This window comes from Bradyrhizobium sp. CCGE-LA001 (assembly GCF_000296215.2).
Lineage (GTDB): Bacteria > Pseudomonadota > Alphaproteobacteria > Rhizobiales > Xanthobacteraceae > Bradyrhizobium.
In genome coordinates this window covers 1,489,118-1,545,433 of sequence record NZ_CP013949.1, presented here as the reverse complement: position 1 = coordinate 1,545,433, position 56,316 = coordinate 1,489,118, and the positions used below count along the sequence as shown (strand labels likewise).

Below are 56,316 nucleotides of genomic sequence, written 5' to 3'. Positions count from 1 at the left end.
GGTGATCGAGAACGGCGGCCAGCCCAACCAGTTCGTCGGCGACGGCATGCTGGCGCTGTTCGGGCTCACGGCCGATCCGCAAACCGCCTGCCGGCAGGCGCTGAAGGCGGCCGCCGGCATTGCCACGCATATCGACCAGCTCAACGAGCTCCTGAGCCACGATCTGCGCCAGCCGATCCGCTTCGGCATCGGCATTCACGGCGGCGAGGTCATCATCGGCGACATCGGCTATCGCGATCACGTCGTCTTCACCGCGCTCGGCGATGCCGTCAACGTCGCCGCCCGTCTCCAGGACATGACCAAGACGCTGGCCTGCGAGGCCGTCGTCTCGGACGAAGTCCGGCGCAGCGCCGGCCTTGCCGACGACGCCCTGCCGCAGCAGGAGGTCGCGATCCGCGGCCGCGACGAGCCGCTTGCCGTGCGCGCGGTGGCGGATGCGAGGGAGCTGGCGGCATTGGTCGATCGAAGTGGCAGTGGTGCAGAGCCCGCGACGAGGTCGAATCTAAGGGACCAAATCACCACCGCGTAACACCGGCCTGCTGCAACGCAGCGGCATGGGCTCGCTGCGAAAGCACGAATTGACTTCATCCAGATCGTTGCGACAGATGAGCGCAGGATCGTGGTGATGACCGCCGGTCCAACGAAAAGCTCCGGGAGGAGAAAAGAATGTTCGATCGACGCGACCTGCTCAGAGGAGCGGGCCTTGCCGCCATGGCGGCCGCACTGAGCTCCACCAAAGCGCTGGCGCTCGACAACCTCACACTGCCCTTTGCCAATGGCGAGCGGCCGCTGGTGAAATATCCGCAGAAGCGGCCGATGATCGGCCTGACCAGCCGCCCGCCGCAGCTCGAAACGCCGTTTGCGGTGTTCAACGATGGCCCGATCACGCCGAACAATGCGTTCTTCGTGCGCTATCACCTCTCGGACCTGCCCTACAATCTCGATCCCGACACGTTCACGCTCGAGGTCAAGGGCAAGGTCGACAAGCCGCTGAAATTGTCGCTGAAGGACATCAGGAAGATGAAGGCGACCGAGATCGTCGCCGTCAATCAGTGCTCCGGCAACAGCCGCGGCTTCTTCGAGCCGCGCGTCGCTGGCGGGCAGCTCGCCAACGGCGCCATGGGCTGTGCGCGCTGGCGCGGCGTACCGCTGAAGGCGGTGCTGGAGATGGCCGGCGTGCAGGCCGGCGCCAAGCAGGTCACCTTCAACGGCATGGACGGCCCCGTCAGCGACAAGACACCCGACTTCGTCAAGGCGCTCGATCTCGATCATGCCGCCGACGGCGAGGTGATGCTGGCCTATGGCATGAACGGCGAGGATCTGCCGTTCCTCAACGGCTTCCCGTTGCGGCTGATCGTGCCTGGCTATTACGGCACCTACTGGGTCAAGCACCTCAACGAGATCACGGTCATCGACAACGTCTATGACGGCTTCTGGATGAAATCGGCCTACCGTATTCCCGACACGCCCAACAACGCGGTCGAGCCCGGCACCGCGCCGAAGGCGACGATTCCGATCAACCGCTTTACGATCCGCTCCTTCATCACCAATGTCCCCGGCGGCGCCAAGCTCAAGGCCGGCCGCACCACCCTGCGCGGCATCGCCTTCGACGGCGGCAAGGGCATCAAGGAGGTCGAGGTCTCCGCCGACGGCGGCAAGACCTGGGCCAGCGCCAAGCTCGGCAAGGATCTCGGCAAATATGCGTTCCGCGAATGGAAGCTGCCGGTGAAGCTCGCGGCCGGCAGCGTTGAGCTCAAGGTCCGCGCCACCGGCAATGGCGGCGAGACCCAGCCCGACACGCCGCGCTGGAACCCGGCGGGTTATCTACGCAATGTCGTCGAAGCGGTCCGCGTGACGGTGGCCTAAAGGAGAATGATCATGCAGCGCACCGTTCTCCTCACCGTGCCCCTCGCCCTTGCTGCCGCGGTAGAGGCGGCGCTTGCGGCGCCGATCAATTACAAGACCCCCGACGAGGTGGCCGCCTTCAAGCCCGGGCCCAATCTCGAGATCGTGCAGGGCAATTGCAGCGCCTGCCATTCGTCCGACTACATCGCCACACAGCCAGCGATGAAGGACAAGGAGGCCTTCTGGCAGGCCGAGGTGACCAAGATGATCAAGGTCTATGGCGCACCGATCGACGATGCTGATGTCGGCAAGATCGTCGACTACCTGGCCGCGACTTATTGACGGAGGGTACGACACCCGCAGTCAATTGACCGCGAAACGGGCAAAACCGGCAAAAACGCTGCGAAGTTGAGCGGAATTCGGCGAAAGGCCGATGTGGTTTGAGCTACCAAGCCTGCCACATTCCGCGTATCCTGTTAGGACCGAACCGGCCGGTTGGCGGGGACTGGCGGTTCGAGATCTCGGAGGAAGACCCGCGGAGAAGTCGTGATGGCTAAAGGTACGGTCAAGTGGTTCAACCCGACGAAGGGTTATGGATTTATCCAGCCTGCGTCGGGTGGCAAGGATGTGTTCGTGCATATCTCGGCAGTGCAGAAAGCCGGTTTGTCCACGCTGAACGAGGGACAGACGGTGGAATACGAAGAGATCGCAAACCGGGGCAAAACCTCCGCAGAGAACCTCAAAGTATAAGCCCGCCAGCCTTTAGCTGCCTCCCGGATCGATCCGGGAGCCGGGCCAAAAAATTTTAGAAGACGGCCAGTGCATTCGACGACAGGCGTTGCGTTTGCACAAGGATAGCTATTTTTTCCTCGAAGGACCGCTCTTCAACGCCACAGCAATGACAATCGCGACGGCACTTCGTCAACCCACCGGCAACGGTGCGTCGCGCTTGATCTCCTCCATCACCGCATAGGTTCGCGTCTCGCGCACGCCCGGCATCGACAGCAGGGTCTCGCCGAGGAATCGTCGATAGGCGGTCATGTCGGCCAGCCGCGCCTTCACAAGATAGTCGAAGCTGCCGGCAACCATGTGACACTCCAGCACCTCGGGCGCGAGTTTCACGGCGCGCGCAAAACGCTCGAAATTGTCGGGCGTGGTCTTGTCCAGCAGCACCTCGACGAACACCAAGAGGCCGAGGCCAAGTCGGTGCGGATTGAGCCGCGCACCGTAGCCTTCGACGAAGCCCTCGCGTTGCAGGCGTTTCAGCCGCTCGCCGATCGACGTCGGCGAGAGCCCGATGCGCTCGGCGAGCTCGACATTGGCGATGCGGCCATCCTCCTGCAAAATCGCGAGGATTTTCCGGTCGATTCGGTCCAGTTCCATATCTTGTAAGGCTGGATGGGTAACGATCTTCATTTCCTAAGGCAAATCGACTAAATTGTCTATCGAACTGCGGTACCGTGCGCTTTATCCTGGATTTCAGCCACAGGACACGCCATGCCGAACATTCCACCGCCCTTCTCCGCCCCCTACGCACCCGATGATAGCGAGATCGCCGCACGGCTGTTGCTGGCCGCGCCGCTCAGCCCGCCGCAGGAGGTGCGGATCGACCGCACCGCGACGCGGCTGATCGAGGCCATCCGTAAGCGCGACGACCGGCTCGGCGGCGTCGAGGACATGCTGCGGGAGTTCGCGCTCTCCACCAAGGAAGGGCTGGCCTTGATGGTGCTGGCGGAGGCGCTGCTGCGCGTGCCCGATGCGCGCACCGCCGACCAGTTCATCGAGGACAAGCTCGGCGAAGGCGACTTCATCCATCACGAGACCAAGTCCACGGCGTTCCTGGTCAACGCCTCGGCCTGGGCGCTCGGCCTCTCGGCGCGGGTGATCCAGCCGGGCGAGACGCCGGACGGCACCATCGGCCGTCTGGTGAAGCGGCTCGGGGCGCCTGCCGTGCGCACCGCCACGCGCCAGGCGATGCGACTGATGGGCAATCATTTCGTGCTCGGCGAGACCATCGAGCAGGCGCTGGAGCGGGGGAAGCCGCGGTCCGGCCAGAAGCCGCGCTATTCCTTCGACATGCTCGGCGAAGGCGCCCGCACGAGCGCCGACGCCAAGCGTTATTTCGACGCCTATGCCAGCGCGATCGAGACCATCGGCAAGGCGGCCGGCAGCCATCCCCTCCCGGACCGGCCGGGCATCTCCGTAAAACTCTCGGCGCTGCATCCGCGCTTCGAGGCGATCAGCCGCGACCGCGTGATGGCCGAGTTGGTGCCGCTGCTGCTGGACCTCGCGCAGCGCGCGAGGGCTCATGACCTCAACTTCACTGTCGATGCTGAGGAAGCGGACCGGCTGGAGCTGTCGCTCGACGTGATCGCGGCAACGCTGGCCGATCCTTCGCTTGCCGGCTGGAACGGATTCGGCCTGGCCATCCAGGCCTATCAGAAGCGCGCCAGCGCGGTGATCGACTATGTCGATGCGCTCGCCCGCGCGCACGACCGCAAACTGATGGTACGGCTGGTCAAGGGCGCCTATTGGGACACCGAGATCAAGCGCGCGCAGGAGCGCGGGCTCGACGGCTATCCCGTATTCACGCGCAAGGCGATGACCGATCTGAACTTCGTCGCCTGCGCGACGCAGCTGCTGGCGTTGCGGCCGCGCATCTTCCCACAATTCGCCACCCACAACGCGCTGACGGTCGCGACCGTGCTGGAGCTTGCAGGAGGGAGCGGCGGCTTCGAATTCCAGCGCCTGCACGGTATGGGCGAAGCGCTGTACGAGCAGCTTGCCAAGGACCACCCGGATATCGCCTATCGCACCTATGCGCCGGTCGGCAGCCATCGCGACCTGCTCGCCTATCTGGTGCGGCGGCTGCTGGAGAACGGCGCCAATTCATCCTTCGTGGCGCAGGCGGCCGACTACCGCGTGCCGGTGCCCGCGCTGTTGCAGCGTCCCGCCGATGCGATCGCGAAGCCGCAACAGGCCGCGCATTCCAAAATTCCGCTGCCCGGCGATCTCTTTGCGCCGGAGCGGCGCAATTCGCGCGGCGTGGAGTTCGGTGAGCGTGCCGCACTTGGCCAGTTGCTCGCTGACGTCAGGGCCGAGGCGGCTGATCTCGGCCCCATTACCGACGCAAGGCCGGACCAGGCCAACGCGGCGGTGATTGCCGCGCGCGCCGGATTTGCCGGCTGGAGCCGGACGCCGGCGGCCACGCGCGCGGCGGCACTGGAGCAGGCCGCGCATCTCCTGGAGAGCCGCAGCGCGCATTTCATCGCGCTCTTGCAAGCTGAGGGCGGTAAGACGCTCGACGATGCGCTGTCGGAATTGCGCGAGGCCGCCGATTTCTGCCGCTACTATGCCGCGCACGGCCGCAAGCTGTTCGGAAGCGATGCCACCATGCCTGGCCCAACCGGCGAAAGCAACGCGCTCGCCCTGCGCGGGCGCGGCGTGTTCGTCGCGATCTCGCCGTGGAATTTTCCGCTGGCGATCTTCCTCGGTCAGGTGACTGCAGCGCTGATGGCCGGCAACAGCGTGGTGGCAAAACCCGCCGAGCAGACGCCGCGCATCGCGCGCGAGGCCGTGGCCCTGCTGCATGAGGCGGGCATCCCCAGGAGCGCGCTGCATCTCGTCACCGGCGCCGGCCGCATCGGGGCCGTGCTGACCGCGCATGCGGATGTCGCGGGGGTCGTCTTCACGGGTTCGACCGAAGTGGCGCGCCAGATCAACCGAACGCTCGCTGCCAAGGACGGGCCGATTGTGCCGCTGATCGCGGAGACCGGCGGCATCAATGCCATGATCGCGGATGCCACGGCGCTGCCCGAGCAGGTCGCCGACGATGTCGTGACCTCGGCGTTTCGCTCCGCCGGCCAGCGCTGCTCGGCGCTGCGGCTCCTGTTCGTGCAGGAGGATGTCGCGGACCGCATGATCGAGATGATCGCAGGCGCGGCGCGCGAGCTCAGGATCGGCGATCCCGCAGACGTCGCGACCCATGTCGGGCCGGTGATCGACGCCGACGCCAAGCAGCGCCTCGACGCCCATATCGCGCGGATGAAGAGCGAGGCGCGACTGCACTTTGCAGGCCACGCGCCGCAAGGCTGCTTCGTCGCGCCGCACATTTTCGAGCTCAAGGACGCCGGCCAGCTCACCGAGGAAGTGTTCGGCCCGATCCTGCATGTCGTGCGCTACCGCGCCGAGACCCTCGAGCGCGTGTTGCAGGCGATCGAGCGCACCGGCTACGGCCTCACGCTTGGCGTTCATTCACGCATCGACGACACCATCGAGGCCATCATCGACCGCGTTCAGGTCGGCAACATCTACGTCAACCGCAACATGATCGGCGCCGTCGTCGGTGTGCAGCCCTTCGGCGGCAACGGCCTGTCCGGAACCGGCCCCAAGGCCGGCGGGCCGCACTACCTTGCGCGTTTTGCCACCGAGCAGACCGTGACCATCAACACGGCGGCTGCCGGCGGCAATGCGGCATTGCTTGCGGGGGAGGAGTGAGGCCCTGCGCCGGGCGCCGTTGCATCCCGCGGAAACATCGGTCTAATGCTCCCGCGATGGTCCCGCGCCAATTCCAGCGCGCGGGAAACGAAAAGAGCGAGGGAGCAACGCCGCGATGGAAAAAGGCATATTCTCGGGCCTGAAGGTTCTGGACTGCGCGAGCTTCATCGCGGCGCCCGCGGCCGCGACCGTGCTGTCGGATTTCGGCGCCGACGTCATCAAGATCGAGCCGCCCGGCGCCGGCGATCCCTACCGCAATCTGCCGAACCTGCCGGGCTATCCCACCGGCGAGCACAATTTCGCCTGGCTGCTCGAGGCCCGCAACAAGAAGAGCATCGCGCTCGACCTCTCCAAGCCGGAAGCTCAGGCCGTGCTCTACAAGCTCGTGGCGGAAGCCGACGTCTTCATCACCAACATGCCGCCGCCGGTGCGCGCCAAGCTCGGCATCACCTATGACCACCTCGCCCATCTCAACGACCGGCTGATCTACGCCTCCTTCACCGGCTATGGCGAGAAGGGCGAGGAAGCCAACAAGCCCGGCTTCGACAGCAACGCCTATTGGGCGCGCTCCGGCCTGATGGACCTCGTCCGCGCCGACATCGACACCACCCCGGCCCGCTCGGTCGCGGGGATGGGCGACCATCCCTGCGCCATGGCGTTCTACGGCGCCATCGTCACCGCGCTGTATCAGCGCGAGAAGACCGGCAAGGGCTCGCATGTCGCCTCCAATTTGATGGCGAACGGCGTGTGGGCCGCGAGCGTGCTGGCGCAGGCAAAGCTCTGCGGCGCCAAGTTCGGCGAGCGGCGCCCGCGCGAGCGCGCGCTGAACGCGGTCGCCAACCACTACCAGTGCAAGGACGGCCGCTGGCTGATCCTGTCGCTGCTCAACGAGGAGAAGCAGTTTCCGACGCTGGCGCGCTGCCTCGGCCGCGAGGACCTGATCGACGATCCTCGCTTCGCCACCAAGGCCGACAGGCATGCCCGCTCCGTCGAGCTGATCAAGATCCTGGACGAGACCTTCGCCACCAGGGATCTCGCCGATTGGCGCAAGATCCTGGACGGCAACGGCCTCGTGTTCGGCGTCGTCGGCATTCTCGACGACATCCCCAACGACAAGCAGATGCTCGACAACGAGGTGCTGGTGCCGTTCGAGAACGACACCATGCTGACCATCAACAGCCCGATCTGGATCGACGGCGCCAAGAAGGTTCAGCCGCGCAAGCCGCCCGGCGTGGGCGAGCACAGTGACGAGATCTTGCGCGGCGCGGGATATGACGAGGCGGCGATCAAGCAGCTGCGGGCGAAGGGGGCGGTGGGGTAAGGGCGCGGCGCGCCGCATACGCCGCTGAGGATATGGTTCACGCCTTGCTGTACCCAGTCACCCGCACTGCAGCAACGATCTCCTCTCCGTGAGCGAGAAGATCACCGCAGCGCCAGCCAGCCCAGCGTGAACAAAATTCCGCCGACGATGACCACCACCGCGACCGCCCAGGTACTGACACGAATGCTGCCGGTGATCTGCTTGGCTTCTTCATTCTGCGCGATCTCGCGATTGCGCTCCTTGTTAGCCTCGCCGGTATCCGTCATAGGTCATCCAAATCGCTTGTTGGCTAACGCGTCTTGATGAAGCACATGCCGATGCGGCTGGAGGTTGCCGCAGCCTGACAGGTGAGACCTTTAGCACAGCTCCATGACGTAAAACTCTTGTCCGCCGTTCCCGATCCCTGATACTGCAGGGAACAATGCGCGCCCCAGCCGTCCTGATATTCGGTGCCGGCGAGCTCGCGGCTGCCGCGCGTCTGCGGCCGGCTGGAAAATCCGCGTGAGAAATCAGGACGTTTGCCCGCGGCGAACGCGGTCAGAATGTCGCGGCGGCGCACCTGATCGCCGAAGAAATGCGGCGAGGCCGGCACGATGGAGGAATTCGGCGGACTGTCCGCAAGCCAATCGACGCCTGGAAAATGGAAGCCGCCGATGCCACGGGTCTGGTGACAGCCGGCGCAGGTGACGTCGTTGAGACGGCGCTGGAAGCCGGCGACCGAGCGGACGTTCTGCATGTCGATGCCGCGCGCCGCCGCCCGCTTCAGCGCGCCGACCACGTCGTTGTCGGTGAAGACGGGGTCGCCCCTGCCTTCCCCGTCTCCTTCGCCCTGCATCATGCCGAACTCCGGCTGCAGCGCCGACGCATCGACGCCGGCCGGCGTCGGCACCACTGCGGCCTTGGCCAGAAATTTTTCCGGTAGCAGCACCGTGCCGCGATCGAACTCGCGCAGATTATCGGGCGCGAGCAACCAGTCCCGGAAGTCGCGCCGCAGCGCGTCGTCGGCAAGGATCCGGTCGCGATCGATCTGGTTCTCCAGCGTCGATTCCTCGAAACGTTTGGTGGCAGGGTCGTATTTGAAGACCTTGAGCAGGTAGTCGGAGCGGAAATCGTGCAGCGCCGATTTCGGCGCGACCGAGACCTGGATGTTGGTCTCGATGCGATCGAGCATGGTGTCGTCGGGCGAAAGGCGACTGCCGATCAAGCCTTGCCAGTCGCCATTGTCGAGCCAGCGCCGCGCGATCTCGGCGCAACTGACCGGCTTGCCGTTCGCATCCGTCTGGCGCGCGTCGCGCGCCTTCATCACCAGGTTGAGCGTCATCGGCAGACGCGTTGCCGTCTTGCCGCCATCGGGCCTGCTGTCGAAACGTGCGAGACGGTAGATCAGCCGGATCTCGCCGCAGGTCTCATCCGACACATAGGCGCGGTCCATGCGGTTGACGATGCCGACCAGCACGAAGCGCGTGTCGCGCGATGTCAGATTGGCCCGATCGAACAATTGCGCGTCAAAGCCCTCGCCGACGCCGATGGTCTCGCCCGGATATGTCTCCCTATACCGGGAGACGTAGCGGTCGAGCTCCGCATCGATCGCCGGGAGAATTGGCGCAAGCTGCGGCAGCGACGCGAACATCAGGTCCGTCGTGAGCGGACCATCGGCATTCCGCTCCGGCGACAGCAAACGTGAGATGGTGAGCGCATCGCTCTGGTCGAGCCGGCGCAACAGATCGGGATCGGTGATCGCCGTGCCGCGCGAAAGCTGCGCGGTCTCCGCCGCCGAAAGCGAAACGATACCGCCCAGCAATGCGGCGACGGCAATGAGAATTCGCAGCGCGCGGCTCATGCCTGAGGTAACACCGTGCAGGCACGCCTATTCAAGTAAAAAGGCGCCTCACACGGTGGTGAAGCGCCTTTTCGAAAGTCGCATAGCTCAGCGCCCGACGATCAGGCCCTTGCTGGTGACGACGACCCAGCGGCCGTCCTGGCGGCGGATTGCATCGACGCGGCCAACGCCCGGAATGGGATCGCCGGGATAGACCTCGTAGAGGCCGTCGCGGCCCTCGATCAGCGCCGCGCCGTTGGAGGCGTTGCGCAGCCTCCAGCCGTCGATGGTCGGCAGGCGGCCGACTTCGGTCTTGGGCGCGGCGGGGGTTGGAGCCGGCGCAGCTGCGGCGGTCGCGACCTGGGCCGGTGCGATCGAGCCGGTGGTGGCGGGCGCGGCGGCTGCGGCCTGGGCAGGCGCGGCCGGCGGCGTGGCGCGGAGCTTGTCGACGGTCTCCGACAGCTTGGCGATCTTGGCCAGCGGCTCGGCCTGCGCCTTCTCGAGCTTATCGAGGCGGTCGTTGGTCCGGTTGACCTGGCTGACGCCGGTCTTCGAGCTGTGCTCGACATTGGCCTTCAGCGCGACGAGATCGGCATCGATCCGGGCGACCGAAGCATCGAGCGCGCTGGTGTCGGCGACCTGCACCGGCGCTTGCGCCGGGGCGGCGAAGCGCATCACGCCGGCAGTTGCAAGCGCGCCGCTGATGGCGCCGACGCAGGCTGCAATCACCACCATCGCGGCCATCGCCGACAGGCGGCGCTTGCCGCCGGTCTCGCGCGGCTCCTCCGCCTTCACATGGGGGGCAAAGTCCTCGCGGTCCCAAGAGCCGTCCCAAGCGCGGTCCGAGGGCGCCATCACGATCAGCTTGCCGGGCTTCGGCTCGGGTTTGGTTTCGGCCTTTGGTTCGTCCTTGGATTCGCCCTTGGCCTCGATCTTCGGCGGCTCGACCTTGACCGGGTCAGGCTTCGGCGGCGTCTCATGGTCGGGGGCAATCGAGGGGGCCTCGATCCCGGCGACAGCCTGCGGCGCGGTCGAGGCGGCGTCGACGGCGTCGTTATCCTGGGCAGCCTGCACGGGCATTGGTTCGCTCACGGCTCAAATACTCCAGTCTCGGTTGACTTTTTGGTAACTTTCATTGCTTGCGAAATCCTTACCTCCGGACCCGCTTACCGAAATTTTAGGAACTCGTCCGGGGCCGAATTGGGCCGGGAAAATGGAACCGGTGTGGCGCCGCGCAACAAATTGTCAGCGGGGAGCGGCAATGGGGCGCATTGCGCCGGGGGCGGTCTAATCACGTCGTCCCGGCGAAAATAGCGCTGTCACATCACGACCGGCGCGTCCGGCAGCTCGTTCGAATGCGGGCCTTGCGGTGGGAAATGCCGGGCCAGCTCGCGGGAGACGGCCTCGATGCCGGCGATCACGCCGCGCTCGAAATGGCCTGATCTGAACTCCGCCTCCATCGCGTGGCAGATGTTCTCCCAGCCCTGCGCACCGACCTTCAAGTCGATGCCGCGGTCGGCCACGATCTCCACGTCGCGGTCGGCCAGCAGGAGATAGATGAGGACGCCGTTGTTGTGCTCGGTGTCCCAGATGCGCAGATGCGAGAACACGTCGAGCGCGCGCTCACGTGCCGGCTGGTTGCGGAACAGCGGCGCGCCGTCGAGCGCGCCTTCGACCACGAAGCGGACCTGGCCGGAATGGGTGGCCTCGCCCCGCTTGATCGCCTGCTCGATGCGATCGAGCACGGCTTGCGGGAAAATCTGTTTCGCCCGCCAATGATGCTGCGCGAGATGTCGGGCAACGCGTTTGATGCTCATGCCTACCAGCTCCCTGAGGCGCCGCCGCCGCCGAAACTGCCGCCGCCGCCGCTGAAGCTGCCGCTGTCGCTCGATGAGCCGCTGCTCCAGCCGCCTCCCGAAGAGCCGCTCGACCAGCCGCCGCGCGACGACCCCGTGCTCGGTCCCATTGCCGCAAACAGATCGGCGATGAATCCGATGATGAAGCCGAGGAGACCGAGACCGACGGCAAACGCAAAAGAGCCGAGAATGAACCAGGCAAACACTGCGATGATGCCGCCGGTCGCCAATGATCCGAGCAGCCGCCCCAGCATGGCCCGGAAGAACCCGCCGACCCCGATCGATGCGAACAGCGTCACGATCAAGAGCGGCCCGAGATCGTCCAGGCTTCCGAAGTGGGCGGTCGGTGAAGGAATCGGCAGCGGCTCGCCATCGATCACGCGGATCATGCGATCGACACCGTCGGAGATACCGCCGCTGAAATCGCCGGTCCTGAATTTCGGCGTGATGATCTCGTCGATGATCCGCCGCGACGTGACGTCGGTGAGCGCACCTTCGAGGCCGTAGCCGACCTCGATGCGCAAATGCCGGTCGTTCTTGGCGACGATGAGGATCGCGCCGTCATCGACGTTCTTGCGCCCGATCTTCCAGGCCTCCGCGACTCGGATCGAGAACTGCTCGATGGTCTCCGGCTGTGTCGTCGGCACGATCAGGACGGCGATCTGGCTGCCCTTGCGGTTCTCGAAATCGCGCAGCTTCTGCGTGAGCGTCGCGATGTCGCTGCTGGACAGCGTGCCGGTTTGATCGACGATGCGGCCGGTGAGCTCGGGGACGGCGACGTCGGCGTGGGCGGGGAATGTGAAGGCGAGGAGAAGCGCGACGGCGACTAGCGCACGCCACAACTTCGCTGTCATCGCCCGGCTTGACCGGGCGATCCAGTATTCCAGAGACGCGAGCGGGCCACGGAGAGGCCGCGGCGTACTGGATTCCCCGCCTGCGCGGGGAATGACGGCGGTGGGTGGTGCGACGCGCATTCGCAAACGGCGTGCGCTTACTTCGACGGCGCTGGCGCCGGGTTGAAGTCCACCTTCGGCGCAGTCGAGATCGCCTTCTCGTTCTCGACCGAGAAGTTCGGCTTCTCCTTGTAGCCGAACATCATTGCGGTGAGGTTGCTCGGGAAGGAGCGGATGGTGACGTTGTAGTCCTGCACTGCCTTGATGTAGCGGTTGCGCGCCACGGTGATGCGGTTCTCGGTGCCTTCGAGCTGCGACATCAGATCCTTGAACAGGGCGTCCGATTTGAGCTGCGGATAATTCTCGGTAACGACCAGCAGTCGCGACAGCGCGCTGGAGAGTTCGCCCTGGGCGGCCTGGAATTTCTGGAACGCGGCGGGATCGTTCAGCACCTCGGGCGTTGCCTGGATGCTGCCGACCTTGGCCCGCGCATTGGTGACGCCGAGCAGCACGTCCTTCTCCTGCTGGGCGAAGCCCTTCACCGAATTGACGAGGTTGGGCACGAGATCGGCCCGGCGCTGATACTGGTTCACGACCTCGGACCAGTTCGCCTTGATCTGCTCGTCCTCGCTCTGGATCGCGTTGTAGCCGCAATTGGTCAGGCTCAGCGAGGCCAGGGCGGCCAGCACGGTCAGGATCTTGCGCATCAAATTTCTCCCGGTGGAATCCGGCGCAAACTATCAGATTGCGCGCGCGAGGAAAGCAGCCGGCTGACGCAAGCCTCTTGCCTATCGCAGGCCGACATAGTCAACTCCGGCAAAACAAAAGCGGAAACGCCAGGGGGAACGCGATGTCCTCGTTCGAGACCATCCTCGTGGAACGGCCGGAGCCGGCCATCGTCCGGGTCGTGATGAACCGGCCCGAGGCGCGCAACGCACAGAACCTGCAAATGACCTACGACCTCAACGCCGCCTTCGACGCGGCGGTGCAGGACGATACGGTCAAGGTCATCATCCTCGCCGGCACGGGCCCGCATTTTTCCTCCGGCCATGACCTGCGTCCGGGCGGCAAGAACGCCGCGGGAACGGATTTTCCGCCGATCGGAAATTGGGGTGGCTTTGCCGAGCCCAATGCCCACGGCCGCTTTGCGCGCGAGCAGGAAATCTATCTCCAGATCACGCGGCGCTGGCGCAACCTCGCCAAGCCGACCATTGCCGAGGTGCACGGCAAGTGCATCGCCGGCGGCCTGATGCTCGCCTGGGCCTGCGACCTCATCGTCGCCAGCGACGATGCACAGTTCTGCGACCCCGTCGTCACCATGGGCGTCTGCGGCGTCGAGTGGTTCGTGCATCCCTGGGAGCTCGGGCCGCGCAAGGCCAAGGAATTCCTGTTCACCGCCGACAGCTGGAGCGCGCAGGAGGCGCAGCAGCTCGGCATGGTCAACCAGGTGGTGCCGCGCGCCGAGCTGTCGTCGCGCGTGCTGGAGCTGGCACGCCGGATCGCGACGAAGCCGTCCTTTGCGCTGAAGCTGACCAAGGAGGCCGTCAACCGCTCGGTCGACGTCATGGGCCAGCCCGCCGCGATCGACCAGGCCTTTGCGCTGCATCAGCTCTGCCACGCGCATAATCTCCAGGAGTTCGGCATGATCGTCGATCCCTCGGGCCTGCATCCCTCCGTGCGCAAGCCGTCGACGGCCGCGGAGTAGCGATATGGACCTCAATCTCAGTGATGAGCAAAAGTTGCTGCGCGAGAGCGCGGAACGCTTCGTGGCCGGAAGCTACGACGCCGCTCACCGCCGCAAGATGGCGAACGATCCGCTCGGCTTCAGCCCCGCCGTCTGGAAGCAGTTCGCCGAACTCGGCTGGCTGGCGCTGCCGCTTCCCGAGGAATTCGGCGGGCTCGGCGGCGGCGCGGTCGATGTCGGCATTCTCATGGAAGCCTTCGGGCGCGGGCTGGTGTCGGAGCCCTATGTCGCAACCGTGGTGCTGGGCGCCGCGCTGATCGAGCGATGCGGCACGACCGAGCAAAAGCAGGCGAGCCTCCCCAAGGTGGCGGACGGATCGCTGAAGCTTGCGTTTGCGCATTCCGAGCGCGCGGCACGGTTCGATCTTGCCAAGGTCACAACCAGCGCCAACAAGACGGCGCAGGGCTGGCACCTCGCGGGGAGCAAGATCGCTGTGCTCGATGGGCATGCTGCCGATGAGATCATCGTCTCCGCATTGATGCATGACCATCACGGCCCTTCGGGGCGGATCGGCCTGTTCGTGGTGCCGGCCACGGAGTCCGGACTTGCGATCTCCGACTACGCCCGCCTCGGCGGCGGGCGCGCCTGCAACATCGAGCTGTGCGACGTGCATCTGCCCGCAGACGCCCTGCTCGGCGACGGCAGCGATACCCTGCCCGCGATCGACTGGGCCGTCGATCGTACCATGGCCGCGCTGGGCGCCGAGGCCGTCGGCATCATGCAGACGCTACTCGACACGACGCTGGAGTACACCAAGATCCGCAAGCAGTTCGGTCGGCCGCTCTCCGCCAACCAGGTGATCCGCCATCGCCTCGCCGACATGGCGATGCAGGTCGACGAATCCCGCTCGATGGCGCTGCGCGCCGCGCTCAAGGCCGACAGCCCGCCCGTCGAGCGCGCGCGGGCCGCCTCGGGCGCGAAGGCGAAGATCGGCAGATGCGCGCGCTTCGTCGGCGAGCAGTCGATCCAGCTCCATGGCGGCATGGGCGTCACTGAGGAGCTCGAGGTCGGCGCCTATTTCAAGCGGCTGGTCGCTTTCGACACGTTGTTCGGTGGCAGCGCGCATCATTACGCCCGCCATGCCGAGCTTGGCCGTCCCAACGTGCCCGCCTGACACAAGGAACGCATCATGGACCTCTCGTTCAACGCCGAGGAACGCGCCTTCCAGGACGAGGTGCGCAGCTTCATTGCCAAGAACCTGACCGAGGAGATGAAGCGCGCGACCGCGCTGACGCCGTCCGTGTTCTCCGACCCTGATATCGGCATGGCCTGGCAGCGCGCGCTGCACAAGCAGGGATGGGGTGCGCCGGGCTGGCCGGTGGAGCATGGCGGACCGGACTGGACTCCGGCGCAGCGCTGGATCTTCGAGACCGAAAGCGCCAGGGCCGGCGTGCCCAATGTGAATGTCATGGGCGTAAAGATGGTCGGGCCCGTCATCATCGGCTTCGGCTCGCCGGAGCAGAAGAACTTCTACCTGCCGCGGATTCTCTCCGGCGAGGATTATTGGTGCCAGGGCTATTCCGAGCCGGGCTCCGGCTCCGACCTGTCGTCACTGAAGACGCGCGCGGTGCGCGACGGCGACGATTACATCATCAACGGCACCAAGATCTGGACCACGCATGCGCACCACGCCAACCGCATGTTCGCGCTGGTGCGCACCAGCGACGGGCCGCGGCAGCAGGACGGCATCAGCTTCATCCTGATCGACATGAAGACCCCCGGCATCACCACGCGTCCCATTCTCACCATCGGCGGCGACCACGAGGTCAACCAGGTTTTCTTCGACGACGTGCGCGTGCCCGTCGCCAACCGCGTCGGAGAGGAAGGCAAGGGCTGGACCTACGGCAAATATCTGCTCGAATTCGAGCGCGGCTCCGGCATCGCCTCGGCCAAGCTGCGCGAGGGCTTGAAGGCGATCGCTGACCTCGCCGAATCCGACCTCACGGGCCGCGCCATCGACAGCCCCCACATCGCGACGCGCATCTCCGAGGTCGAGGTCGACATCGACGCGCTGGAGATGACGGAGCTGCGCGTGCTCTCGGCCCTGCAGACCGGGCAAAATCCCGGTGCGGTGTCGTCGATCCTGAAGCTGCGCAACAGTGAGATCCGCCAGGCTGTGACGCGGCTCGGCGCCGACGTGATCGGTCACGACGCCCTCGCCGTCGAGCCGATGCGGCCGCTCTACAGGCTCAACCACGAGCCTCCGACGCCTGAGGAGATGCTGACGGTGATGCCGGAATATCTCAATGGCCGCGCCTACACGATCTTCGGCGGCACCTCGGAGATTCAGCGCGATATCATCGCGAAGATGATGCTGGGGATTTAACGCGAGCCGCCGGCCACAAATTCGGTGTCGTCCCGGCGAAGGCCGGGACCCATAACCACCGAATTCAGTTTTGCGAAGATTAGTAGTTACTAGCTCGCACCACATTCCGGCGTGGGAGTATGGGTCCCGGCCTACGCCGGGACGACACCGAGTTCGAGGCTTCAGCTGAGTCCCTAACCTGCCTTCGCCTCCTTGATCGCCTGCCAGATCTTCTGCGGCGTCAGGGGCGTGTTCAGCTGGGTGATGCCGAGCTCGGCCAGCGCATCCATCACACCGTTGGTGACGCAGGGCGGGCCGCCAATGGCGCCGGATTCGCCGCAGCCCTTGGCACCGAGCGGGTTGGTGCGGCAGGGCGCGGAATCATCCAGCGTCACAACGATCGGCGGCACGTCGTCGGCGCGCGGGATGCAGTAATCCTGGTAGCTCGCGGTGAGGAGCTGGCCGTCTGCATCGTAGGAGACCCCTTCGTACAGCGCCTGGCCGATGCCCTGCGCGACGCCGCCATGGATCTGCCCGGTGACCAGCATCGGGTTCACCGCGACACCGACGTCGTCGACGGTGGTGTAGCGCACGACCTTGGATACGCCTGTCTCCGGGTCGATCTCGACCTCGCAGATATGCGTGCCGTTCGGCCAGCTCGGACCATCGACCTCGCCTTCGGAATCAACGCTGAGCTTGGCGCCGTTCTCCTTCTCGGCGAGATCGAACAGGCTGATGCGGCGGTCGGTGCCGACCACGGTGAGCATGCCGCTCTGATATTCGATGTCCTCGACCGAGGTCTCCAGCACGTTCGCCGCCTTCTCGCGCGCTTTCTGGATGAGGTCATTGGAGGAGACCGCAACCGCCGTGCCGCCGACGAACAGCGAACGCGAGCCGACGCTGCCGAAGCCCATGGCCAGATCCGTGTCGCCCTGCACCACGTCGATCTTGTCCATGGGAATGCCGAGCGTGTCGGAGATCATCTGGGTGTAGGTGGTCTGCAGGCCCTGCCCCATCGCCATGGTGCCGGAATGCAGCATGACGCGCCCTTGCGAGGTCGCATGCAGGCTGACCTTCTCGGTATGCGCGCGGCCGCCGGTCCACTCGATATAGGAAGTGAGGCCGCGGCCGTAGAGCAGGCCCTTCTTCTTCGCCGCCTTCTTGCGCGCGGCAAAGCCGTCCCAGTCGGCAAGCTTCACGGCGCGGTCGAGCATGTGCGCGAAGGCACCGGAATCGTAAACCTGCCCGGCTGCGTTGGTGTAGGGCAGCTGCGCCGGCTTGATGTAGTTGGCTTTGCGGATCGCGCGCGGATCCATGCCGATCTTGCGCGCAGCGGCGTCAAAGAGTCGCTCGACGATAAACACCGCTTCGGGGCGGCCCGCGCCGCGATAGGCGCCGACCGGTGCGGTGTGGGTCATCACCGACTTCACCTCGAAATGCACCAGCGGCAGATCGTAGACGCCGGTCTGCACGAACGGCCCGAGCACCAGCGGAATGATGTTGGCCGCGCCCGAAGAGTACGCACCGGTGCAGCCGATCGACTTGACGCGATAGGCCAGCACCTTGCCCTTCTCGTCGAGCGCAAAGGATGCCGTCGAGGTGAGATCGCGGCCATGGGTGCCACCGACGAACTCGTCGGTGCGGTCGCCGCGCCAGCGGATCTTCTTGTTCAGCTTGGTCGCGGCATAGGCGACGATGCCGTCCTCGGGATAGAGGTTGGTCTTCTGGCCGAAGCCGCCGCCGATGTCGCCGACCAGCACGCGGACGCTGTCCTTCGGACGCTTCAGCACGGCTTCCGCCAGCACGTCGCGGGTCGAGGCCGGGGTCTGCGATTGCACGTGCAGGAGGAGCCGTCCAGACTTCTTGTCGATCTCGGCAATGGTCGAGCGCGGCTCCATCGCCGAGGGCACCAGACGCTGGCTGACGATGTCGAGCTCGACGGTGTGCGCCGCGCTGGCAAAGGCTTCGTCGACCTTGGCGGCATCGCCATAGCTCATGGCGCCGACGATGTTGTCGGGCGCCTCCGGCCACACCACGGGCGCGCCTGATTTCACCGCCTCGACGGGATCGACCACCGCGGGCTGCACGTCATATTCGACGACGATCGCCTCGGCCGCGCTCTGCGCCTCGGTGCGCGAAGAGGCCACCACGGCGGCAACGGCCTCGCCGGCATAGCGCACGACTTCATGGGCCAGCAGCCGGCGCGGCGGCACCGTCATCGGCTTGCCGTCAGGGCGCTTGAAGATGTTCAGCGTCGGAATGGTGCCGATGTCGTCCTTGACGAGGTCGGCGCCGGTGTAGATCGCGGTGACGCCGGGCATCGACGCCGCGGCGCTGGTGTCGATCGAGACGATCTTCGCGTGGGCGTGCGGCGAGCGCAGCACGTGCAACCATAGCGCGCCCTCCTCCGGCTTGTCGTCGATGAATTGTCCCTTACCGGTGAGCAGCCTCTGGTCTTCCAAACGCTTGACGGGCTGCCCCGCTCCGAAACGCAAATTGCCGGGAAGAATGTTCATTCCGCTATGTCCCTGAAATCCGGAAAACGACCGGCGCGGTTTTAGCGGATTTTGCGGTCGATACAACCGAGCCGCGGCACATCTGCATTGCATGCCACGCCCGATTTGGCGGCCGAGATTGCCAGGTCAAATGCTTGGTCAGGAACGCTCGATGTCGATGATGCCGACATTCACGTCGCGGCTGTCCGAACCCCGCTTGACGGTGAGGCGGACGGACTTGCCGGCGCCCACCTGCTCCAGCGCGTCGGTCAGATCGGCGAGGCGCCGCACCGGCTTGCCCTCGACGGAGGTGATGATGTCTCCGACCGCGCCCGTCGAGAAGTTGACACCGCGAATGCCCGCCCGCTCGGCCGGGCTACCGGGCGCGGTGCGCACCACGATCACCCCTTCGACACCAAGCCGAGTCGAAACGTCCTCGCCGGCGGCCACGATGCCGATGCCGGGCGTCGGCACACGGCCGTTGCGGATGAGCTCGGGGACGATCCGGTTCACGACATCGACCGGCACGGCGAAGCCGATGCCGGCATTCGATCCCGACGGCGAGATGATCGCCGTGGTGACGCCGATCAGCCGGCCGGCAGAATCCAGCAACGGCCCGCCCGAATTGCCCGGGTTGATCGCCGCATCGGTCTGGATGACATTGGCGATCTCCCGGCCGGCATGGGTCGGGAGCCTGCGCTTGAGCGCGCTGATGATGCCGCTGGTCATCGATTGATCCAGCCCGAAGGGATTGCCGATCGCGAAAGCGGATTGTCCGACTTTCAAATCGTTCGAGCTGCCGAGGGCGATCGGCGCTGGAAACTGGCGCACGCTGCGGATCCGCAGCACCGCGAGATCGTAATTCGGAGCCCGGCCGACGAGGTCGACCTCAGCCACCTCGCCCGAGGCGAAGCGCACCGCGATCTCGTTGCCATTGGCGACGACGTGGTTGTTCGTCACGAGGTGCCCGTCGCGGTCCCAGACGAACCCCGTTCCGGAAGCCCCGCCACCGCCCTGCCCTTCCTCGCCCATGAGAGGATTGGCGTCCGACTTGACGGCAACCTGCACGACCGAAGGTGATACGCGCTCGAAGATGTCGATGGTCGCCTTTTCGCCATCGGACAGCGGGCCGCGCTGCTCGACGGCGCGGGCGGATGGCGCCGCCCATGGGACATACGAGATCGGGACATGCAGGATCTTCGCGGTGGTAACGGCGAGCAGCAGGGCGGCGAAGGCTGCCGCGGCAATCGCATAGCGACGATTCATCGGGGATCACCGTCTCTTGTGCCGGATACGCTATTGGGACGCACATGCATGGGGTGACAGACCTCGCTCACGCAGCAACGTCGCAAACGAACGGAAGTTTCTCCGGGAGGTAATGACCTTTTTGCGTCCGGCACGGGTGCCGGGGCAAATTGCCGCGTGGCGAGCGCAGCTAGGCCAGCTCGCGCAACGCCGCCTCCACGATCTTGCGTGCGTCGGCCGTCAGCGGCGCCTGCGGCGGGACGGGATCACCGACGTCGTAGCCCTGGATCGAAAGGCCGGCCTTGATGCAGGCGGCGAGATTGAAGCGGGCGAAGGCTTCGTTGATGCGCCACAACCGGCGCTGCAGCGCCATGGCCTCATCCCAGTGGCCCGCCTTGCAGAGATCGTAGAGCGCGACGCTCTGGCGCGGGATGATGCAGGCGGGCCCCGCCATCCAGCCGAGGCCGCCGATCAGCATCACCGCGGCGGGGATATGGGCGGAGGCCGAGAACACGCGCAAGGAATTACCGCAGCGGTTCATGATCGAGAGCAGCCGGCCGGTATTGGTGGAAGCGTCCTTGATGTAGCCGATGCGGGGATGCTCGGCGAGGCGCGCGATGACGTCGAGCGTCAGGTCGGAGCGCTGGAATTGCGGATTGGTGTAGATGACGACAGGGATGTCCACGGCGTCCGCAATGGCGCGGAAGTAGGATTCCACCTGCGCGTCGGCGAGCGGAAAATACGCCTCCAAAATCGCAAGAATGCCGTTGGCACCGAGCTTCTGATACGCCTTCGCCTGCGCCACCGCGTCCGCGGTCGAGGTGGAGGCGACGCCGGCCACGACCGGCACACGGTCCTTGGCGGCTTCGATCGTGGTCTGCACGATCGCCAAGCGTTGCGCGGCATCGAGATAGGCGAACTCGCCGGTCGAGCCCAGTGGCGTCAAGCCATGCACGCCGGCGCCGATCAGGTCGTCGCAGAGCTTTGCGAGAACTTCGGTTCGGACTCCGCCATCGACATCGACGGGCGAGACGAGATAGGGGAAGACGCCGTGGAGTTCGGACATATCGGATGTGGCTCCCGGTCAATTGGTTCGCGCACGACCGGTCTTACCAATGCCCGCGCCTGCGATCAAACCCTGAGCAGCCGCACACGCGTGCCCCAGGGATCGATCGCCTCGACACCATCCGCAATCGTCGTGATCTTGACGCCACTTTTGCGCAGGCGCTTTTCCTGCGCCGCGAGCAATTCCGGCTTGGCCATCACCAGCGAGAACCAGGCAAGGCCCGTGCTCTGATCGTCACGTTGGCCGGCGCCCTGGCTCTGCCAGACGTTCATGCCGAGGTGATGGTGATAGCGGCCCGACGACAGGAACGCGGCGCCGCTACGGCGGCGGGTCGGATCGAGACCGATGGTGCCGTGATAGAAGCTCTCGGCCTGCGCGAGATCGCCGACGCGCAGATGCATGTGGCCGATGCGCATTCCGTCCGGCGCCTTGGCATAATCAGGAACGCGCGGGTTGGTCAGCGACAGCAGATCGGGGATGTTGAGCTCGTCGGTGGCCATCGTCACGCTGCCCTCGCTCCATTGCCATTGCGAGGGATCGCGATCGGCATAGACCTCGATGCCGTTGCCTTCGGGATCGTCGAGATACACGGACTCAGAGACGAGATGATCAGAAAAGCCCGACAGCGGCACGCGATGCGAGGCGGCATGGACCAGCCAGCGCGCGAGATCCTTCCGCGTCGGCATCAGGAACGCGGTGTGGTAGAGGCCGGCAGCGGTGCGCGGCTCGATCGCCGCATCGGGGCGGGCTTCCAGCACCAATAGCGTGACGCCGGCCGTACCGAGCTTCGCAGCGGCGCCCAAGCGTTCCATTACGGTGAGCCCGATCACGTCTCGGTAGTAATCCGCAACCTTGTCGAGATTCTTGACCCGGAGCGTCACCATGCCGACACGCATCGGCGTGCGGCTGGCATAGGTCGGCCCGCCGCCCTGCGCATGGCCCTCGGCACGTGCCGCGGCTGCGGCCGCCATCGCCAGCGAAGTGGCGCCAGCGAGCTGAAGCAGGGTGCGGCGGGTGAGATCGATGGTCATCAGTCGGAGCTCGATGTTGAGGCCGTCGGGCGCAATATCCAACCGATTGCTACACGTTCCCGTGAGCGGCTCCCAATCACATGTTCGTCGGCTTTGCCCCGCAGAGGCCCTTTGGTCCTGGCCACCCGGCCAGTTTCGCAAACGCCTACGACGTCCCAGATTGAGGACAGCTACAGGAGCCTGCCATGACCGACCTGACTGCCCTGTCCTCCCTGTCGTCCGCGCTCGCGGACGTGGTGGCGCGCACCGCGCCGTCCGTCGTCTCCGTGCATTCGCATCGCGCCCGCGCCGCCGGCTTTGTCTGGAAGAGCGGCTTGATCATCACCGCCGACGAGGCGCTGGCCGACGAGGGCGCGGTCGAGATCGGGCTGCCCGACGGCGGCCGGGCCGCCGCCACGATCGCCGGCCGCGACCATACGACCGACATCGCACTGCTGCGCACCGAAGCCGCCATCGCGCCGGTCAAGCTTGCCACGACGGTGCCTCCCCTCGGTATGTTGTCGGTCGTCGTCGCCACCAACCGCGACGCGCCGAGTGCGGCGCTCGGGATGGTATCGGCATCCGGCAAGAGCTGGCGCTCCTTGCGCGGCGGCGAGATCGATGCGCGAATCGAGCTCGATGTCCGCCTGCGCGATAGCCAGCAGGGCGGGCTCGCGCTCGATGCGTCGGGCGACGCCTTCGGCATGGCGGTGCTGGGCCCGCGGCGGGTGCTGGTGATCCCGACGGCGACGATAGAGCGCGTCGCGCCCCAGCTCGAGGCGCGCGGCCGCATCGCGCGCGGATATCTCGGCCTCGGGCTTCAGCCGGTGCGGCTCGACGACGGTATCGGCGCCATGGTGATGAATGTCGACAAGGCAGGACCTTCGGCCGCGGCCGGCATCCGCCAGGGCGATGTGATCGTGGCAGTCAATGACCAGAGATTGTCCGGCGTACGCGCGCTGTCGCAGACGCTTGGGCCTTCGAGCGTCGGCGCGGTGATCGATGTCGCGGCACGCCGCGGCGGCGAGCCGGTCAGCTTCAAGGTCACCGTCGGCGAAAGGCCTGAGGCGTGAGCGCGGACAACGCGGCCGAGATCGTGCTGTCGCTGGAGGTCGACGATCCCGTTCTCGCCGGTCGCCTGGCGAAGCTGCTCGGCAGCGTCGCCGGGATTCGCCTGGCTGCGCCCGGCGAGCAAGCTGCGGCGACGGTCGTCGCCCGTGATCCGCGCGTCATGCCGGATGACATCGCACTGACGCAGCGCGAGCTCGACGTGCTGGCGCTGATGGCCGAGGGCGGCTCCAACAAGATGATCGCACGACAGCTCGGCATCTCCGTGCACACCGTGAAATTTCATGTCGGCTCACTGCTCGACAAGCTTGATGCCACCGGCCGCACCGACGCCGTCGCGCATGCGGCGCGACGCGGGGTGATCGAACTGTAGGCGAACGAATTTCTCCGCGGATAGAGCTCTCCTCTGGAGAGAGGGCGAGAGAGGCTTAGCTCACACCCGCTTGCCGTTGTTCTTCTCCGCAGCGCGGCGCAGGGCCTCGGCGAGCGCGCCGCCGCCGCCGGACGATTCCTGCTTGCGCGGCGCCGAGGACGTCATGCGGGACGTGTTGCGACTGTTGTCGCGCTGCATGCCGGGAGCGTCCTTCTTGGCACCGACCTCGTCATCGAGGCGCAGCGTCAGCGAGATGCGCTTGCGGGCGACCTCGAAGTCCAGCACCTTCACCTTGACGATGTCGCCGGGCTTCACCACCTCGCGCGGATCCTTGATGTAGGTCTTGGACATCGCCGAGATGTGCACGAGGCCGTCCTGGTGCACGCCGATATCGACGAAGGCACCGAAGGCCGCGACGTTGGTCACGGTGCCCTCTAGGATCATGCCCTTCTTGAGATCCTTGATCTCCTCGACGCCTTCCTTGAACACCGCGGCCTTGAACGCCGGACGCGGGTCGCGGCCGGGCTTTTCCAACTCCTTCAAGATGTCGGTGACGGTCGGCAGACCGAAGGTCTCGTCGACGAAATCCTTCGGCTTGAGCGTACGCACGATCTCGCTCGAGCCGATCAGCGCCTTGATGTCGCTCTTGGTCGCCGCCAGGATCCGGCGCACCACGGGATAGGCTTCCGGATGCACGCCGGAGGCATCGAGCGGATCCTCGCCGCCGAGAATGCGCAGGAAGCCCGCGCACTGCTCGAACGCCTTGGGTCCGAGCCGCGGCACGTCCTTCAGCGCCTTGCGCGACTTGAAAGGGCCGTTGGCGTCACGATGCGCCACGATGCTCTGCGCAAGGCCGGAGCCCACGCCCGACACGCGCGCCAGCAGCGGCGCCGAGGCGGTGTTGACGTCGACGCCGACGGCGTTCACGCAATCTTCGACCACGGCATCGAGCGACTTGGCGAGCTTGGCCTGGCCGAGATCGTGCTGATACTGGCCGACGCCGATCGCCTTGGGCTCGATCTTGACGAGCTCGGCCAGCGGATCCTGCAGCCGCCGCGCAATCGAGACCGCACCGCGCAGGGTGACGTCGAGGCCCGGCAATTCCTCCGAGGCGAAAGCCGAGGCCGAATAGACCGACGCTCCGGCTTCCGATACCACGATCTTGTTCATCTTCAGCTCGGCCAGACCCTTGACGAGATCGGCTGCGAGCTTGTCGGTCTCGCGCGAGGCGGTGCCGTTGCCGATCGCAATCAGCTCGACCCGATGCTTCATTGCGAGCCTGCCGAGGATCGCAAGCGACTCGTTCCACTGCCGCTGCGGCTCGTGCGGATAGATCACGGCGGTATCGACCACCTTGCCGGTGGCATCGATGACGGCGACCTTGACGCCGGTGCGATAGCCGGGATCGAGTCCCATGGTGACGCGGGTGCCGGCGGGCGCCGCCAGCAGCAAGTCGCGCAAGTTCGAGGCGAACACGCGCACCGCTTCGGTCTCGGCCGCGTTCCACAGCCGCATGCGCAAGTCGATGTTGAGATGGACCTGGATCTTGGTGCGCCAAGCCCAGCGTACGGTGTCGACCAGCCAGCGGTCGCCGGCGCGCTTGAGGTCGGCGATGCCGAACCGCTTCATGATCTTCAATTCATAGGCGCTCGGCACGCCCGGCGGCGGCGCCTCGGCTTCGGCCTGGATCTGCAGGTCGAGGATCTCTTCCTTCTCGCCGCGGAACATCGCGAGGATGCGGTGCGAGGGCAACTTGGTCAGTGGCTCGGAGAAATCGAAATAATCGGCGAATTTCTCGCCTTCGGTCTTCTTGCCGTCGCGCACCTTGGAGGCCATGCGCGCATTGGTCCACATCTCCTCGCGCAACGCGCCGATCAGGTCGGCGTCCTCGTCGAAGCGTTCGACCAGGATGGCGCGGGCGCCGTCGAGCGCGGCGGCAACATCGGGAACGCCCTTCTCGGCGTTGACGAAGGCTTCAGCCACCACCTTCGGATCGTTGCCGGGCTCCGCCATCAGTTGATTGGCGAGCGGCTCGAGGCCGGCTTCCTTGGCGACTTCCGCCTTGGTGCGGCGCTTCGGCTTGAACGGCAGATAGATGTCTTCGAGGCGCGCCTTGCTGTCGGCGGCGAGAATGGAGGCTTCCAGTGCGGCATCGAGCTTGCCTTGCTCGCGGACCGATTCGAGGATGGCCTTGCGGCGGTCCTCGAGCTCGCGCAGATACACCAAGCGCTCCTCCAGGGTGCGCAATTGCGCGTCGTCGAGCGCACCGGTCGCTTCCTTGCGGTAGCGGGCGATGAAGGGAACCGTGGCGCCGCCGTCGAGCAGCGTCACCGCCGCCTCGACCTGCTCGGCCCGAACCCCAAGCTCCTGCGCAATCTTCTGGTTGATATTTGCCACGCGAGAATCCCTCTATCCAACCACGCGACGCGGCGGCAAACCGCCGGCCACGGGACGCCGCTTATGGACCAAGCCGGGTTGATTCATCAAGGTACAGCGGAGGATCGTCGACAAGGGATTTTTTGTTGAACCGATGCGATCTCGCCACATTCGTGGGGATGGCGCGGGCGCTCTTGGTACGAGGACTCAATCCTCTTGTCGTCCTGGCTTTCGCCAGGACGACAAGAGGATTGACAGCAGCCTCCATTCCACGGCTGGTGCACTCGCCGGACCACCGAACTCCACGTGAGGACCATTCATGCGCACCACTTCGGCCGGCGCCATCAGGATCGCCACCAAGGGCCCCGGCGACGTCTCCGGCCTCATGAGCATGATCGAATCCGGCGCGATCGACCCCGCTTCCATCCTGGCCATCCTCGGCAAGACCGAGGGAAATGGCGGGGTCAACGATTTCACGCGGGAATATGCCGTTGCGGCATTGTGCACGGCGCTGGCGCCGCGGCTCGGCCTTTCTCCTGCGCAGGTCGAGCAGCGCATCGCCTTCGTGATGTCCGGCGGCACCGAGGGCGTGCTCAGTCCGCACATCACGGTGTTCACGCGGCAAGAGGTCGAACGCCCGGCAGGCATCTCGGGCAAGCGCCTCAGCATCGGCGTGGCGCACACCCGTGACTTCTTGCCCGAAGAGCTCGGCCGCTCCGCGCAAATCATGGAAACGGCCAAGGCCGTGAAGGCTGCGATGGAGCACGTCGGAATCAGCGATCCCGCCGACGTTCATTTCGTGCAGATCAAATGTCCGCTGCTCACCAGCGATCGCGTCGAGGCTGCGAGCGCGCGCGGCAACAAGACGGTGACGACCAGCGCCTACAGTTCGATGGCCTATTCCCGCGGCGCCTCTGCGCTCGGCGTCGCGGTCGCGCTCGGCGAGATCGCTCCCGATGTCCGCGACGAGGACGTGTTGCGGCGCTACGATCTGTTCTCGAAGGTCGCCTCCACCTCGGCCGGCATCGAGCTGATGCACAACGTCGTCATCGTGCTCGGCAATTCGACGTTGTCGGTGAGCGCGTTCGAGATCGGGCACGCCGTGATGAGCGATGCCATCGACGCCGCGGCGGTGAGCGCAGCGCTGCAAAGTGTTGGGCTGGGCATCGCACCTCAAGCGGGCGCAGGCCGCGAGCTCGTCAACATCTTCGCCAAGGCCGAGGCCTCGCCTGACGGCACCGTGCGTGGCTTCCGCCACACCATGCTGGAAGATACCGACATCAGCTCGACGCGCCACGCACGCGCCGCGGTCGGCGGGCTGATCGCGGGCTTTGCCGGCACCAGCGCAATCTACGTCTCCGGCGGCGCGGAGCATCAGGGACCGCCGGGCGGCGGACCGGTTGCAGTGATCGCTCGACTGCCGGATTGAGACGGCCTGCAGCTCCACGTCCCGCCGCCTCTCCGCCCCATGCAACCCTGCCCCTCGCGGCGGCTCGGTTGATTCAGGGCGGTCTTTGCGAAAGGAAGGAGCGCCGCCACCGAAGGGGATTTGACTACATGACTTTGCCGATGAGCTGGAATGAATGGGCGCAGCATGACGGCGTGGCGCTGGCCGCCCGCGTCCGCAAGGGCGAGCTGACGGCAAAGGAGCTGGCGCGCCAGGCCGCGGCCGGCGTCGCCAAGGTCAATCCGGCGCTGTCGGGCGTGGTCGAGCTGTTCGAGGACGTGATCGCCGATCCTGCCAAGGACGGCGCCAACCTCTCCGGCCCGTTCGCCGGCCTGCCCTTCCTGATGAAGGATCTGGGACCGACCATGAAGGGCCGGCTCCAGGAAATGGGCTCGCTGCTGATGCGCGGCAATCGCGCCGCGGCCGATACCTTCCTCACCGGCAAATTGCGTCAGGCGGGGCTCAACCTGATCGGACGCACCACGACGCCGGAATTCGGCGTGTGCAGTTCGGCCGACAATCCCGCCGTCTACGTCACGCGCAATCCCTGGAATACCGATTACACGACCTGCGGCTCGTCGGCGGGCAGCGCCGCGATGGTCGCGGCCGGCGTGGTGCCGATCGCACACGCGACCGACGGCGGCGGCTCGATCCGCATTCCCGCCGGCGTCAACGGCAATATCGGGCTGAAGGTCTCGCGCGGCGTGTTCTCGCTTGCCCCGCACATGTCCGATCTCACCGGTCTCGTCTCGATCCAGGGCTGCCAGTCGCGTTCGGTGCGCGACACCGCCGCCTTCGTCGACCATGCACGGGGACCTGCGCCCGGCGAATTCATGCCGTTCTGGACCACGGCGCAGCCTTATTCCGAAATGATCAAGCGCGATCCCGGCAAGCTCCGCATCGCGCTCTCGCACAGCTGGGGCGATTACACCGCGACGCCAGAGCTCGCGGCCGAGCTGGAGAAGACCGGCCGCTTCCTCGAAGGCCTCGGCCATCACGTCGACTACGCCCTGCCCGAGCTCGACTTCCGCGCCGCATTCGCCGCGCAGACCACCTGCTACATCTCGAATTTCGCAGTGGTGATCTCCAACATGCTCGCCGCGCGCGGGCTGGAGACGCCGCCGGAAGATCTGATCGAGCCCATGAACATCCGCATCTGGGAAGCCGGCCGGCACACCAGCTTTGCCGAGCGCGCGAAGATGCAGGCCGTGTTCAACACCACGTCACGCGGCTTCGGCAGCTTCTTCGAGCAGTGGGACGTGATCCTGACGCCGATCACGGCGCTGCCGACGCCGAAAGTCGGGACGAAGGAGTATCTCACCATCTCCGACAATCCCGATGTGCGCGACTGGTTCGGCAATCTCTGGCGCTTCTTCGCCTTCACGCCGCTCGCCAATCTCTGCGGCATCCCCGCGATCTCGATGCCGATGGCAACCCAGGATCACGGCCTGCCGCTCGGCATCCAGGCCATCGCCAAGCAGGCCAATGACGGCCTGCTGCTGCAGCTCGCCGCCCAGATCGAGCGCGCGCTCGACGGCAAGTGGAATTGTGGCCAGAAGCCGAAGGTGCATGTGAGCTGAGAGAGCGATCGCGCGAACGGCGATCGCACCTGCAACTTCAGTTCTTCACCGCCGGGATCTCCTCGTTCGGCTGCTGCTGACCCTGCTTGTACATCGCCAGCGCCTTGTCGAGGGCTTCGCGCAGGGCCAGCGCTGCCGCCACGCTGCAACGCAGATGCGCGGTCTGGACCACGTCGACCCTGACCGCGGCGCCGACCGGCATCAGGAGGTTCGCAGCGAGCTCGATCTGGATCGCGCCATTGTGATGGCCGAAGCAGGAGGCGCCATCGAAATAGATGATCGGCGCCCGCTCGGCGCTGGAGCTCGAAATGATGACGGGCCCCTGGACGGTCGAGGGCGTTTCGGGGTCGGCCATGGGCGCTCCTTGCGGCTAATCGAACGAACGAAGCTCCACCATCGTCGCTTCGGCCCGCCCTGTCGAGGCCAAACCGCCAGGGGCCGATTCACGATATCCATACGGGCTTTTGCGCGGCGCCCGCCGCTGGTCTAGAACGTCATTATGTCCACGTTATCTGCTACGCTCCCCTTCGAGGAACTCGCCGAGGCGATCCAGGGCCGCCGCTCCGATTACGGCCATATCAGCGGGCTCCAGCTCGACCGCTTCGCGCCCGGCGAGGCCTGGTCCAGCCTGCCCTACCGGCCCGTTTTCGTCGGCGACACCGAGACTGGCGTTCTGCATGGCGGTGTCGTTACCGCGATGCTGGACGAGAGCTGCGGCATGGCGGTGCAGCTTGCGCTCGACGGCACGCGCGCCATCGCGACGCTCGACCTGCGCATCGACTACCAGAAGCCCGCGACGCCCGGCTTCGACATCAAGGCGCATTCGGTCTGCTACCGCACCACGCGCTCGATCGCCTTCGTGCGCTCCACCGCCTATCAGGACTCCGAGGACGATCCGGTCGCGACCGCGACCGCCTGCTTCATGATCGGCGCCAACCGCACCAACATGCTCTCCGACCGCCGGATGGATGCACGCGACATCCCGACGCTGGAGGCACCGGAGGATCCGGATGGCCCGTTCGCGAACAGCCCGTTCGCGCGCTGTCTCGGCATCCGCGTCAACGACGACGGCACGCTGACGATGCCGTTCTCGCCGAAGATCATCGGCAACCCGATCCTGCCCGCGATCCATGGCGGCATGACCGGTGCCTTCCTCGAGACCACCGCGATCATCGGCGTGGCACGCGAGCTGGGCGCAGCCGCACCGCCCAAGCCGATCGGCCTCACCGTCAATTACTTGCGCTCCGGACGCGCGCTCGACACCTTCGCCAACGTCTCGATCGTGAAGCAAGGCCGGCGCATCGTCGCCTTCGAGGCGCGGGCCTGGCAGGACGATGCGGCGAAGCCGATCGCCACAGCCTTCGGTCATTTCATGCTGCGGCCAACGCCTGGAAGTGACGAGGAATAAGCGTATTTTACTTGACGGCCAAGGTTCCGGCCACAACGATAGCGCGTCCCCGTAAGAGGTACTCTGTTGCGGCATCCACTCGACATCATCGCCATGTTCGCCGCACTCTGGCTGCTGGCCTCCATGGTGCTCGACGCGCTGACGCCGACGGAGCTGACGGCCGTCATGATCGGCATTGCGATCGGGCCCGCCGTGATCATCACCGCCGTGTTCTACCATCTTCGTTGCCCGCGCCTGGATTTCGCGGTGATATTCGCGGCGCTCTGGTTGATCTCAGACATCGCGATTGCATTCGTCTCGTCGGCGAAGCTGCCGCATTTCCTGATCGTGCTCGGCTTCATCCCGGCGCTGCTGATCGGCGGCGTGCTGCACTGGCAGCGCTTTCAGAACCGCCCGGAGCGCCTGCCCGCGCCGTCGGTGAAGCGCGGCTGAGACCGCGCCATCGGCGATCACTTCTCCCCGTTGAGGAGAAGTGACCCGACCGCTTGGCGAAATCATCGCGGCAAGAGATTCGTCTTCGCGAGGTCCAGCACCTCGTCGCCGCGGCCGTTCATCACCGCCCTCAGCACCCAGAGGCTGAAGCCCTTGACCTGCTCGGCCGTGATCGTCGGGGGCATCGACAGCTCCTGCTTGGCGGTAACGACGTCGAGCAGTGCCGGCCCATCATGCGCCAGCATCTCCTTGACCGCACCGGGCAGCTCGCCAGGGTCCTCGACGCGTTTGGCGAAGATGCCCATGGCGCGCGCCATCGCGGCGAAATCAGGATTCTCCAGATCGACATTGGTGTCGACGAAGCCGGCCGCCTTCATCTCCAGCGCGACGAAGCCGAGCACGCCGTTGTTGAACACGACCACCTTCACCGGCAGCTTCTCTTGCGTCAGTGTGATCAGATCGCCCATCAACATGGTGAAGCCGCCGTCGCCCGACAGTGAGATCACCTGCCGGCCGGGCTGCGCGGCCTGCGCGCCGATCGCCTGCGGCATCGCGTTGGCCATCGACCCGTGCACGAAGGAGCCGATCAGCCGACGGCCGCCGTTCATGTCCAGATAGCGCGCGGCCCATACCGTCGGCGTGCCGACATCGGCGGTGAACACGGCATCATCGCTGGCATGGTCGCTGATGACTTTCGCGAGATATTGTGGGTGGATCGGCTTGCTGCCCGGCGTACCCTTGGCGAGCGAATCGAGCCCTTCGCGTGCCTTCTTGTAGTGCGCGACCGCGTCGTCGAGATGCTTGCGCTGCGTCTTGGATTTGAGCAATGGCAGCAGCGCCTCGATGGTGAGCTTGACGTCGCCGACGAGGCCGAGATCGATCTTGCAGCGCCGTCCCAGATTCTCCGGACGGATGTCGATCTGCGCGACCTTCGCATCGGTCGGGAAGAACTGCTTGTAGGGAAAATCGGTCCCGAGCATCACCAGCGTATCGCAGGCGTGCATGGCCGCATAGCCCGAGGAGAAGCCGATGAAGCCGGTCATGCCGACGTCATAGGGATTGTCGTATTCGACGTGCTCCTTGCCGCCGAGCGCATGGACGATCGGACTTTTCAAGGCTTCGGCCAGCTGCATCAAGGGCGCATGCGCGCCGGCGCAGCCGCGGCCACAGAACAAGGTGATGCGCTCAGTGCCGTTGAGGAGATCCGCGAGCGCCTTCAGCTCATCGGCCTGCGGCACGATTTTAGGCGGCGCCAGCGCAAGGCCGCGCGTGGTCGACAGCGCACGCTTGGGCGGGCTGCGGAAAGCGACGTCGCCTGGCATGGCGACGACGGCAACGCCGCGCAGGCCGACTGCCGCGCGGATCGCGTTCTCCAGCACGAAAGGAAGCTGGCTCGGGTCGGAGATCAGCTCGCAATAATGGCTGCATTCCCGGAACAGGTTTTGCGGATGAGTTTCCTGGAAATAGCCGCCGCCGATCTCGGCCGAGGGGATCTGCGCTGCGATGGCCAGCACCGGAGCCCGGCTGCGATGCGCATCGAACAGGCCGTTGATCAGATGCAGGTTGCCGGGACCGCAGGAGCCTGCGCAGACGGCGAGGCTTCCCGTCATCTCGGCTTCGCCGGCGGCGGCGAACGCTGCGACCTCCTCGTGGCGGACATGGATCCAGTCGATGGTGCCGCGGCGGCGCAGCGCCTCGGTAAGGCCGTTCAGGCTGTCGCCGACGATGCCATAGATGCGCTTGACGCCGGCCTGTTCGAGCGTTGCCACAAACAGATCGGCCACGTTGTTGATCGCCATGTCGGTCTCCTGATCTCGCTGGTGCAGCAAGATAGGATAATGCGCGACCGTGACGGCATCACGGCTTGTTTATTGCCGGTTCAGTCTTTCACGATCGCCCGATCGTAGGCCGTGATCGTCACCTTGGCGCGCGCCGCGACATCGGCGGCCGACATGCCGGGCTTGTAGAGGCTGGAGCCGAGCCCGAATGCGGTCACGCCGCCCTTGATGTATTCCGCAAAGTTCTGGTCGGAGACGCCGCCGACGGCGGCAATCATCACCCCGCCCGGCAGCACCGCACGGATCGCGGCGATGCCGGACGCACCTAACACGCTCGCCGGAAAGAACTTCAGGCTCGAGGCGCCGGAGCGCGCCGCCAGCAGCGCCTCGGTCGGCGAGAACACGCCGGGCATCGTGACCATGCCGTGCTGATGCGCGCGCGAGAGCACTTCGGTATCGACATTGGGCGAGACCATGAGCTTGCCGCCGACATCGTTGAGACGATCGACATCTGCTGCCGTCAGCACCGTGCCGGCGCCGATCAGCACGCCTGATGGCGCGAGCTTCGCGGCTGTTGCGATCGAGCGGAACGGATCGGGCGAATTCAGGGGAATCTCGATCGCCGTCATGCCGGCTTCGATCAGCACGCCGACGATCGCCTCGGTTTCCTCGGGCTTGACGCCGCGCAGGATCGCGACCAGCGGACGCTTCATTGGCGGAAACGGAACGCTCATCTCGGTGATCCTCTCATTTCGACCAGATCGCCGCTGCCGCCATCGACAGGCCGCGGCGGACGGCTTCATCGGCATCGATCGGCTGCACGGCAATCGATAGCGCCCCGAAGGCGATCTGGTACAGCACCGCGAGCCGCCCAGAGGCAATCAGCGTGACGCCAGCTTTCGGAACAGGACCGGAAAGACCGGCCGCGAGCTCGGCACCGATCAGGGTCCCCGACAGCGTTTCGCGCGCCGCAGCCGGCGTGCCGCCGAACAGCAACTGACGCGACCGCGCGGTGAACAGTAGATTGGCGGCGAAGGCCGGAGCTTCGTATGCGGCGACCACCGCCGCCTTGAAGCTCGTGACATCCTCGGCGTCATCGGCGCCTGCGACCGCAAGCGACAAGATCGTCTCGCGCGAGACGGCACTGAACAGCTCGCCCGTCATGAAGGTGGAGAAGTGCGCGACCGTGCCGTCCTTCACCCAAACCCATTTGGAATGCGTGCCGGGCATGCAGACCAGCGCCTCTCCGGCGACATCGAGGCCGAGCGCGCCGAGCAATTGCGTCTCCTCGCCGCGCATCACGTCAGGCGCTTTTGCATCGCGCTGCGCGATGCCCGGCAGAATGCGGATGTCGCGCCCCTCGCCCGGCACGCGCGCGGCCTGCTTCAGGACGGCCGCAAGCGGCGCGGGCGTATCGACATAACCGGCCTCGACCCAGCCGGTCTTGGCGCCCGCCATACCGCAGACGAGAACCGGCAGATGATCCGGTGCCTCAATCGCGGCAAGATGCGATTGCAGCACGGCGGGGAAGCCGGACTTGACCGCAGCCAGCATGCCCTCGCCGCTGCGGCGTTCAGCCAGCACCTCGCCGGCACGATCGACCAGCCACAGGCGAAAACTGCTGGTGCCCCAGTCCACCGCAACATAGGCGGGTTCGCTCATCTCGACACGCATCCTCGTCTCACCGGCAAGACGCCGTCTCGCGACAATGAGACGAGCTCTTGCAAATCTGTCCCGGGATATCGGCTATTGCCGCCGCAAACCAGCCCTTTCTCGAATGATCGGACCGGTATCGTGCTGGCACACCCCTTGCTGAAGCGTTCCCACTCACATCCGTGAACCGCGCAACAAGACGCGTCAATTGTGGAGAGGAAACCCATGGAGATCGGCTATTTCACGATGCCTTCGCATCCGCCGGAGTGCGGCCTGAAGGAAGGGAACGACTGGGACCTGCAGGTCATGCGCTGGCTCGACGAGCTCGGCTACCAGGAGGCCTGGGTCGGCGAGCACCACACGGCGCCCTGGGAACCCAACCCCACGCCGGACCTGCTGATCGCGCAGGCCTTGATGCAGACCAAGAAGCTTCGCATCGGGCCGGGCGGCTTCCTCCTGCCCTATCACCACCCGGCCGAACTCGCCAACCGCGTTGCCATGCTCGACCATCTCTCCGAGGGCCGGCTCAATTTCGGCGTCGCGGCGAGCGGCCTGCCCAGCGACTGGGCGATGTTCAACGTCGACGGCATGAGCGGCCAGAACCGCGACATGACCCGCGAGGCGCTGGAGATCATCCTGAAGCTCTGGACCGAGCCGGCGCCGTTCACCCACAAGGGCAAGTTCTGGACGGTGACCAAGCCGGACACGATGTTCGACTTCCTCAAGCCGCACATCAAGCCGCTGCAGGCGCCGCATCCGCCGATCGGCGTCGCCGGGCTGTCGAAGAACTCGGACACGCTGAAGCTCGCCGGGGAGCGCGGCTTCATTCCGATGAGCCTCAACCTCAACCCGGCCTATGTCTCCAGTCATTGGGATTCGGTGGAGATCGGCGCCGCCAAGACCGGACGCAAGCCGAACCGTGCGGATTGGCGGCTGGTGCGTGAGGTGTTCGTCGCCGATACCGACGAGGAAGCCTGGAAGCTCTCGACCGGCGACATGATGGGCCGGATGATGAGCGAATACTTCCTGCCGCTGCTCGGCCATTTCGGCTTCAAGGACTATCTGAAGCACGCACCCGACGTGCCCGACAGCGACGTCACCGTCGAATATTGCGCGAAGCGGAACTGGATCGTCGGCTCGCCCGCGACCGTCGCCGAGAAGATCGAGAAGATCTACGACGAGGTCGGCGGCTTCGGCGTGCTCTTGGTCTTCGGCTTCGACTACAAGCACAAGGCGGAAGCCTGGCACCACTCGCTGTCGCTGCTGAAGAACGAGGTGATGCCGCGCCTGACGCATCTCGGCTCCGCGAAGAAGGCAGCTTGACCTGATGCGGGTGCGGCGGGATCGTTGCCGCACCCGCATTCGTTTCGGAGATTTCCGCGTGACGGTGGACGCCAAAGACTTCAAGCAGGCCATGCGCCAATGCGCCGGCGCGGTTGCGCTGGTCACGGTCGGCGCCGAGCACGGCAAGCGCACCGGGCTGACCGTGACCTCGGCCTGCTCGCTCTCCGACAATCCGCCGTCGCTCATCGTCTGCGTCAACCGCAACGCCAGCGCGCATGCGCGCATCCGCGAGGAAGGCGCCTTCGCGATCAACTTCCTGCACGAGGATCATGCCCTGCTGGCGCTGACCTTCAGCGGCCAGAAGGGCGTCAATGGCGACGATCGCTTCGCCTTCGGCCAGTGGACGCGGGGCGAGACCGGCGCGCCGGTGCTGACGGACGCGGTCGCTGCATTCGACTGCGTGCTGGCGCAGGAATTCGAGACGACGACGCATTCGATCTTCGTCGGCGAGGTCCGCAGCGCGTCGCATTCCGCCGCGGCCACGCCGCTGGTGTATCTGCGCAGCAACTTCCACACGCCGCGGGAGATCCGCGAGAGCGTGACGATTGGCGACATCGACGCACGGCATCTGATCTGGACGGATTTTTCGTAGGGTCACGCCGACATCGTAGGGTGGGCAAAGGCGCGCTTGCGCCGTGCCCACCATCGACCAACATAGCAGCGAAAGGTGGGCACGCTTCGCTTTGCCCACCCTACGATATCTGCAGTCGCCCGTAAAAAACTCCACTTCCGCAGCATGAACGCTTGCCGCACGCGGTTAAGCGCTATCGCGGCGTCTCGATCTTCATCGCCTTGATCTTCCGATACAGCGTCGCACGGCTCAGCTTCAGCGTACGCGCCGCGTCGGTGACGCGGCCGCCGTGCTTACGCAGCGCCTCGACGATCGTGGCGCGCTCGGCCGCTTCGAGGTCAGGCTCCGCCCTTCCGAACGCCGGCAAATCGAGATCGGCACCGGTGATGACACCGCCCTCCGCCGTGCAGCCGGCGAGCCGCAACACGTGGCGGAGCTGGCGCATGTTGCCGGGGAACGGATAGGCCGCAAGCTGCGACCAGGCGTCATCCGAGAGGCGGCAGGCCGGCGCCTCTTCGCGCGCGATCTGGCGGATGACGTCGTCGCGGTCGGCGCGCTCGCGCAAGGCGGGCAACCGCACCTCCATGCCGCGCAGGCGGAAATAGAGATCGGCGCGGAAGGCGCCCTGCTCGGCCATGCGGCCGAGATCGCGATGGGTGGCGCTGATCAGCCGGATGTCGACGGGGACGGGCTTGAGCGCGCCGAGCGGCCAGACCTCGCGGTTCTCCAAGACGCGCAACAGGCGCGTCTGCAGCGCGACCGGCATGTCGCCGATCTCGTCGAGGAACAGCGTGCCGCCATCCGCCTGCACGATCAGCCCCTTCGAGCCGTCGCGCCGCGCACCGGTGAAGGCACCCGCTTCGTAGCCGAACAGCTCGGCGTCGATCAAACTCTCGGGCATCGCCGCGCAATTCAGCGCGACATAGTTGTTGCGCACACGATTGCTCGCCGCGTGAATGGCGCGCGCGAACACGTCCTTGCCGACGCCGGTCTCACCATGCAGCAGCACCGGCAAATTGTGGTCGCCGATGCGCCTCAGCCGCATCACGCTTCTGACCAATCCAGGATCGCCGCCGGCGAGCCGGTGCAACGCATCGAAGCGGTCGACGGGCGCATCTCGGCGCGGCGCCAGCGGCCGCGTGCTCGATCTTGCGCGCAGCGGCGGCCCAACACGGCCCCGGCCCAAGGCACGGCCGTCGGCGCGGCGCAGCTCGACGACGCCATCCGAGCCACGCACGCCCTCATGGTCGAATTCGACGTAGCGCGACAGATCGATGCCGGATGCGATGGTGCCGTCAGTGAGACCCAGCAGGGCGCGTGCCGAACGGCAGGCGCCGACGACGCGCCGATCCTCGTCATAGGCCAACAGGCCGTCGCCGCCGTCACCACCCGGCACACGCGCGATCGCAGCGTTACGGAAATGGTCGCGGAAGATCGCGCCTTCGATGCGACGCGTCGCCTCCATCGTGACCGCCAGCGCAAGCTGATGCGCGGTGCGGCTGAGATCGCCACGACAGGAGGTGATGTTCACCGCGCCCGCGATGCGGCCGGCTGGATCGAACAGCGGCGCCACCGCACAGGAGAAGATGCCCCATTGCTCGCGGAAATGCTCGTCGCGATGCACCAGGATCGGTTTCTCCTCCGCGAGTGCGGTGCCGAGCCCGTTGGTCCCTTCGCAGCTTTCCGAAAAATTCGAGCCGGTATAGACGCCCCAATGCAGGAAGATGTCGGCATCGGCGGCGCCGGGCAGCCAGCTGAGCAGCGCGGTTGCGCCGGGGTCCGCGAGATTGACGCAATAGCCGGCCTCGCGCAGGACCTTCGCGAGGCTTTCGAGCTCCGGCGTCGCGAGCCGGATCAGCTGCTCCATCGGTTCGGCGGCATGCCGGATTTCGGCTTCGGTCAGCGTCTGCGGGGGGCCCTGGCGGGCGGGATCGAGCTTGTGATTGACGAGGCAGCGCCGCCAGGAGTTGGCAATCCGCGAAGAGGCATCGACGTCGGCCACTTGGTCGGCGACGGACAAGACACGGGCGACATGGTTCGAGGCCGAGAGGCTGGCCATCGCGGACGTCTCCACCCTGTATTATTGTGCAAAGTCTGGCACCAAAGGCGGGGATGTCAATCGGGAAACCGGGACGCAGCTATTGCTGCACTGCCCTCACCACGTGTCGATGCAAGGCCGCTTCTTCCCCGTCCTCGCGGGCGGCTTCGGCACTGACCGCAAGCCCGCCATGATCCAGCGCCGCGTCTCCGCGGGATCGATGACGTTGTCGATCTCGAACACCGAGGCGATCGAGACCGCCTTGCCATTGGCATAGAGCTCGGCGACCTTGTTGCGGTAATAGGTCTCGCGCTCCTCGGGATCGGCGATCGCCTCCATCTCCTTGCGGAAGCCGAGGCGGACATAGCCCTCCAGGCCCATGCCGCCGAACTCACCGGTCGGCCAAGCCGCCGTGAAGAACGAGGCATGGAAGCCGCCGCCGATCATGGACTGCGCACCGAGACCATAGCCCTTGCGCAGCACGATGCCGAACAGCGGCACGGTGAGGCTCGCGCCGGTCACGAACATGCGCGAGACGTGGCGGACGATCGCCGTCTTCTCCGCTTCCGGACCGACCATGAAGCCGGGCGTGTCGCAGAGCGAGACGATCGGCAGATCGAAGGCGTCGCAGAGCTGGAGGAAGCGTGCGGCCTTGTCGCCGGCATCGGCATCGATGGCGCCGCCGAGATGGCGCGGATTGTTGGCGATCAGGCCGAACGGCTTGCCTTCGATGCGGATCAGCGCGGTGATCATGCCAGCGCCGTAGTCGCGGCGCAGCTCCACCACGGAGTCCTTATCGGCGACGAGATCGATGACGCTGCGGATGTCGTAGACGCGAAGCCGGTTCTCGGGAATGGCGCGGCGGAGCAGGCGCTGGTCCGCGGCCTCCCAATTCGTCACCGTACCCTGGAAATAGGACAGGTATTTCTGCGCAACCCTTGTCGCCTCCTCCTCGTCCTCGACCAGGATGTCGATGACGCCGTTCGGGGATTGGAACGAGACAGGGCCGACCTCGGCCGGATGATAGACGCCGAGACCGCCGCCTTCGATCATGGCGGGGCCGCCCATGCCGATCGAGGCGTTCTTGGTGGCGATGATGACATCGCAGCAGCCGAGCATCGCGGCATTGCCCGCGAAGCAATAGCCGGAAACGATGCCGACAACTGGCACGAGACCGGAGAGCCTTGCGAACTGCACGAACGAGGGACCGTCGAGGCCGGTCATGCCGAGCCGGTCGGTGTCGCCGGGCCGGCCGCCGCCGCCTTCCGCATAGAACACCAATGGAACGCGCCAGTCTTCCGCAAGCGTCAGCATGCGGTCGATCTTCTTGTGGTTCATGTGGCCCTGCGTGCCCGCGAGCACGGTGTAGTCATAGGCCACGACGATACAGCGGCCACCTTCGGGCCCGAACTTTTCAGCGTTGACGGTGGCAACGCCCATGACGAGGCCGTCGGCAGGCGTGTTCTTGATGAGATCGTCGAGCTTGCGCCGTCGGCGCTGCGCCGCGATCGCCAGGCTGCCATACTCCATGAACGAGCCGTCGTCGACGAGCTGCGCGACATTCTCGCGCGCCGTGCGCTGGTTGGTGTTGCGGCGCCGCTCGACCGAAGCCGGCCGGTTCGCATCGAGCGTGTTGGCCTGGCGCGCGATCAGCTCGGCAAGATCGGGACGGATGTGATCGAGATCGATGTCGGCTTCCGCCGCCGCGCTATCGGCCGCGACGTCCAGCGGTTCGAGATAGAGGATCGGCTCGCCGTGCAGCAGCGTGACGCCGTCGCCGGCAACGAGCTTCATGACCCGGCCGCCCTGCTCCGCCATGACCAGATGTTCCATCTTCATGGATTCGATCACCGCGAGTTGCTGGCCGGGCCGGACTATCTCGCCTTCCTTCACCTGGATGGTGACGATCGTCCCCTGCAGGGGCGCGGCGACCATCAGCGCACCTTCCGGCACCGCTTGCGCGACCTGCGGCTCAGTGTCGTGCCCGCTTCGCTCGGCCGCCGCGAAATACAGCGGCTTAGCGGCGCCATCGGCCGCCTCCACGAGCTTTGCGATGTTGCGATCGATGAAATCGGTCGCAATACGGTTGGTCCTGAAATCGGGATGCGCGAGCACCGCCTGAAGGAAGGAGATATTGGTGACGACGCCGTCGATCCGGAACTCACGCAGAGCGCGCGTGGCTTTCGCGACCACATCGTGCCAGGCCTCGCCCGACGTGTGCACGATCACCTTGGCCAGCAGCGAGTCGAAGGCGGCGCTGGTCTTGTAGCCGGCATAGCCAAAGCTATCGACGCGGACGCCCGGCCCCGACGGCGGCTCGAACACGGCGAGCACGCCACCGGTCGGATGCGTCGCGCCTGTTTCGTCCAGCGTCTCCATGTTGACGCGAAGCTGCATGGCATAGCCGCGCGGCTTCGGGATCGACCCTCGCGCGAGACCGAGCGAGGCGAGCGTCGCGCCTGACGCGACCGCGAGCTGGGCCCGGACGAGGTCGAGACCGAGCACCTCTTCCGTCACGGTATGCTCGACCTGGAGCCGCGGATTGGCCTCGATGAAGGCAAAGTTGTCGTCGGCAGTGCCATCGACCAGGAACTCGAAGGTGCCGAGATTGTCGTAAGAGGCAGCCAAGGCGAGCTGCTTCGCCGCCTCGATGATGCGGCTGCGCAAGGAATCACTCAGCGACGGGCTCGGCGCCACCTCGATCAGCTTCTGGTGCCGGCGCTGGATCGTGCATTCGCGTTCCCAGAGATGGGAGATCGCACCGTGATGGTCGCCGATGATCTGCACCTCGATATGACGCGCCTGCCGGATCAGCCGCTCGGCATAGACGCCTTCGAAGCCGAACGCTGCCTTGGCCTCGGACTGGCAGCGCGCATAGGCTTCCGCCAGATCGGCTGAGCTCTCGACCACGCGCATACCGCGACCGCCGCCGCCGGCCATCGCCTTGATCACGATCGCCGCGTTGCTGCCGAGGGATGTAAAGAACGCCGTGATCTCCTCCAGCGTGGACGGCCCGCTGGTGCCGGCGATGATCGGCACGCCGCAGCGCTTTGCCAGCTGCCGTGCGGCAACCTTGTCGCCGAACAGCTCCAGCGCGGCCGGCTTCGGCCCGACGAAGACGACGCCCGCTTCAGTGCAAGCCTTCGCGAAGGCGGCGTTCTCGCTGAGGAAGCCGTAGCCGGGATGCACGGCATCGCAGCCGGTTGCCTTCGCCGCCTTCACCACCGCATCGATGTCGAGATAGGCCCGCGCACCGCGGCCGGGGATCTCGATGGCTTCGTCGGCAACGCGCACATGCAGCGACAGCGCATCGTCGGCAGGATGGATCGCGACCGTCGTGATGCCGCCATCGGCTGCGGCACGCGCGATGCGGATGGCGATCTCGCCGCGATTGGCGATCAGCAGTTTCTTGAACGACATGCGGCGGTCTCCACGCCCGCGATGGCAGACGCGGGTCGGCAGGTTCGATGGTCCTGCTTCGCCACTTTAACCGCAGCCGTCAAGGACGGGAAAGCCGGTCGCGATGACCGCTCCCGCCGGCCGGAATTTCGAGCCAGCCGCACGCGTCGTGACGCGGCGAATTATCCACGTCACGGCAGACGCGACCGGCGACGATCAGGCCGCCCGCACGCCCGCAACGAAGGTGCTGACCTCGTTCTCGAGCGATTGCAGCTTCTGCGTCAGCCGGCCGCTCGATTGCAGCACGAGGCCGGCAGCCTGGCCGGTTTCCGCCGTGGCGTCGGTGACGCCTGAGATGTTCTGCGAGACCTGGTCGGTACCGGAGGCGGCCTCCTGCACGCTGTGGGCGATCGCCTGGGTGGCGGCGCCCTGCTCCTCGACCGCGGCCGCGATCGATGAGGAGATCTCGTTGACCTCCATGATGGTGGCGCGGATGCTCTCGATGTTGCCGACAACCTCGTTGGTCTCGGCCTGGATCGCCGTGATCTGCGCGCCGATCTCATCGGTCGCCTTGGCGGTCTGGCTCGCCAGCGATTTCACTTCGCTCGCGACCACCGCAAAGCCCTTGCCGGCTTCGCCGGCGCGCGCCGCCTCGATGGTGGCGTTGAGCGCGAGCAGATTGGTCTGCGAGGCGATCTGGTTGATGAGGTCGATGACCTCGCCGATCTTGTGTGCGGCGGCAGCCAGGCCCTGCACGGTGTCGTTGGTGCGCTGCCCGTCGGCGGCGGCCTTGTCGGCCACGCTGGCGGCCTGCGCGACGCGCTGGCTGATCTCGGTGATCGAGGACGACAATTCGCCGGCGGCGGAGGCCACCGTCTGCACGTTGCTGGAAGCCTGTTGGCAGGCGGCGGCAACGAAGCTCGCGCGGTCGGTCGCCTTGTTCGCGGTCTCCGACATGCCCTGCGCGGCCTGCTGCATCGCGCGCGCCTCGTGGAAGACGTCGCGGACGACGGCCTGGACGCTCGCCTCGAACTTGCCGGCGAGGTCGGCCATCGCTTTGCGCTTCTCGTCGTCGGCCTTCTGCTTCAGCTTCTGCTGCTCGGCATGCATCCGGCTGACGGCCGATGCATTGTCCTTGAACACGGCGAGCGCCTTGGCGAGCCCGCCGACCTCGTCGCGGCGATCGGTATAGGGCACGTCGAACGCGGCATCGCCGGCGGCGAGGCGTTCGGTCAGGGACGTGATCCGGGCCAGCGGCCGGGTGACGCTGCGGCCGATCAGGAAGGACACGCCGAGAACCACGACCAGCACCGCCAGGCATATGTAGGCGAACGTCATCGCGTTCTGACGGAAGACGGCATCGACGTCGTCGAGATAGATGCCGGTGCCGATGATCCAGCCCCAGGGCGCAAAGCCCTTCACATAGGAGATCTTCCCGACCGGCTGGTCGAAGCCGGGCTTCGGCCAGAGATAGCCGTAGAATCCCGCGCCCTGCTTCTTGACGACGTCAACGAAACCCATGAACAGCGCGTTGCCGGCCGGGTCCTTCATCCCGGAGAGATCCTTGCCGTCGAGCTCGGGCTTGATCGGGTGCATGACCATCTTCGGGGCCATGTCGTTGATCCAGAAATACTCGACCTTGTCGTAGCGCAGGCCCTTGATCTCAGCCATTGCACCGGCCTGGGCCTGATCGCGCGAGAGCTTTCCGTCGCTCTCGAGCTTCTGATAGTGCGCCAGGATACCGTAGCCGATATCCACCATGTGCTGCGTCTTGGCCTGGCGGTCGGCGACCATCTGCGTGCGCAGGGTCGAAAGCGCGATCGGCGCCAGCACGATCATGCCGAGGAGGCTGATGCCGACAATCAGGACCAGCTTGAAACTGATGCGGGAGAAAAACATCGGAGCTCACAAGAATTCGGAGGGCTGATATGTCAGTTTATCGTGCTCCCCTTAGCAAAGTTTTAAGCAAGGAGTTCGCCCGCAACGCCCGCCAGATGTGCATCACGGCGGCACCATTCGGACTCCCTGCCTTGGAATCGTTCAAGACAAGGGCTGGTTGTTTCCGGGCTCCAGGCTTCTTTAGATCTAGAAGACCTCGATATCGCCGCTCCGAGCGTTGACTTGCGGAAGGCTCTGGCAGAACGATCGACGCAGATCACCAACGCCAGAAGTGGCGCGAGCGCAGCCGAAGGCCAGAGCCTCCATGCACCAATCGACACACATCAGATCCCTCGACCTTCCTGCGCTGAGCGCGGCGGAGCGGCTGTTCATCTGGGGATTCAGGGCAAAGGCGCGCAGCGGAGGTGCGGTCCCGACCGCGGCCGATATCCAGCAGGTGTACGATCATTTTCGCGTCGGCGACGCCGTGTTCTCGCTGGAAGCCATTATCGAGGTCTTCGCGTGCACGGCGCATACGGCGATCGAAGTACACTGTCCCACCTGCCCGCGCATGTCCGACAGCGAGCACGGAATCTTACGGGCCATCGCCGCGGCCCAGCAGGAGCGCATCGACGTCGTTCGCGAGCAGTTCGAGTGCTGGCTGCCGCCGGTCGGGGCCGATTGGGCACTCGCGCCCGTGCGCGGACTTGCAACGATCTTCCGCATGGCGGGTCTCATCCTGCCCGACCGGCACATCCGGACTTTCGAGCATGATCGGACCAAGGCCATGAAGAGCTGGTTCGTGGGCAGTCCGACGCTGCACTGATAGGACCGCCAGCGATGCAGGACACGTGCACGACCGTGGCAGTCCCGGAGGCGGAGCAATCGCGGCTCTGCCCGCTCCAAGCGGTGCTGTCGACGCCGCGCAGCGTCGAGAGCTATGATCAGTTTTCCCGCGTTGCGCTATCGCTGTTCCGCTTCATCGGAGCGGCCTATGCGACCGGCGCGTCCGATTGCTGGGAAGCGGCCTACCGTTTCGCCGACGAAACTCCTGATATCGCCGACGGCGCATTGCTGGTGGCGCGGGCCGCAGCGCTCGTCAGGATCCTGCGCCGCGGCAGGTCATGCGAGCTGTGCTTCATGCCGCCGTCCTGCCGCCGCCTGTCGAAGGACGAAACGGAACTGATGCGGCTGCTCACGGTAGCACGCAGCCGGCAGCCGGGCGAGCTCGAATCCGTCGTTTGCCAGTTCGTGGGCTCCGGGAAGCAGGATGCGACGACGCGCGCGGTCAACGCTCTCGCCTTGTGCTGAGCTTTGACGGGTTCTAGTCGCATCGCGAGCGGCCTTGCGCTATCAACATCGCGTGGAGGCGCAGAGCTCGATGCCCTTCATGATACCTCCAGGCGATCCCAGCGCGACCAACGCTGGGATCGTCGTTCTCCTATATCGTCACCTGACTAACCGCCCTTCTTGCTCAGCACGAGGTCGATCGTATGGGCGGCGATCTTGCGCAGTTGTGGCTCGTCGTCGAAGGCACGCTCGAGCACGGCAAGACCCCGCGTCACCGTGACGATGTGCAGCGCCGCGGCCGCAGGGTTGCCGCTGAATTCACCGCGCTCGGCGCCGGCCGACAATGTCTCCTGAATGAGAGCCGTGATGCGCGAGATGAGACCCGCAAAAGCCTCACGCACCTCCTCGTCGAGCCCTTCGCCTTCGGCCGCGCCGAGCTCCATCAAGCCGCGCGTGGTCGGACATCCCCGTGGTGGCGAGCCGGCGCGGAAGTTGGTGATGGTCAGATCGAAGAACGCGGTGAGGCGTTTGCGCAACGAACCGGTGCCGAGCGCCTTTCGCAGCGTGACGAGATACTCGCCCGCATAGCGCTCATAGGCCGTCAGGAACAGCGCCTCCTTGCTGCCGAAGGCGTTGTAGAGGCTGCCACGCTGGACACCGGCATCGCGCGCGATGTCCGACAGCGAGGTGCCGCGCACACCCTTGCGCCAGAACTGCTCGAACGCGATGCGCAGGACGTCATCATGGTCGAACTCGCGCGGCCTCAAAATATCCTCCTGTGTGGGCAAATATTTGACACGATGTCAAAAACGTGGTTTCTAGACAGCGTGTCAAAAACAGATTGGGATTGACAGCAAGTTTCGTCAATGGGCCGAAAACCGCCGGCGCTTGTGCCCCTGGCGGGCCGGACTCGCATGCAAAGGGACCAGTTCATGCCTCTCCTCCACATCTCGATGCGGGCTGGCAAACCGGACGCCTATCGGCAGGCGATCCTCGACAACCTCTACCGGGCCATGCGCGAGACGCTGAACGTGCCCGAGGACGATCAATTCATGACCATCAGTGAGCTTGCGCCGGCGAATTTCCGCTGCGGCAACGCTTATGGCGTCGAACGCAGCGACGATGCGGTGCTGATCCAGATCACCGTGTTCGCCTCGCGCACCGCAGAGCAGAAGAAGGCGCTGTATCGCCGGATCGCGGACCTGCTCGGCGAAAGCCCGGGCATCCGCCCCGAAGACGTCTTCGTCAACGTGCTCGATGCGCCCAAGGAGAACTGGTCCGTGGGCCACGGCATCGCGCAATTCGCGTGACGCAGCACGCGCTGCAGCTTCAACTCGCAACACAGCCCTCCATGATCGCGTCGAGCTCGGCCCGTGACAGCATGCCGAGTTCGGCGATGAAGACGATCCGTGATCGCGGCACGCCTGGCGCCGGGGCTTCACCCGGTGCCAACGTCGCGCGGCCGGCGGCGAACTGAAACACCATCATGCGGCCGGGTTGCTCGACGGTCTCGAACAGGCCCTTCGCGCGCGCGAGCTTCGGTGCCAGCTTGCCGATCGCCTGCTGCAGGCGCGGCAGCGAAAGCGGCTGCTTCGAGGTCCAGCTCAGCGTTTCGAAGCGCTCTTCCGCCGGCCGTCGCGGCCCGACCTCGCGCGGCGTCGGCGCGCGATCGACATGCGCGGGAAACAGCAGCGCGGCAGGGATCTCGCCATGGTGCGCGTCGACCACTACAGCAGGCACGCGCTGCGCACGGATCGCCTCGCGCATCCGCAGGCCCGCGCCCTCTTCCGCCAGGTCCAGCTTGCTTAACGCCACGATGTCGGCAACGCGCAACTGCGATCGGTGCAGCGCATCCTCCAGGGCACTCGGCGGAGCGGTCGCGTCCATCACGCAGAGCACCGTCTCCAGCGGCGCCTCGCGCAGGATCACCGGGTCCATCAGATTGCGCACGATGTCGGCGGGATCTGCGACGCCGCTGGTTTCAATGACGATGTGCTCGGGCTTCGGATCGCGCCGCAGCAGCGTCGAGAGCGTGCGCAAGAGATCGCCCTCCAGCGAGCAGCAGATGCAGCCATTGGCGAGACTGACTACGCCGTCGCTCGCGCCTGCGATCAGCTCCGCGTCGATGTTGATCGCGCCGAAATCGTTGACGATGGCGGCGATGCGCCGCCCCTCGGCGTTTGCCAAGAGATGGTTGACGACCGTGGTCTTGCCCGCCCCCAGAAAGCCCGTCACCAGGAGAATGGGGACCGGCATGGATCAGCCCCGGGCGACGGGCCGGCGCACCGGCCTGCCCGGCCGCGCAGCCACATCGAGAATGCCGTCGCTGATCAGCGGCTGACCGCTGACGACCAGATGGCGCACGCCTTCGGAAGGACGATTCATCGCCGTGAAGGTGGCGCAGTCCGAGAGCTTCTCGTAATCGAACACGACGATGTCGGCATCCGCGCCCTTGGCAAGCCGGCCCTTGGCGCGCATCGCCGGCGTGCTCTGCGACAGGATCTCCGCCGGGATCAGCGCGCATTTGCGCACGCCTTCGAGCAGCGACACGGTCTTGCGCTCGCGGACCCATTCGCGGATGAATTTCGTGAAGCAGCCGGCCGAGCGTGGATGCGAGGTGGCATCATCAGGCAGCGGCCAGGCGTCGCCGGTGTAGGTCGAGCCATCTGGCAGCGTCCACGGCATCGCATCGGAGGCGATCGCGCCGCCGGGATAGAGCACCGACATGTCGAGCAGGTCGCGGTGATGCGCGTTGTTCTCGGTGTCGAGAATGTGCCAGAGCACCAGCGAGGACGGCTCTTCCGCCTGCGCCTTGAGCAACTCCTCACGGTCGCGGAAGCGATGGCCGTCGGTCACCCGCTGCACCGAATCGTAACCGGTGCCGTTGCGCTCCACGAACTCGGGATCGCTGAAGAATGCCGCCGCCAGCACGGTCGAGCCAGTGCCGTAAGGATAAGCTTCGACCGTGATGGGCAGGCCCTGCGCCTGCGCCTTCGCGATCAGCACGCGGCAGCGCTCGACGTCGGTCTTGCTCGACGAGTTGAAATGGCAGATGTGCATATGCGCGCCGGTGGCGCCGGCATAGCCGATCAGGCGGATATAGGCCTCCGCCGCGCTTTCGGGATCGATGCGCGACATGAAGGCGACGTGGGTGAAGGTCGGCACGTCCTGCTTGGCGGCGAGCTGGCACACCGCGGTCAGCTCCTGAACGCCGGCGCCCGGCGCGTAGGCGTTCAGGATGCCGATGCCGATGCCGCCTTCGTCGAGGCCGCGCGACAGGCGCTCGAGGATGCCGGCGACCTCTGCATCGGTCGCGACGTTCTCGATCCAGCGGCGGTCGCGCATGGCATTGCCGAATGCCTCCAGCGAGCTCTCCGCATTGGAGCCCGTCATCGCGCCAATGCGCGCGAACGCCCAGTTGGCGGCGGCGCCGTAATTCAGCACCCGCCCTTTCCGCGCCTGGCGCTCATACCAGGATGCGACCGGCAGCACCCCCGCCTCGAGATCGAGCGTGGTCGTGACACCGTCGAACGCCTGCATGCGGTCGGCCGGCACCGACTGGCCATGCGCGTGCAGGTCGATGAAGCCCGGCGCGACTACGAGGCCGGTGGCGTCGATGACCCGCTCGGCGCCGCCGAGATCTGTGCCGACCGTGGCGATCTTGCCGTCCACGACAGCTACATCGCCGATGGCATCCATCCCGCTGGCGGGGTCCACCACCCGACCGCCAGAGATCACCAAGCCGTTCATGTCGCAACTCCTCCGCGCTGAACTTGTATCAAGGCAGATTCTGGGCGCAACGACCACCTCCACAGAGGCCGACGCATCATGCTTGCACGGAAGGTCATTTGGCAGGCAGTGATCGAGCGCATTGCGCGCGACAAAAGCCCGTCACAGCCGACATCGCGCTGGGGGCGTGAAAATTCTTCAAGACAGGCGCCGCGTTCTGGATGAGTATATCCAGACCCGTCGCGTCTTGCGAAGCCGGCTTAAAAGCGATGGATCCAATGCGAGCACACGGTGACCCAACCCGATGCCGGTGAAGTTCAATGGCATCCTGACGGCCCTTGAGTTTGCCAATACCGGTACCGGTGGCGGCACGGGAGACTTCCGCGCCTTCGTCTGTAAACAGACCGCGGAGATCTACTACCAGACTAATCCTCTTTACTCGGGAGAGTTGGACGACGAACTGCCTGATGACATCGAGAGCGAAGACAAATATATCCCGCTCCCCGACAAGCGCGATCTCGATCTCGGCAAACCCCTGGTGCTCGCTTTTGCCCGCGAGTTCCTGCCGGATGATTTTGATGACGTCCGCTATTTCTTCAGCAAGCGACGCGCATATCTAAAGTTCAAGGCCCTGCTCGCTCGACGACGTGCGATCGAGCGATGGCATGCCTTCGAGAAGGAGGCAACCGAGCAGGCCTTGCGCAAGTGGTGCGCGCTACATTCGATCGAAATCATCGGCTGATGGGGCATTCGTCCGGACACCCTGACTGAACCAGCAGTCGCAGAGACGGTTCTGCCGTCTTCTTGCCCCCATTGTCATTCAGTGAGCGAGGCGGGGCGGCATTGTGGTGGGCAAAGTTCCCAAAGGTTCCGTGTGATCGTCCGACGTCTTCTGCAACACGACTCCCGTCATTCCATTTCGCGCCGCGCGTTCCTCGGCGGCTTTGTGTCGGCCGGGAGTGCGCTCGCGCTCGGTGGATGCGCCGGCTTGGGTGCGACCGGCGCACGCTTCGACGCCTCGTCCCTTTCCGTCGAACCGACATTGCTCGTCACCACCACGCGCAAGCCCGTCAACGGCGCTCGTGCCAAACCATGGTTCGGGCCGGAGCGCGCGACCAGCATGACGGTGGCACGGGCAAAGCTGGTGGCGCCGGACGAGAGCCGTCTTTCCCTCGCTTCGGTTGGCCTGGGCAATTGGCGCCTTGATCGGGTCGAGCCGGTATCGGCCGACGTTGGCGAACTCGCTGCGCAGGCCGGCAGCGGAGACGTGCTGATCTATGTGCACGGTTTCAAGCAGACATTCGAGACGGCGGTGCTGGATGCCGCCTTTCTCTCCGACGGGATCAAGTTCCGCGGCCGGACCATGGCGTTCTCCTGGCCCTCCAAGGCCGGATTGTTCGACTACGCCTATGACCGCGACAGCGCGATGTGGTCCCGCGACGATTTCGAACGCGTGCTCTCCGCGCTCGTGTCGGCGCCAAGCGCCGGCCGCGTGCACATCGTTGCGCACAGCATGGGAACCATGCTGACGCTCGAAAGCCTGCGTCAGCTCTATTCGCGATACGGCGACACCGTCACGGGCAAGATCGGCTCTGTGGTGTTTGCCGCGCCAGATATCGACATGGACGTGTTCTCGTCGGCGATCCAGCGGATCGGTCCGCTCGCCGGCAAGATCACTGTGATCGCCGCGACCAACGATCGCGCTTTGGCGCTGTCGGGCCAAATCGCAGGTGGCATGACCCGGGTCGGCGCCGCCGAGAAGGCTGCCATCGCCCGGCTCGGCGTGCGCGTGGTCGACGCCTCCCAGGAAGGCTGGGGCATCATCAACCACGATCTGTTCCTGTCGAATGCAGAAGTGCTGCGGGTGATCCGCCGCTCGATCGACGGCACGACGGCGTAAGGGAGCGCCCGCGCGACGTTCGTCAAGCGATCAGACGCTGCACCAGGGCCGACTCGCTCGAATAGGTCAGGAGCGCTTCGTGCGTCGCCCGCGTTACGCCGACATAGGTGAGCCGGACACATTCCTCGACGGTCTCACCGTGACGGCCGAGCAAGCCCAAGCCGGCAATGGCGACGCAAGGAAACTCCAGCCCTTTCGCGGTGTGCATGCTCAAGAACCGCACGGCCACGCGCTTGACTGAAATCCTGTTGCGATTGTCCTTGGCCATGTCGATCGGCACGTTGTGCCTGGCAAGGATTTGCGCGACCCGACCGCCGATCCAATGCTCGGGATAGAGACACGCCATCTGCGACCACTCATAACCGGCCTTTTTCCGGTCGAGAAACCATTCGGCGACGCAGTGAGCTTCTGCGTCCACGCTCACGCAGCGCTGCACGGCCGGCTCCAGTCCCTGCCGTCCAGCATCTTCGGGCAACAGGATGGCGTGCTCATCGTCGGCGGTGACGCCGGGAGCGCCGATGACGTCTGCGGCGAAGCGGCGGGCAAAGGCCACGATCTGCGACGTGTTGCGGTAGTTGACCTTCAACACGGTCGTTCGGCCCTTCGCCTCGATCCCGAGCTGACTCCACACCGGACGCTCGCGTCCCCTGTAGATGGCCTGGATGTCGTCGTAGACGACCATCAGCGCCTTCGTGCGCGGGTTCACCATCTTGGCCGCAAGCGCGAGCCATTGCGGCTCGAAGTCGTGCGCCTCGTCGATGAGGATGGCGTCGTACTGCTCCATCGGGATATGGCCTTGGTCTACCGCCTTCACGACCTCCGACACGCTCGCAGCCAGCCGCGCTGCATAGTCCGGATAGTCCCGCTCCGACGGGGTGGGAATCCCGTAGGTCCGCAGCATCCGGTAACACCAGGAATGGAAGGTGAGAACCTGAACGCGGTTCTCAACGCCCCTGCTCTGCATGGCATCCTCGAGCCGCCCGGCGATGCCGTTGGCGTAACACACGATGAGCACCGGCTTTGCCGCCGCACGTGCCAGATATTCGGCGCGAAAGGCCAGGATCAGGGTCTTGCCCGATCCGGCGACGCCGCGAAAAGATGCGATGCCCCTCGCCCAGACTGCGCGCGAACTGCTCCTGATGCATATCCATGACCGCAAGCGTGCGGTCGGATGGATCGCCAGTCGCGTCGTCCAGCGGCAGGGCAATCTGTCGGATGCGGATCTCGGGAAAGAGCAGTGCGCGCAGCCGGTCGAACTGCGGCATGGAGAGCGGCTCCCCGAAACGCGGATGAACCATGCGCCACAATCTGGACCGGAATTCCTCGGGATCCGCGCCCTCCGTCATTTCGTCCTTGAACAGACAGAGATGCTCCGAGAACACCTCCTTGAGATTGGTCTGGTCGAACTGCTTGCGCGTGATGTTGGTGAAGACGGCGCCGAAACCGAACGGAACGATGGCCCGGCCCATGTAGCGATGGCCCGGCGGAAACAGCAATTGCCCGTCGCGCTCCAGCGTGCGGACGACGTCGAACGTATACTTGCGAGCCTGCTCGAGCGGATTGCTCTCCCGTACGACTCCACGATTGGTGAGCAGCTCGACTTTCGTCTTGTCCGCCGCAACGATCGTGTCCAGGCGCTAGTCCTTCACCTCGAGCACGAGCAGGCCATTCGCGGGATGAACGATGATGAAATCCGGATGCCGGTTGAGAGGGCCGACAGGAAGGTTGTGCCAGACGACGGCGTTCTCTTCGAGGAAGTCCTTGAGCCGTTCTGCGAGCCGCAGCTCCCCGCGGCTGTCGAAGCGTGCGAAACCCAGACTAGGGATCAGGATTGCCATGTCAGGACCGCGAGCGCCTCCGCGGACCGCCTCGTGGCCATTCGTCCAACCGAGCGGTCTCTCACGGCTCCCATGGTCGCCCAGAGGGCGCAACTTTTCAATGGCTTAGGATTTGGGCGCGCCGCTCAGAACAAAACTGCGAACTCTCCTGTAGGGGCAATCAGCCGTTTGGCGCGCCGAGCTTCTCAATTGACCCGCTTGACCAGTGGGCATTCGCTCTCAGTCAACGAGGAGTAGACGTCGCCGCTTGGGACCTTCTCGAGCACGTTATAGTATTCCCAGGGAGCCTTGACCTCGGACGGATCCTTCACCTGCACAAGGTAGAAGTCGTGCACGAGCTTGCCGTCCTCGCGCAACCTCGCGCCGCGTGCGTAGAAATCGTCGACGGGCGTCGAGCGCATCTGCTCCAGCACCGAATCCGTCGCATCCGTGCCCACGGCAGCGACTGCCTTCAGATAGTGGCTGACACCGGAATAGACCGCGGCTTGCGGCGCCGTGGGCATGGCGTTGCGAAGCTTGAAGAAGCGCTGGCCGAATGCCCTGCTCTCGTCATTTAGCGCCCAGTACCATGCCGTCAGGGTGGTCAGGCCCTTGGCGATTTTCGCGCCCATGGCATGGACGTCGGTGTCGAACATGAGTTCGGCCACGGGCTTCTGGCTGCCCGTGTTCATGCCGAACTCGTTCCACTGCTTCATCAGGTTGACCAGCTGGTCGCCGGCATTGGCGAAGGCGATCGCCTTCGCGCCGGACGCCTTCGCCTGCAGGATGAACGAGCTGTAGTCCGCGTTGCCGATCGGGTGATACACCGCCCCGAGCGACTTGCCGCCCGCCGCCGCCAGCACGCGCTGCGACTCCGACACCATGTTCTTGCCGAACGCGTAATCGGCCGCGATGAAGAACCAGGTGTCGTAGCCCTGGCTGACCAGGGTGCGGATCGGTCCCGACACCAGATTGTAGGAATCGTGCAGCCAGGCCAGGCCGGTTCGCGAGCATTGCTTGCCGGTCAGTTCGGTGGTCGCCACCGCCGAATAGACCGCAATCTTGTTCTTGTCGCGCGCGAGCGACTGGATCGCCAGTCCCACGGCCGAATTCGACACGTCGGCGACCATATCGACGCCGTCGACGTCAAACCATTTGCGGACGATGCCGACGCCGATATCGGGCTTGTTCTGGTGGTCTGCGGTCAGAATCTCGACCTTGATCGACGGCACCAGTTTCTGAAAGTCTTCCGCCGCCATCCTGGCCGCCGTGACGGAGCCCGATCCCGACAGGTCGGACAGCGGCCCGGCCTGATCGTTGATGATGCCGATCCGGACCACGCCTCCCGAGAGTTCGGCGGCGCGAGCGGCCGGAAAAGTTGCGATGAAAGTCCCGGCGACGAGAAGGCTAGCGATGCGGCCGTGCCAGATCATGCGAACACCTTTCCAATGATGGCGCTTGTGGCTTTCCTCCCTGTCGCGAACGAGCTTAAGCTGCCGTCGCTTTTGCCTTGAGTTTCAAGACCGCCTTCTGCACCGCGGCTGCGCGCTTTTGCAACCAAGGCTCGGCTTCGCGGCGCATGCCGGAAATCAGCTCACGCGGCGCATTCTGCACGGTGATATCGAACGGCGGCTGCGGCTGGTATTCCAGCATCAGCTGGAGCTTTTTCGCAACCTCTTCGCCGCACAGTTCAGCGGCGACCTGAAAACCGAAATCGATACCGGCGGTGACACCGCCGCCGGAAATGCGGTTGCGGTCGACTACGACGCGTTCGTCGACGGCGATGGCGCCAAAGGCGGCAAGCTGGTCGCTCATCAACCAATGGCAGGCTGATCTGTATCCGTCGATCAAGCCTGCGGCCCCGAGGATCAGGCAGCCGGCGCAAACCGACGTGATGTAGCGCGCCGATCCACCCTTGTCGCGAACGAATGCGATCACCTCGTCATCGTCCATGGTGGCGACCTGCCCAGGGCCGCCGCCGATACAGAATACGTCAAGCTCCGGGCAATCGGCGAAGGTCGTCGTCGGCAGCAACGGCAGGCCGACGTCGCTGACGACGGGCTCGATGCGCTTCCACAAGAGATGCATGCGAACGTTCGGCAGACGGGCAAACACTTCGAACGGCCCGGTGACATCCAGCTGGGTCATCCCCGGATAGTACAGAATTCCGATCTCGATCCGCTTGCCGGACATGCCGCGCCTCCACCGTTTTATGAAACGATGTTGACAGCAGAGGCCGTTTGCCAAAATGTCATAATACGCGCAATTCCTGCCAAGACTTTTGTGTCGAGCCTTTCCCATGACAAAGGCGCAGCCAATGGCCCGTTCGGCCGCCCGCCGTGTGGTCTTCGTCCTGTTCGACCAGTGTCTGTTGCTCGACTTCGCCGGGCCGCTGCAGGCTTTCGAGCTGGCCTGCGAAACATCGCAGACGGGACGTGCTCCCTATGTCTGGCAGACCTGCTCCTTGAAGGGCGGACCGGTCAAAACCTCGTCCGGCCTTGAAGTAATGACGTCGGCGCTCGCCGATTGCGACCTCCGCAATATTGACACCCTCATCGTCGGCGGCGGCCCCGGCGTTCATCGTGCGGCCGCGGAGGCGGCCCTGATCGACTGGTTTCGGCTCGCCGCGCCGAAGGCCAGACGCGTCTGCTCGGTCTGCACCGGCACGTTCGTCCTGGCCGCAGCCGGCCTGCTGCGCGGGCGGCGCGCGGTCACCCATTGGGGCTCCTGCGACCTGCTGCGCGAAAAATACCCGGACGTTTCGGTGCAGGTCGATCCGGTCTTCGTGCATGACCGCGGCATCTGGACATCGGCAGGCGTCACAGCGGGCATCGATCTCGCGCTCACGCTGCTGGAGGACGACCTCGGGCATCGCGAGGCCATGCGCATCGCGCGCCGCCTGGTCGTGTTCCTGAAGCGGCCCGGCGGGCAAGCGCAATTCAGCGTGCCGTTGTCTCTACAGGCCTCTGATGACCGGGCATTCGAGAAGATATCGAACTGGATGCAAGACAATCTCGGCGGCGACCTGCGTGTCGAGAAGCTGGCTGAGCGAGCCGGCATGAGCCCCCGCACCTTCGCGCGGGTGTTTCGCCAGAAGACCGGCCGCACGCCCGGCAAGGCGGTGGAAGAGCTTCGCGTCGAGGCCGCCCGCCGCGCGCTGGAAGAATCCGCTTCTCCCATCAAGGAGATCGCCGCGCGCTCAGGCTTTCAGAGCGAGGAGCATCTGCGCCGCGCGTTCCGCCGCCGCCTCAACGTGCTGCCGCATGATTACCGGGTCCGGTTCTATCAAGGGCAGAGGCAATGAAGGAAGGTCGATTGGCCTGACCTTTGCGCGATCAGCCGGTCGCATACTCAAGCGACACGGTCTTGCCGCGACAGGCAATCCGGTCGGCAAAAAAAGTCTTGGCCAGCCGAGGCGGCCCGGGTTCGCAAATGAGTGGTTGTTGGCGCTCCCTAGGGGAATCGAACCCCTGTTTCAGCCTTGAGAGGGCCGCGTCCTAACCGCTAGACGAAGGGAGCGTGAGGGAGAGGACATAGCCGCGAATTTGGATGGCGGCAAGCCTCGATCGGGTGCGAAAGTGCCGAATATCACGATGAGTGCGGTTGAGGCTTAATGCGCGACGGCCTTGTCAGGCGCCTCGCAAACCGCCAGCAGCACTCACGGCGTCTTCAGTTTCTCGATCGCGGCGGCGCCAGCGGCAGGCTCAAACCGGAACAGACCCGCGCCGGCGAAAGAGGCCTTGAAGGGCGATGACGAGCCGATCTGCTCGCCGCTGCTGCCCGCGACCGCCTGATTAAGCAGGTCCTGCACGGGGGCGCCGCCACGCCGGGTGCCGACGCCGAAGTAGTAGGTCTTGCCGGCCTCGATCGGGACTTCGATCTCGTAATCCGCCATCGACAGCTTCATGCGGGTGGCGATCTTGGTGACGCCCGGCGGCCGGTCGACGACGAAGAACGTCCCCATGTCGACCTTTCCGGCGGACTTGCCATCTATCAGAATCTCGATGGAGGCGGCGAGCCCGCCGATCGGGCCCAAAATGCCCTTCTCGCGCAGGAAATAGAGCCGGGCGTTCCGCGAACCCGTCGGCTTGGCTTTTGCTGCGGTTTGCTTGGCCGGAGCTGCGAGCCCAGCCTGTTTG

Annotated in this window: 51 protein-coding genes and 1 tRNA gene (2 of these 52 only partly in view); 23 read left to right on the top strand and 29 right to left on the bottom strand. The window is 65.5% G+C overall.

Annotated elements, in window-relative coordinates; all coding sequences use genetic code 11:
* The 4 genes from BCCGELA001_RS07425 to BCCGELA001_RS07410 form a co-directional block, all read left to right on the top strand.
* Window positions 1–529, top strand: the end of a protein-coding gene (locus BCCGELA001_RS07425; RefSeq protein ID WP_060734957.1) for an adenylate/guanylate cyclase domain-containing protein. It extends 1,241 nt beyond the left edge of the window; the window shows 529 of its 1,770 coding nt (coding positions 1,242–1,770); its start codon lies off the left edge, out of view; it ends in the stop codon at window positions 527–529.
* 137 nt (window positions 530–666) lie between these two features.
* A complete protein-coding gene (gene sorA / locus BCCGELA001_RS07420) occupies window positions 667–1,866 on the top strand; it encodes a SorA family sulfite dehydrogenase catalytic subunit (RefSeq protein WP_008563503.1) in 1,200 nt (399 codons plus the stop codon).
* A 12-nt stretch (window positions 1,867–1,878) separates the two neighbouring features.
* On the top strand, window positions 1,879–2,187 hold the full coding sequence (gene sorB, locus BCCGELA001_RS07415; RefSeq protein ID WP_060734956.1) for a SorB family sulfite dehydrogenase c-type cytochrome subunit: 309 nt from the start codon (window positions 1,879–1,881) through the stop codon (window positions 2,185–2,187).
* 207 nt (window positions 2,188–2,394) lie between these two features.
* A complete protein-coding gene (locus BCCGELA001_RS07410; protein ID WP_008563500.1) occupies window positions 2,395–2,595 on the top strand; it encodes a cold-shock protein in 201 nt (66 codons plus the stop codon).
* Window positions 2,596–2,766: 171 nt separating this feature from the next.
* On the opposite strand, the gene BCCGELA001_RS07405 is transcribed toward BCCGELA001_RS07410, so the two are convergent.
* A complete protein-coding gene (locus tag BCCGELA001_RS07405) occupies window positions 2,767–3,228 on the bottom strand; it encodes an Lrp/AsnC ligand binding domain-containing protein (RefSeq protein WP_008563497.1) in 462 nt (153 codons plus the stop codon).
* Between the two features lie 114 nt (window positions 3,229–3,342).
* Here BCCGELA001_RS07405 and putA point away from each other — a divergent pair, with 114 nt between their 5' ends.
* Both putA and BCCGELA001_RS07395 read left to right on the top strand, forming a co-directional pair.
* On the top strand, window positions 3,343–6,342 hold the full coding sequence (gene putA, locus BCCGELA001_RS07400) for a bifunctional proline dehydrogenase/L-glutamate gamma-semialdehyde dehydrogenase PutA (RefSeq protein WP_060734955.1): 3,000 nt from the start codon (window positions 3,343–3,345) through the stop codon (window positions 6,340–6,342).
* A gap of 115 nt (window positions 6,343–6,457) precedes the next feature.
* A complete protein-coding gene (locus BCCGELA001_RS07395; RefSeq protein ID WP_060734954.1) occupies window positions 6,458–7,663 on the top strand; it encodes a CaiB/BaiF CoA transferase family protein in 1,206 nt (401 codons plus the stop codon).
* A 101-nt stretch (window positions 7,664–7,764) separates the two neighbouring features.
* Here the strand turns inward: BCCGELA001_RS07395 and BCCGELA001_RS38275 are convergent, their stop codons facing one another.
* The 6 genes from BCCGELA001_RS38275 to BCCGELA001_RS07370 form a co-directional block, all read right to left on the bottom strand.
* A complete protein-coding gene (locus BCCGELA001_RS38275; protein WP_008563473.1) occupies window positions 7,765–7,929 on the bottom strand; it encodes a hypothetical protein in 165 nt (54 codons plus the stop codon).
* Window positions 7,930–7,952: 23 nt separating this feature from the next.
* Window positions 7,953–9,503, bottom strand: coding sequence for a hypothetical protein (locus BCCGELA001_RS07390; RefSeq protein ID WP_008563470.1), 1,551 nt, complete (start codon window positions 9,501–9,503; stop codon window positions 7,953–7,955).
* An 87-nt stretch (window positions 9,504–9,590) separates the two neighbouring features.
* Entirely contained in the window at window positions 9,591–10,562 is a 972-nt protein-coding gene (locus BCCGELA001_RS07385; protein ID WP_060734953.1) for a hypothetical protein, read from the bottom strand.
* Between the two features lie 239 nt (window positions 10,563–10,801).
* Window positions 10,802–11,299: a TPM domain-containing protein gene (locus BCCGELA001_RS07380; protein ID WP_060734952.1), complete on the bottom strand. Its 498-nt coding sequence runs from the start codon at window positions 11,297–11,299 to the stop codon at window positions 10,802–10,804.
* A gap of 2 nt (window positions 11,300–11,301) precedes the next feature.
* On the bottom strand, window positions 11,302–12,192 hold the full coding sequence (locus tag BCCGELA001_RS07375; RefSeq protein WP_060734951.1) for a TPM domain-containing protein: 891 nt from the start codon (window positions 12,190–12,192) through the stop codon (window positions 11,302–11,304).
* A 137-nt stretch (window positions 12,193–12,329) separates the two neighbouring features.
* Window positions 12,330–12,938, bottom strand: coding sequence for a LemA family protein (locus BCCGELA001_RS07370; protein ID WP_008563456.1), 609 nt, complete (start codon window positions 12,936–12,938; stop codon window positions 12,330–12,332).
* Window positions 12,939–13,081: 143 nt separating this feature from the next.
* Between BCCGELA001_RS07370 and BCCGELA001_RS07365 the strand changes: the two genes are divergently transcribed.
* From BCCGELA001_RS07365 to BCCGELA001_RS07355, 3 genes are read left to right on the top strand one after another with little or no spacing between them, the layout of a single operon-like run.
* The gene (locus BCCGELA001_RS07365) at window positions 13,082–13,936 is read left to right on the top strand and encodes an enoyl-CoA hydratase (RefSeq protein WP_008563454.1); all 855 of its coding nucleotides are present in this window, start codon (window positions 13,082–13,084) and stop codon (window positions 13,934–13,936) included.
* 4 nt (window positions 13,937–13,940) lie between these two features.
* Entirely contained in the window at window positions 13,941–15,089 is a 1,149-nt protein-coding gene (locus BCCGELA001_RS07360) for an acyl-CoA dehydrogenase family protein (protein ID WP_060734950.1), read from the top strand.
* Between the two features lie 15 nt (window positions 15,090–15,104).
* Window positions 15,105–16,301, top strand: coding sequence for an acyl-CoA dehydrogenase family protein (locus BCCGELA001_RS07355; protein WP_060734949.1), 1,197 nt, complete (start codon window positions 15,105–15,107; stop codon window positions 16,299–16,301).
* Between the two features lie 173 nt (window positions 16,302–16,474).
* Here the strand turns inward: BCCGELA001_RS07355 and BCCGELA001_RS07350 are convergent, their stop codons facing one another.
* From BCCGELA001_RS07350 to BCCGELA001_RS07335, 4 genes are all read right to left on the bottom strand, one after another.
* A complete protein-coding gene (locus BCCGELA001_RS07350; protein WP_060734948.1) occupies window positions 16,475–18,796 on the bottom strand; it encodes a xanthine dehydrogenase family protein molybdopterin-binding subunit in 2,322 nt (773 codons plus the stop codon).
* Between the two features lie 138 nt (window positions 18,797–18,934).
* On the bottom strand, window positions 18,935–20,041 hold the full coding sequence (locus BCCGELA001_RS07345; protein ID WP_060734947.1) for a S1C family serine protease: 1,107 nt from the start codon (window positions 20,039–20,041) through the stop codon (window positions 18,935–18,937).
* Window positions 20,042–20,210: 169 nt separating this feature from the next.
* Window positions 20,211–21,086 (bottom strand): dihydrodipicolinate synthase family protein, encoded by an 876-nt coding sequence (locus BCCGELA001_RS07340; RefSeq protein WP_008563434.1) that lies wholly within the window; start codon window positions 21,084–21,086, stop codon window positions 20,211–20,213.
* 65 nt (window positions 21,087–21,151) lie between these two features.
* A complete protein-coding gene (locus tag BCCGELA001_RS07335) occupies window positions 21,152–22,117 on the bottom strand; it encodes a VOC family protein (RefSeq protein ID WP_060737538.1) in 966 nt (321 codons plus the stop codon).
* Between the two features lie 185 nt (window positions 22,118–22,302).
* Here BCCGELA001_RS07335 and BCCGELA001_RS07330 point away from each other — a divergent pair, with 185 nt between their 5' ends.
* Complete coding sequence (locus BCCGELA001_RS07330; protein WP_008563429.1) at window positions 22,303–23,169, top strand: S1C family serine protease; 867 nt, start codon at window positions 22,303–22,305, stop codon at window positions 23,167–23,169.
* Window positions 23,166–23,537 (top strand): response regulator transcription factor, encoded by a 372-nt coding sequence (locus BCCGELA001_RS07325; protein ID WP_008563427.1) that lies wholly within the window; start codon window positions 23,166–23,168, stop codon window positions 23,535–23,537. Before BCCGELA001_RS07330 ends, BCCGELA001_RS07325 begins: the two co-directional genes overlap by 4 nt.
* 60 nt (window positions 23,538–23,597) lie before the next feature.
* Here the strand turns inward: BCCGELA001_RS07325 and BCCGELA001_RS07320 are convergent, their stop codons facing one another.
* Window positions 23,598–25,934: a Tex family protein gene (locus BCCGELA001_RS07320; RefSeq protein WP_060734946.1), complete on the bottom strand. Its 2,337-nt coding sequence runs from the start codon at window positions 25,932–25,934 to the stop codon at window positions 23,598–23,600.
* A 298-nt stretch (window positions 25,935–26,232) separates the two neighbouring features.
* On the opposite strand from BCCGELA001_RS07320, the gene BCCGELA001_RS07315 reads away from it, so the two are divergent.
* On the top strand, window positions 26,233–27,342 hold the full coding sequence (locus BCCGELA001_RS07315) for a ring-opening amidohydrolase (protein WP_008563408.1): 1,110 nt from the start codon (window positions 26,233–26,235) through the stop codon (window positions 27,340–27,342).
* Between the two features lie 128 nt (window positions 27,343–27,470).
* Window positions 27,471–28,940: an amidase gene (locus BCCGELA001_RS07310; protein WP_060734945.1), complete on the top strand. Its 1,470-nt coding sequence runs from the start codon at window positions 27,471–27,473 to the stop codon at window positions 28,938–28,940.
* Window positions 28,941–28,977: 37 nt separating this feature from the next.
* Here the strand turns inward: BCCGELA001_RS07310 and BCCGELA001_RS38120 are convergent, their stop codons facing one another.
* Window positions 28,978–29,295, bottom strand: a complete 318-nt coding sequence (locus tag BCCGELA001_RS38120; protein ID WP_008563405.1) for a hypothetical protein — start codon at window positions 29,293–29,295, stop codon at window positions 28,978–28,980.
* 144 nt (window positions 29,296–29,439) lie between these two features.
* Here BCCGELA001_RS38120 and BCCGELA001_RS07300 point away from each other — a divergent pair, with 144 nt between their 5' ends.
* Both BCCGELA001_RS07300 and BCCGELA001_RS07295 read left to right on the top strand, forming a co-directional pair.
* A complete protein-coding gene (locus tag BCCGELA001_RS07300; protein WP_060734944.1) occupies window positions 29,440–30,348 on the top strand; it encodes a PaaI family thioesterase in 909 nt (302 codons plus the stop codon).
* Window positions 30,349–30,414: 66 nt separating this feature from the next.
* Window positions 30,415–30,780 carry a hypothetical protein gene (locus tag BCCGELA001_RS07295; protein WP_008563390.1) on the top strand — a complete coding sequence of 122 codons (366 nt, stop codon included), beginning with the start codon at window positions 30,415–30,417 and terminating at the stop codon, window positions 30,778–30,780.
* Between the two features lie 62 nt (window positions 30,781–30,842).
* Here BCCGELA001_RS07295 and poxB read toward each other — a convergent pair whose 3' ends face one another.
* From poxB to BCCGELA001_RS07280, 3 genes are all read right to left on the bottom strand, one after another.
* A complete protein-coding gene (gene poxB / locus BCCGELA001_RS07290) occupies window positions 30,843–32,579 on the bottom strand; it encodes a ubiquinone-dependent pyruvate dehydrogenase (RefSeq protein WP_008563388.1) in 1,737 nt (578 codons plus the stop codon).
* A gap of 80 nt (window positions 32,580–32,659) precedes the next feature.
* Window positions 32,660–33,292, bottom strand: coding sequence for a 2-dehydro-3-deoxy-6-phosphogalactonate aldolase (locus BCCGELA001_RS07285; protein WP_008563387.1), 633 nt, complete (start codon window positions 33,290–33,292; stop codon window positions 32,660–32,662).
* Between the two features lie 13 nt (window positions 33,293–33,305).
* On the bottom strand, window positions 33,306–34,220 hold the full coding sequence (locus tag BCCGELA001_RS07280) for a 2-dehydro-3-deoxygalactonokinase (protein ID WP_060737537.1): 915 nt from the start codon (window positions 34,218–34,220) through the stop codon (window positions 33,306–33,308).
* A gap of 216 nt (window positions 34,221–34,436) precedes the next feature.
* On the opposite strand from BCCGELA001_RS07280, the gene BCCGELA001_RS07275 reads away from it, so the two are divergent.
* Together BCCGELA001_RS07275 and BCCGELA001_RS07270 are read left to right on the top strand one after the other, a co-directional pair.
* On the top strand, window positions 34,437–35,534 hold the full coding sequence (locus tag BCCGELA001_RS07275) for an LLM class flavin-dependent oxidoreductase (RefSeq protein WP_008563374.1): 1,098 nt from the start codon (window positions 34,437–34,439) through the stop codon (window positions 35,532–35,534).
* 58 nt (window positions 35,535–35,592) lie between these two features.
* Window positions 35,593–36,147 (top strand): flavin reductase family protein, encoded by a 555-nt coding sequence (locus BCCGELA001_RS07270; protein ID WP_008563372.1) that lies wholly within the window; start codon window positions 35,593–35,595, stop codon window positions 36,145–36,147.
* 172 nt (window positions 36,148–36,319) lie between these two features.
* On the opposite strand, the gene BCCGELA001_RS07265 is transcribed toward BCCGELA001_RS07270, so the two are convergent.
* The 3 genes from BCCGELA001_RS07265 to BCCGELA001_RS07255 form a co-directional block, all read right to left on the bottom strand.
* Window positions 36,320–38,185 (bottom strand): sigma-54-dependent Fis family transcriptional regulator, encoded by a 1,866-nt coding sequence (locus BCCGELA001_RS07265; RefSeq protein ID WP_060734943.1) that lies wholly within the window; start codon window positions 38,183–38,185, stop codon window positions 36,320–36,322.
* A gap of 96 nt (window positions 38,186–38,281) precedes the next feature.
* A complete protein-coding gene (locus tag BCCGELA001_RS07260) occupies window positions 38,282–41,584 on the bottom strand; it encodes a carboxyl transferase domain-containing protein (protein ID WP_060734942.1) in 3,303 nt (1,100 codons plus the stop codon).
* Between the two features lie 195 nt (window positions 41,585–41,779).
* Window positions 41,780–43,462, bottom strand: a complete 1,683-nt coding sequence (locus tag BCCGELA001_RS07255) for a methyl-accepting chemotaxis protein (RefSeq protein WP_060734941.1) — start codon at window positions 43,460–43,462, stop codon at window positions 41,780–41,782.
* 304 nt (window positions 43,463–43,766) lie between these two features.
* Here BCCGELA001_RS07255 and BCCGELA001_RS07250 point away from each other — a divergent pair, with 304 nt between their 5' ends.
* On the top strand, window positions 43,767–44,267 hold the full coding sequence (locus BCCGELA001_RS07250; protein WP_060737535.1) for a hypothetical protein: 501 nt from the start codon (window positions 43,767–43,769) through the stop codon (window positions 44,265–44,267).
* 14 nt (window positions 44,268–44,281) lie between these two features.
* A complete protein-coding gene (locus tag BCCGELA001_RS07245) occupies window positions 44,282–44,752 on the top strand; it encodes a hypothetical protein (RefSeq protein ID WP_008566809.1) in 471 nt (156 codons plus the stop codon).
* Window positions 44,753–44,898: 146 nt separating this feature from the next.
* On the opposite strand, the gene BCCGELA001_RS07240 is transcribed toward BCCGELA001_RS07245, so the two are convergent.
* Window positions 44,899–45,498, bottom strand: coding sequence for a TetR/AcrR family transcriptional regulator (locus BCCGELA001_RS07240; RefSeq protein WP_060734940.1), 600 nt, complete (start codon window positions 45,496–45,498; stop codon window positions 44,899–44,901).
* A 165-nt stretch (window positions 45,499–45,663) separates the two neighbouring features.
* Here BCCGELA001_RS07240 and BCCGELA001_RS07235 point away from each other — a divergent pair, with 165 nt between their 5' ends.
* Window positions 45,664–46,041 carry a tautomerase family protein gene (locus tag BCCGELA001_RS07235; protein ID WP_060734939.1) on the top strand — a complete coding sequence of 126 codons (378 nt, stop codon included), beginning with the start codon at window positions 45,664–45,666 and terminating at the stop codon, window positions 46,039–46,041.
* Between the two features lie 19 nt (window positions 46,042–46,060).
* Here the strand turns inward: BCCGELA001_RS07235 and BCCGELA001_RS07230 are convergent, their stop codons facing one another.
* A complete protein-coding gene (locus tag BCCGELA001_RS07230) occupies window positions 46,061–46,987 on the bottom strand; it encodes a CobW family GTP-binding protein (protein WP_060734938.1) in 927 nt (308 codons plus the stop codon).
* A 3-nt stretch (window positions 46,988–46,990) separates the two neighbouring features.
* Window positions 46,991–48,481, bottom strand: coding sequence for an amidohydrolase family protein (locus tag BCCGELA001_RS07225; RefSeq protein WP_060734937.1), 1,491 nt, complete (start codon window positions 48,479–48,481; stop codon window positions 46,991–46,993).
* A 283-nt stretch (window positions 48,482–48,764) separates the two neighbouring features.
* Here BCCGELA001_RS07225 and BCCGELA001_RS07220 point away from each other — a divergent pair, with 283 nt between their 5' ends.
* Both BCCGELA001_RS07220 and BCCGELA001_RS07215 read left to right on the top strand, forming a co-directional pair.
* Entirely contained in the window at window positions 48,765–49,202 is a 438-nt protein-coding gene (locus BCCGELA001_RS07220) for a hypothetical protein (RefSeq protein WP_008544963.1), read from the top strand.
* A gap of 132 nt (window positions 49,203–49,334) precedes the next feature.
* Window positions 49,335–50,360, top strand: a complete 1,026-nt coding sequence (locus BCCGELA001_RS07215) for an alpha/beta hydrolase (RefSeq protein WP_008544961.1) — start codon at window positions 49,335–49,337, stop codon at window positions 50,358–50,360.
* Between the two features lie 22 nt (window positions 50,361–50,382).
* Here BCCGELA001_RS07215 and BCCGELA001_RS38590 read toward each other — a convergent pair whose 3' ends face one another.
* From BCCGELA001_RS38590 to BCCGELA001_RS07200, 5 genes are all read right to left on the bottom strand, one after another.
* Window positions 50,383–51,420, bottom strand: a complete 1,038-nt coding sequence (locus tag BCCGELA001_RS38590) for a DEAD/DEAH box helicase (protein WP_442855175.1) — start codon at window positions 51,418–51,420, stop codon at window positions 50,383–50,385.
* A complete protein-coding gene (locus BCCGELA001_RS38585; protein WP_202815402.1) occupies window positions 51,305–51,856 on the bottom strand; it encodes a hypothetical protein in 552 nt (183 codons plus the stop codon). The genes BCCGELA001_RS38590 and BCCGELA001_RS38585 overlap by 116 nt, the downstream gene beginning before the upstream one ends.
* Before the next feature lie 141 nt (window positions 51,857–51,997).
* Complete coding sequence (locus BCCGELA001_RS38580) at window positions 51,998–52,198, bottom strand: nuclease-related domain-containing protein (protein ID WP_008544945.1); 201 nt, start codon at window positions 52,196–52,198, stop codon at window positions 51,998–52,000.
* Window positions 52,199–52,383: 185 nt separating this feature from the next.
* Entirely contained in the window at window positions 52,384–53,610 is a 1,227-nt protein-coding gene (locus BCCGELA001_RS07205; protein WP_008544943.1) for an ABC transporter substrate-binding protein, read from the bottom strand.
* 55 nt (window positions 53,611–53,665) lie between these two features.
* Window positions 53,666–54,424 carry a DJ-1/PfpI family protein gene (locus BCCGELA001_RS07200; RefSeq protein WP_236840825.1) on the bottom strand — a complete coding sequence of 253 codons (759 nt, stop codon included), beginning with the start codon at window positions 54,422–54,424 and terminating at the stop codon, window positions 53,666–53,668.
* Between the two features lie 70 nt (window positions 54,425–54,494).
* On the opposite strand from BCCGELA001_RS07200, the gene BCCGELA001_RS07195 reads away from it, so the two are divergent.
* Window positions 54,495–55,481: a GlxA family transcriptional regulator gene (locus tag BCCGELA001_RS07195; protein WP_060737532.1), complete on the top strand. Its 987-nt coding sequence runs from the start codon at window positions 54,495–54,497 to the stop codon at window positions 55,479–55,481.
* A gap of 140 nt (window positions 55,482–55,621) precedes the next feature.
* Here the strand turns inward: BCCGELA001_RS07195 and BCCGELA001_RS07190 are convergent.
* Together BCCGELA001_RS07190 and BCCGELA001_RS07185 are read right to left on the bottom strand one after the other, a co-directional pair.
* A tRNA-Glu gene (locus tag BCCGELA001_RS07190) sits at window positions 55,622–55,696 on the bottom strand.
* Window positions 55,697–55,835: 139 nt separating this feature from the next.
* Window positions 55,836–56,316: the 3' portion of a DUF2846 domain-containing protein gene (locus BCCGELA001_RS07185; RefSeq protein ID WP_008544928.1), read on the bottom strand. Its footprint extends 110 nt past the window's final position; 481 of the gene's 591 nt are visible here — the last part of the coding sequence; the start codon falls outside the window, past its right edge; it ends in the stop codon at window positions 55,836–55,838.

Excerpts from the sequence above, each read along its gene's own strand:
- putA (WP_060734955.1), top strand. The coding sequence starts at position 3,343 with ATGCCGAACATTCCACCGCCCTTCTCCGCCCCCTACGCACCCGATGAT.
- BCCGELA001_RS07380 (WP_060734952.1), bottom strand. The coding sequence starts at position 11,299 with ATGAGCATCAAACGCGTTGCCCGACATCTCGCGCAGCATCATTGGCGG.
- BCCGELA001_RS07310 (WP_060734945.1), top strand. The coding sequence starts at position 27,471 with ATGACTTTGCCGATGAGCTGGAATGAATGGGCGCAGCATGACGGCGTG.
- BCCGELA001_RS07245 (WP_008566809.1), top strand. The coding sequence starts at position 44,282 with ATGCAGGACACGTGCACGACCGTGGCAGTCCCGGAGGCGGAGCAATCG.
- BCCGELA001_RS07195 (WP_060737532.1), top strand. The coding sequence starts at position 54,495 with ATGGCCCGTTCGGCCGCCCGCCGTGTGGTCTTCGTCCTGTTCGACCAG.
- BCCGELA001_RS07330 (WP_008563429.1), top strand. The coding sequence starts at position 22,303 with ATGACCGACCTGACTGCCCTGTCCTCCCTGTCGTCCGCGCTCGCGGAC.
- BCCGELA001_RS07365 (WP_008563454.1), top strand. The coding sequence starts at position 13,082 with ATGTCCTCGTTCGAGACCATCCTCGTGGAACGGCCGGAGCCGGCCATC.
- BCCGELA001_RS07390 (WP_008563470.1), bottom strand. The coding sequence starts at position 9,503 with ATGAGCCGCGCGCTGCGAATTCTCATTGCCGTCGCCGCATTGCTGGGC.
- BCCGELA001_RS07335 (WP_060737538.1), bottom strand. The coding sequence starts at position 22,117 with ATGACCATCGATCTCACCCGCCGCACCCTGCTTCAGCTCGCTGGCGCC.
- BCCGELA001_RS07275 (WP_008563374.1), top strand. The coding sequence starts at position 34,437 with ATGGAGATCGGCTATTTCACGATGCCTTCGCATCCGCCGGAGTGCGGC.
- BCCGELA001_RS07385 (WP_060734953.1), bottom strand. The coding sequence starts at position 10,562 with ATGCCCGTGCAGGCTGCCCAGGATAACGACGCCGTCGACGCCGCCTCG.
- BCCGELA001_RS07375 (WP_060734951.1), bottom strand. The coding sequence starts at position 12,192 with ATGACAGCGAAGTTGTGGCGTGCGCTAGTCGCCGTCGCGCTTCTCCTC.
- BCCGELA001_RS07370 (WP_008563456.1), bottom strand. The coding sequence starts at position 12,938 with ATGCGCAAGATCCTGACCGTGCTGGCCGCCCTGGCCTCGCTGAGCCTG.
- BCCGELA001_RS07250 (WP_060737535.1), top strand. The coding sequence starts at position 43,767 with ATGCACCAATCGACACACATCAGATCCCTCGACCTTCCTGCGCTGAGC.
- BCCGELA001_RS07255 (WP_060734941.1), bottom strand. The coding sequence starts at position 43,462 with ATGTTTTTCTCCCGCATCAGTTTCAAGCTGGTCCTGATTGTCGGCATC.
- BCCGELA001_RS38120 (WP_008563405.1), bottom strand. The coding sequence starts at position 29,295 with ATGGCCGACCCCGAAACGCCCTCGACCGTCCAGGGGCCCGTCATCATT.
- BCCGELA001_RS07360 (WP_060734950.1), top strand. The coding sequence starts at position 13,941 with ATGGACCTCAATCTCAGTGATGAGCAAAAGTTGCTGCGCGAGAGCGCG.
- sorA (WP_008563503.1), top strand. The coding sequence starts at position 667 with ATGTTCGATCGACGCGACCTGCTCAGAGGAGCGGGCCTTGCCGCCATG.
- BCCGELA001_RS38275 (WP_008563473.1), bottom strand. The coding sequence starts at position 7,929 with ATGACGGATACCGGCGAGGCTAACAAGGAGCGCAATCGCGAGATCGCG.
- BCCGELA001_RS07230 (WP_060734938.1), bottom strand. The coding sequence starts at position 46,987 with ATGCCGGTCCCCATTCTCCTGGTGACGGGCTTTCTGGGGGCGGGCAAG.
- BCCGELA001_RS07260 (WP_060734942.1), bottom strand. The coding sequence starts at position 41,584 with ATGTCGTTCAAGAAACTGCTGATCGCCAATCGCGGCGAGATCGCCATC.
- BCCGELA001_RS07405 (WP_008563497.1), bottom strand. The coding sequence starts at position 3,228 with ATGGAACTGGACCGAATCGACCGGAAAATCCTCGCGATTTTGCAGGAG.
- BCCGELA001_RS07285 (WP_008563387.1), bottom strand. The coding sequence starts at position 33,292 with ATGAGCGTTCCGTTTCCGCCAATGAAGCGTCCGCTGGTCGCGATCCTG.
- BCCGELA001_RS07280 (WP_060737537.1), bottom strand. The coding sequence starts at position 34,220 with ATGAGCGAACCCGCCTATGTTGCGGTGGACTGGGGCACCAGCAGTTTT.
- BCCGELA001_RS07340 (WP_008563434.1), bottom strand. The coding sequence starts at position 21,086 with ATGTCCGAACTCCACGGCGTCTTCCCCTATCTCGTCTCGCCCGTCGAT.
- BCCGELA001_RS07345 (WP_060734947.1), bottom strand. The coding sequence starts at position 20,041 with ATGAATCGTCGCTATGCGATTGCCGCGGCAGCCTTCGCCGCCCTGCTG.
- BCCGELA001_RS07235 (WP_060734939.1), top strand. The coding sequence starts at position 45,664 with ATGCCTCTCCTCCACATCTCGATGCGGGCTGGCAAACCGGACGCCTAT.
- BCCGELA001_RS07355 (WP_060734949.1), top strand. The coding sequence starts at position 15,105 with ATGGACCTCTCGTTCAACGCCGAGGAACGCGCCTTCCAGGACGAGGTG.
- BCCGELA001_RS07220 (WP_008544963.1), top strand. The coding sequence starts at position 48,765 with ATGCCGGTGAAGTTCAATGGCATCCTGACGGCCCTTGAGTTTGCCAAT.
- BCCGELA001_RS07225 (WP_060734937.1), bottom strand. The coding sequence starts at position 48,481 with ATGAACGGCTTGGTGATCTCTGGCGGTCGGGTGGTGGACCCCGCCAGC.
- BCCGELA001_RS38580 (WP_008544945.1), bottom strand. The coding sequence starts at position 52,198 with ATGGCAATCCTGATCCCTAGTCTGGGTTTCGCACGCTTCGACAGCCGC.
- BCCGELA001_RS07315 (WP_008563408.1), top strand. The coding sequence starts at position 26,233 with ATGCGCACCACTTCGGCCGGCGCCATCAGGATCGCCACCAAGGGCCCC.
- poxB (WP_008563388.1), bottom strand. The coding sequence starts at position 32,579 with ATGGCGATCAACAACGTGGCCGATCTGTTTGTGGCAACGCTCGAACAG.
- BCCGELA001_RS07395 (WP_060734954.1), top strand. The coding sequence starts at position 6,458 with ATGGAAAAAGGCATATTCTCGGGCCTGAAGGTTCTGGACTGCGCGAGC.
- BCCGELA001_RS07410 (WP_008563500.1), top strand. The coding sequence starts at position 2,395 with ATGGCTAAAGGTACGGTCAAGTGGTTCAACCCGACGAAGGGTTATGGA.
- BCCGELA001_RS07350 (WP_060734948.1), bottom strand. The coding sequence starts at position 18,796 with ATGAACATTCTTCCCGGCAATTTGCGTTTCGGAGCGGGGCAGCCCGTC.
- BCCGELA001_RS07265 (WP_060734943.1), bottom strand. The coding sequence starts at position 38,185 with ATGGCCAGCCTCTCGGCCTCGAACCATGTCGCCCGTGTCTTGTCCGTC.
- BCCGELA001_RS07300 (WP_060734944.1), top strand. The coding sequence starts at position 29,440 with ATGTCCACGTTATCTGCTACGCTCCCCTTCGAGGAACTCGCCGAGGCG.
- BCCGELA001_RS07205 (WP_008544943.1), bottom strand. The coding sequence starts at position 53,610 with ATGATCTGGCACGGCCGCATCGCTAGCCTTCTCGTCGCCGGGACTTTC.
- sorB (WP_060734956.1), top strand. The coding sequence starts at position 1,879 with ATGCAGCGCACCGTTCTCCTCACCGTGCCCCTCGCCCTTGCTGCCGCG.